This is a genomic window from Floridaenema flaviceps BLCC-F50, assembly GCF_041929275.2.
Classification (GTDB): Bacteria; Cyanobacteriota; Cyanobacteriia; order Cyanobacteriales; family Aerosakkonemataceae; genus Floridanema; species Floridanema flaviceps.
Window position 1 is genome coordinate 1,555,420 of record NZ_JBHFNR020000001.1, and the last position, 55,825, is coordinate 1,611,244.

The window sequence follows — 55,825 nt, forward strand, 5'->3', positions numbered from 1 at the left end:
TCAAGTAAGAGTGTCGTGCTTGCTTTCAGTGTTTATTATGATTGGCCTTAGTACATTTGAAGAAATAATCGGTAGTCATAATAAAGTTTTGGAATGTAGACCAGATGACTATCGCTCATGGTATAGGCGAGGCAATAAGTTGCGAATTATGGGCAAATATTACGATGCAGTTGCTAGTTATGAAAAGGCTATAGAACGCCAACCGGGTGATTATCGTGCATGGTATCAACGGGGAAATGCTTTAGATGATTTGGGGCGCTATGAAGAGGCGATCGCATCTTACAATGAAGCATTGAATTTATATGCCAAAGATTACTGGGTTTGGTATTGGCGGGGTCATTGTCTCAGAAAAATGGAACGTTTTAGCGAGGCAATTGATTCTTTTAACCAAGCTTTAGAATTGAAACCAAATGATTATTGGGCTTGTTATAATCGCGGTCATGTTTTGCGAGAATTACAGCGGTTTGAAGAGGCGATCGCATCTTATGAGCAAGCGATGAAAAGTAGGGAAAATGATTATTGGTCTTGGTATTGGCGAGGAGATTGTTTGCGACATTTGGGGCGCGATAAAGAGGCGATTTCTAGTTACAATAAAGCGTTAAGAACTAAACCCCAAGATTTTTGGTGTTGGTTGCGTCGAGGAGATGCGTTGCGCTGTTTGGGAAGATATCAAAGTGCGATCGCCAGTTACGATAAAGCTTTAGAAGTGCAACCGAAAGATGCTAGTGCGTTGTACCATAAAGCTTGTTGTTGTGCCAAACTAAGAAAGGTTGAGTTAGCGGTGGAAAGTTTGGGGAGAGCGATCGATCTTTACCCGAAAAAATATCTAAACTTAGCTCAAACCGATGCTTATTTTGACCCAATTCGCGGTTATCAAGAATTTGAAGCTTTGCTGCAATAAAAGTTAGAAAGTTCAACAATTGGAGTTAATTGAAAATGCCGATTATTCGCGTGCCAAAATCCTGGGAAATTCCTGAAAATGAAGTAACACCAGAAGCCGCTTTTTATAATCGGCGACGCTTTCTTAAAACCCTCGTAGGTGCTGGGTTAGGCGCAAGTATTTTGCCGATCGTTGGTTGTCAGGACTCTTCATCATCAGAAAATGTTGAGTTGAACAAAACTTTGGATAAACCCAAGTTAACGGGAGTTAAACTGAATCCAGCTTTTGCGGAGGTCGATCGACCTATTACCAACGAAAAATTAGCCGGACAATACAACAATTTCTATGAATTTGGCAGCGGTAAATCAATTTGGCAAGCCGCCCAAGCTTTACCTACAGATAATTGGAAAGTTGAGGTAACGGGATTAGTTAAAAATCCGCGTACTTATGACTTAGATGATTTACAGAAAAAGTTTAATTTACAAGAAAGAATTTACCGTTTTCGCTGCGTAGAAGCTTGGTCAATGGTAATTCCTTGGATTGGTTTTCCCATGCGAGATATTATCGCCGCAGTTGAGCCAACTTCTAAAGCAAAATTTGTCCGATTTAGTTCTTATTACGACCCGAAAGTTACTTATGGTTCCCTTGTAAGCCTAGTGAAAAAGTTACCTTGGCCTTATCAAGAAGGGTTGCGAATTGAAGAAATGGCGAACGATTTAGCGTTTTTTGCTGTGGGGATTTACGGTCATTTATTGCCAGATCAACATGGTGCGCCAATTCGGGCAGTGTTGCCTTGGAAGTATGGGTTTAAGGGTGCAAAATCGATTGTAAAAGTTGAATTTTTGGAAAAGCAACCTGCTACTTATTGGAATACTTTAGTGCCGAATGAATATGATTTTGAGGCAAATGTAAATCCGACAAAACCCCATCCCCGTTGGTCACAAGCGACCGAGAAATTTGTCGGGAAAGGGCCGGGTTTTTCTTGGGAAAGAAAGGAAACTCTTCCTTACAATGGTTATGGGGAATATGTGGCGAATTTGTATGTTTGATCCCCCCTAACCCCCCTTATTAAGGGGGGAACAGCATTCAAAGTCTCCCTTATTAAGGGGGGAACAGCATTCAAAGTCTCCCTTATTAAGGGGGGAACAGCATTCAAAGTCTCCCTTATTAAGGGGGGAACAGCATTCAAAGTCTCCCTTATTAAGGGGGGAACAGCATTCAAAGTCTCCCTTATTAAGGGGGGAACAGCATTCAAAGTCTCCCTTATTAAGGGGGGAACAGCATTCAAAGTCTCCCTTATTAAGGGGGGAACAGCATTCAAAGTCTCCCTTATTAAGGGGGGAACAGCATTCAAAGTCCCCCTTATTAAGGGGGGAACAGCATTCAAAGTCCCCCTTATTAAGGGGGATTTAGGGGGATCTAATTCGGAATGATGCAAGAATAGAAGAAATTTTTAACCGCAGATGAACGCAGATAAACGCAGATAAATACAACTAAAAGGTGTTACCATGATTGCTTCACCTCAACCTTCTTACTTCACCCCTGACGAATACCTCGAAATGGAGGAACAAAGCCCGATTAAACATGAATATATTGATGGGCAAATTTATGCAATGGCAGATGTAAGCGATCCTCATGTTACTATTGTTGGAAACCTGGCTGCACTTCTCCTTAATTATGTTCGAGGTTTAGGTTTTCGGCTTTATATTTCTGCTATGAAAGCGCGAATTGAATCATTAAATCGCTTCTATTATCCTGATGTTATGGTGACTTGCGATGAACGAGACAAGCAAACAGCAAATCATAAACGTTTTCCCTGCCTAATTGTAGAAGTTTTATCCGACTCTACAGAAGCTTTCGACAGTTCTGATGATAAGAGGGGAAAAACAGGCAATGGTACGCAGTGTTTGGATTGTGCGGGATGATGAAGATTTTCCTCGGTTGATAACTTGTTTTGTTTTGTAATTAGGAGTAATAAGATGAATTCACAAATGAAGTTATTGGATGTGGTAGCATTGCTAGAAGATTTACCTGAATTAGGTTTATATCGGGGTCAGGTGGGAACAATTGTGGAAGTGTATGAACCAGGGGTTTTTGAGGTAGAATTTAGTGATTTAAACGGTCGCGCTTACGCTATAGAAACTCTGAATGCTAATCAACTGATGCTTTTACATTATCAGAGGTTGTCTGAAGAAATTAGGACTTACGCACTGAACCCTAAAAGCTAGATCCCCCCTTACCAAGGGGGGAATCTGTAAAGCCCCCTTGGTAAGGGGGTTGGGGGATCTGAGTGCGTAAGTTCTAGAAATATTAGTTCAAACTTGAGAATGTTACCTTTTTTTCAAAGGCAAACTAACTGTAAAAGTTGTCCCTACTCCTACTTCACTCTTCAAACTAATACTTCCACCATGCAACTCGACACACTTTTTCACCACCACAAGTCCTAACCCCGTTCCTGGGATATTTCGCACATTTTTTCCCCGATGGAATGGTTCAAATAACTGTTTTTGATCCGCTTCGGAAATGCCAATTCCTTGGTCACGAATTCGCAAAATAGCATTATTTCCATCGCACTCTAAACTAAAATAAATGTTGCTATTTTGGGGAGAATACTTAATCGCGTTAGAAAGCAGATTTGATAAAATCGACTTGAGCAATTTTTCATCTAAATAAGCGCGACTACATTCCCCAACACATCCAAACCTAATTTGATGATTCGCACCTTGACTTAAACGTATTTCTTCAATAATATTCAAACAAAAACTTTCCAAATTTAAAAACTGCGGCTTAAATTCTAATTTTCCTGTTTCAGCGCGATTAATAGTTAAAATATCATCCAATAATTGAATCATCGTTTTTACCGAAGATTGAATTCGGTTTAAATTCCTAGTAATTTTCTCATTTTGCTCTGATTGACTACTGCTATTTTCTAAAAGTTGCGCTGCTGCTAAAATAGTACTCAAAGGTGTGCGGAATTCATGAGATGCCATTGAGAAAAAGCGCACTTTTAAAGCGCTGAGTTCTTTCTCTCTTTCCAAAGCGAGGCGAATTTCATCTAAACGTTTGCGTTCGGTGATATCGCGAGAATTGACAAAAATTCTGGTAGTTTCTGCATAATCTACAAAGTTCTGACTAATCGCTTCAAAAATTCGCCAAGTTCCGTCTTTGTGACGACGACGAAATTCTATTGATAAAGCAGTTCCGGGATTTTGAATTGTGTTAGTAAAAGTTCGTAAAGCGTTGGTAACATCGTCTGGATGAATGTATTCAAAAATATTCTTTCCCACTAAGTCAGCGGAAGCGTAACCTAACACTTTTTCAACTGATGGACTTTCGTAACTTATAGTACCATCAGCGTCAATAATGGTGATAATATCTAAAGCATTTTCGATTAAAGATCGGAATCTTTCTTCACTTCTTCTCAATGCAGCTTCTGCCTCTTTTCTCTCGGTAATATCTCGTTGCACAGATATCCAATGTGTATACCAACCTGTTTTATCTGCAACTGGAACGACGCTAAATTCCACCCAAAATTCTGAACCATCTTTGCGGTAATTAATTACTTCTACTGTGACTGATTCCCAATGAGAAAGTGCCTCTCTAACCTTTTTTAATTCGTTGCGATCGGTTTTTGCACCGTGAAGAATTCGCGGATTTTTTCCTAACACTTCTTCTAATGTATATCCAGTCATGTTGGTAAATGCTTTGTTAGCATAAAGAATGCGGGGTCCCGGTTCATCAATGGGTGCTGCTTCGGTGATTAAAACTGCGTCATTTGTGTTAACAACTACTGACTGAAGTAGGCGTAATTGTTCTTCTTGGCGCTTTTGTTCGGTGATGTCTGCAACTACCGCTACTAAACCATTAACATTACCTTCGCTGTCTTTTAAAGGTGCAGCAGAAAAGCTAATATCTATTGTTGTTCCGTCTTTTTTTTGTCGTTTTAATTCGCCCGTATAATGAATTGTTCCTTGCAAAATGCTTTGTTTTAATGTTTGGAATTCTTCGATTTTATCTTCGGGAACTATGGGGTTAGGTCGATCGCAAACTTCCGCTTCTGTCCACCCAAAAATTCTTTCGGCAGCAGGGTTCCAAAGTTTGACGTTACCATTTAAATCTAAGGTAAAAATGGCGCGAGGAGATGCAAAAATTAATGCTTGTAAGGTATGATTTGTGTGGCGCAATGCTTCGTTAGCTAATGCTAATTCTTCGGTGCGTTGTTGCACGCGAATTTCTAAGTCGGCGTTGAGTTCTTGCAGCTGTTCGTAAAGTTCTGATTGTTGAATGGCGATCGCTACCTGAGTCGCCAATTGTTTCATTAATTCTACTTCTGATGTTTCCCATTGTCGAGGGCCACTACAATGGTGTGCAATCAATAATCCCCAAAGGTTTTCTCCTTGTAAAATCGGAACTACTAACTTTGCTTTTACGCCAAATTGTTTAACAAATTCAATTAAACAAGGTTCAATGTCTGATTTTTCAATATCGGTAATGGCACGAGTTTTACCTTTTGAATAAGCTTGATGATACTCTTGGGGAAATACTTCTTCGGGAAAAGATTGTCCTAAAATTAAGGGCCATTCTGGTAATACTGTTTCGGTAATTGCTGTACCTGTTCCATCTGCCCAGAGGCGGTATATAAGTACGCGATCGCATCCCAAAAACTGTCTAACTTCGGCTACAGTTGTAACTAATACTTCTTCTAAGTTTAACGATTCTCGAATATGATGGGCTATTTGGGTGACTAATCTTTCTCTTTCTGTTTGTTGGCGCAGGACTATTTCTGTTTGTTGGCGTTTGCTAATTTCTCGGTTTAATAAGTAGTATGCTGCTAGTAAAATCAGGAGGTTAATTAGGAGGATGATTAACATTTTGGGTGAGGTTGAGAGATTTTATTATTAAAACCGCAAAGAACGCAAAGAACGCAAAGAGAAGAATTTGTAATAAGTTTAATCTATATAGGAAATTCCCACCCCAAAAAGGAGTGGGATAATTGGCTTTCACTTCAACAAGTACGGAGTAGGAGTTTAACGTAGTCGATGGAAGCTATAGGGAAAGATGTTTTTCACCGCAGATGAATTTTAGTTGTTGATTGTAATTTTAGCAGGTTGCCAATTTTCTAAGGCGGTTTGGCAACGCAATCTTACAATTGGATCTGTTTGTTGTTGTAAAGCTTGTTCTAAAATTGCTTGAGTTTCTGGGGTGTTAATTTCTTGTAATGAGACGATCGCCGCATAGCGTAATGCCCAATCTTCAACGTTAGATAATGCCCAATTTAGTTTTTCTATGCAACGATCGATCGCCGAACTATCGTTGGTTGTACTGCCGATTTTTCCTAACCCTCTCGCTGCCATTCTTCGCACGCTTCCCTGACAGTGATTGGCAACTTCTATTCCCACAACTTCAATTAATAAATCGACGGCGCGAATATCACCAATTCTTGCTAATGCTTGGATAATAAAACCTTGAATTCCGTGATCTTTACATTTTAAAAATGCGGTAATTAAAGGTTCTACCGTTTCGCTGCCAATCTGTACTAATGATTCTACTGCTGTTGATGAAATGGCAGGATTATGATGGTGCAATTTTTCGATTAAAGATGCGATCGCTTCCCCACTACTTACCCCAACTCCCCGATTTTCAGGTAATAACAATCGATCGATCGCACCCAACAAAAAGCTTTTTCCCTCCCCAGATGTCTCATTCTCTGCTTCATCTGCCAGCAAAGCTTCCAAAATTCGCTTCAAATTCAACAACTTTAAACTATCAGCGACTTTTGCGGAAATTATCGCTTCTGCTGCGGTTAAATGTCCGATCGCACCTAAATCAAAAGCAGCTGCCCACCGCAAATACATATTCTCATGACTGAGATTTTGCACCAACCTTTCTATATATTGCGGTTCCTCAGTTAATAAATAAAGATATCTCGCCGCAGCACATTGCACCCGTTCTGATTTATCCTGTAAAAAAGGTGCAATTAAATCCCGAACTTCCCATGCTTGTAAAGTTCCTAAAGCTTCAATTATTGCTTCGTAAGGTTGTTCCGAATGGGATTTTAAAAGCGTAATTAAAGCGGGAATTGCTTGGCGATCGCCAATCGCTGCGATCGCTTGTACCACAGCTTCCCTTAAATTCAAATCTTCACAATCTAAAGCTGTTAATAATGCAGGTAAAGCTTGGGGATTTTTTAACTGTCCTAATGCCCTCGCCGCTTGTCTTCTTAAAGGATATCCACCCTGTTCAGTACGATAGCGTTCATCCCGCAAAGCTGCACATAAAAAAGGACAAGCTGACTGTATTTTATTTTTACCTAACCACCAAGCAGCATAATAACGGGTTTGATTATCATCTCCGGTTAAAGCTGCGATCGCACTTTTTGCCGAATTAATTGGTTCAGTCGAGTAAGTAGTAGTCATAAAAATTGTTCTTTATTATTAGGGACTAGGGACTAGGGATTGGGTACTGGGGACTGGGTACTAGGGACTAGGAAGAAAGTTTTGAATTGTAGGGGTAGGTTTAGCAAAATAAAAACCCCTTTAATTCCCCTTGTCTCCCAGTCCCCAGTCCCTAGTCCCCAGTCCCCAATCACCAATTACTGAGCAGGTGTAACACTGACAATTTTGCCGCCCCGCTTATGGATTTCTTGGTATTTTTCAGACAATTGATCGAAGGGTACAGTATAAACTTGGCGACTGCGACGCACTGCAACTTTTGTACCAACTCCGCCTATAATTGCTTCTACCAAATAGACGCGAGCATCTCCTCTATTGGGAGCACTATGTAAAGTTCCACCACTGCTAGCAGTACTTCTGGTAGTAACTGTTGGAGGAGTAATACTATTTGCCAAATTCATGGAAATTCGCAGCCGCAGTCTGGAATCTTTGCCTCCATACTGGGCATTATCGCTATTTCCATTTCCCCGATATAGGCTAAACAAACGGTTAAAACCTACGGTTTTTTGCCCTGCAATTGATTGGAATCCCCGGTAAAAGGGAACGGTATAATCACCAAAAGCAGCGCTATATTCTGGGCTATAAATGTAGGAATCGATTTCTGCTTCGTAGCCCTGAGAAGCGTAAATATCAACGTGATAAGCAATCTCTGATTGGTCGTAAGGCGCACGTCCCAATAAGTGCTTATAATTCAACTCAATGAACCGCACTTGGGATTTGTTGTAGAAAAAGCGCTCTTTGTAAAATTCTGATTTTGCTAAAATCGCAACAAATTGCCGCACGTTAATGCTGCCATTTCTTAACAATGCTTCAGCACTGGAAAATACACCACTGGTGTAAACTCTTTCCCGTCCGAAAACGTGCTCGTAAGCGGCGCGAAAAACTTGTTGCAAATCGTCTTCTGTCCAATTGCGGCGCAGTTCAAATTTTTTCCCAACTGCGCCGCTAATGCCTAAGCGATCTTCTGTTAAAAGGCTCATGTTTTACTGCTCCATTAAAAAACGTTTTTGTCATTGGTCAATTGTCATTTGTCTTTTGTTATTTGTCATTTTTAATCAGTTATTAATCAATGACGAATAACTAATGATTAATGACAAACAACCAATGACAAACGACCAATGACCAATGACTAAGAACGAGTTAGCTTAGTGCGTTGATTGCGTAGTTGAGGTAAATGTTGGCTTCACCAGCGGCATCGCCAGACAAACCATGATTATCACGAACGAATTCTAATGCTGCAACGTACCAGCTGGGAGATAATCCCAAAGCAGCGTTGAATTCTTTCACACCTGCTAATACATATTCATCGATCGGTCCTGTACCACCAACAACACAGCAGTAGCTAATAGTACGCAAGTAGTGGTCGATATCCCGTACACACTTGTTTTTGCCTTCTTGAGTAGAAGCATATTGGGGCCCTTGCATTTGGGTGGTGTAAGGGAATTTTTGATACACATGGTTAGCAGCTGCTTCTGCCCACTTTTTGCCATTATTGTTAAATGCTTTAGCGGCTTCTAATCCAGCACGAGCACGGTTAAAGCGACCGAAAATCGCTTGCACTTCGGTATTGCTGAGGTAAGCGCCACGAGAATCTGCTGCTGCAATTGCTTCTGTGATCGGGGTTTTCATGATATCTTTTTTCTCCTCAATGCTTTGATTAAGCTGTGGTGTAATCTGAGGTTTGTAACTTAAATTCGATTCATTGTGCAGGATGGCAGATGAAAAAGGCTAAAGAACTTTTCCTTACCTTCTGCCTTCTGCCTTTTTACTAGGCAACTGCGCCAGCGGCTCGATCGAAATAACCAGCCAATTCTGACATTAAAGCGCTGCAATCTCCTTTGGTAATTCCATTGGAATCGTTAGCAATTTGAATTGCCGCATCTTTCATTTTTTGGATGCCTTTAGCAACAGTGCCACCAGGAGTTCCTAAAGCTTGGTAGGTTTCGCGCAAACCATTTAAGCAACGATCGTCCATTACACTGGCATCGCCCGCTAGTACTGAGTAGGTGACATAGCGTAAAATAAATCCTAAGTCACGAATGCAAGCCGCTTGGTTGCGGTTATGGAAGCAAGCACCACCAGGGCCGAAAACTTGGGGTTCTTCTGCAACTAATGCGCGATAAGCATTTGCAGTAATGGTGGAAGCGTTGCTGGTGAGGCGGTTAACTACGTCCAAGCGCTTGTTGCTTTCGGCAACGATATTGGACAAAGCATTTACTTGATCTTCGCTTAGGTAAGCGCCTTTCTTATCAGCTTGATCAACTACTCTGGAGAAAGCGTCGAGCATTTTCTTAAATCTCCTAAGTTGCTTAGGTTTTATAAATTGCGGCTGTCAAAAGTTCAGCTTGCATAGAACCTTACCTTCCAAAAGTAAAAAAATTGGTGAGGAAACGGTAAAGAAATCGGAAAGATTGTAACGAATTGAGTAATTTGTTACAAACTGAAACAAAGGCTTAAGTTATTATTACAAGTCTTTGTAAAAAATCTTAACTTTTATTGCGAATCTTAAGCCAAAATAATGTCCACCAAAGAGGGTAAGATTTTCTCATCTGTCGAACTCTTGCTGCCAGAAGGTTATTAATTTTGATGAGAAAATTTTGCGCTTATGAGGATTCTTCTGGTTGAAGATGATTTGCGTCTTGCGGAAACGTTAGCGGAAGCACTGACCGATCAGCGCTATGTTGTTGATGTGGTGAGTGATGGGGAATCAGGATGGGAACAAGTCAAGGTACTCAACTATGACTTGATGCTTTTAGATTTGATGTTGCCAGAATTGGATGGGAAGAGTCTTTGTCAGCGTTTGCGATCGCACGGTTACAATATGCCTGTGCTCATGCTCACCGCTTGCGATACCGTCACTGATAAAATTAATGGCTTAGATGCGGGTGCGGATGATTACGTAGTAAAACCTGTAGATTTAGGGGAATTATTTGCTAGAGTTCGCGCTTTATTGCGACGCGGAAATTCCTGTTTACCCCCGATTTTAGAATGGGGAAAATTGCGTTTAGATCCGAGTACTTACGAAGTGAATTATGCAGATAAACCTTTACATTTAACCCCTAAAGAATACAGCTTGTTAGAATTATTGCTCAGAAGTGGGCGGCGTGTTCTCAGTCGCAGCATCATTATTGAACACATTTGGTCTTTAGAAGCACCCCCAGAAGAAGATACAGTGAAAGTGCATCTTAGAAGTTTACGGCAAAAGTTAAAAGCTGCGGGTGCTCCAGATAATTTAATCGAAACAGTTCACGGCATAGGTTATCGCTTACGACAGTTAAGCTAAATTAATTTAGATATTCCAAAATTAACAATCGCAAATAATCTAGCATCCGAATATAAGCTTTAGTTTTTTTGTATTCTTCGTTTGTTGTTAAGTAGAATTTAGCGATCGCCCCCACATCAAATACACGCATAGCTTTTAATTGCTCAATTGCTTCCGGCTCGTTTTTAATTCTACCTTGTGCTTTAATTTGGCTGGCATAGCCACGAATATTTACCGTTAACAGTTCTAGTTCTTCTAAAACTGTAAATTCTTCTTCAGAAATAGGTAATAGTTTAGCTATTTCTTGGCGTTCTTCTTTCGTGTTTTGATATTCAACTTTTAATTGGTCTAAAAGATCAATTATGTAATGTTTGGTTATTTCTGAATTTTTAGTATTGAACGTTGCTTCATTCATCATTAACTCCGTAAGAACTAAAAATGGATCTAAAGGAGACTCATCCGGCATCTATTTTTTAACTGTGTTTATTTTATCTAAGCACAAATGTATATCTATTTAATACCATGCTTAATAAAAGACAAATCCACTGCACCGAAGTTGGTCACCAAAGCCACATTTAAGTTTTCCAAAGATTGCACTAACCACCGCAAATCCTCCACTGTTTGCGATTCATAGTAATTAAATAAAATAGAAAATCGCCTTTCTAAAAGTGGCTTAACTTTGTTGGAAAGAAGGGCTATTTTTAGTAATATGCCGATCGTTCGCCGAGGGCCAAGGTTAGCCACCAAATCGAGAAAGAAGTAATAATTGGGATGAGTGGGACTTTCTACCAAAAAATTGAAGAGTTCGCTACAAGTTTGCATAATTAAATCATCATTTAATTTCTGGGAGTCTTTTTCAGGGAATAAGTTTTTCAAGTGTTGATGAAGCCGATTGTTAAATTGATGTTTGCCATATTTCGGATCGATCGAATCAATTAGGTAGTCGTACAGATAAGATTTAAACCCTCGATAATTTTGGTTTTTGCTAGTTTGAGACAGAAAATCTTGAGCTAAGTCTCGATAAGTATAAGAGTCTTTGACTTTACCAACGAACTCTTGCAACGCGAGATAAAGTTTTTCATCTGTTAATAAGGTAGGGTTTTTCATTGGCGCGATCGCTTTATTTCCGAATTCAGAATCAATTCTCTTAGCGGTTTTCAGATGCCTTAAAAGATAAAGGGTATATTGAGATAAACTAACCTCAAATTGTTTTTGTCTCTGTTGCTGAATTTCTCGAACAGTTTGTTTTTGCTCGGAAGAAGTTTCGTCACTCAGCAAACAATGATCGTATAAAAAGGGATAGCGTGAAATTAATTGTCCTAACGGGTATTTAGCCTCTTGATTAACTGTGAGAATTTTGGGTGCAAATGCGGGAACTAAACGTCGTAAGACTTTGTACTCTTCACTTTGAGTAAAATTAGAGGTTAATTCGTGCAAACGTTGCACTAGGCGAGAACGACTAGCAATTCCCGAAAATCTGGAGGATGAGTTTTCAAATAGTTCTATCAATTCTGCGATCGCATTTTTATTTTTTTGCTGCATCTGCCAACGGTTAATTAAAATGTAGCAGCAACGACTAATAATGTAATTAAAGTCTTGCTGATTTTCTAAATTAGCAATGATTTTATATAAGGCTGCTTCAACATCCGTTTCAGGATAACCAATGCCATCAATAAATAGCCGATGAAAGCGTTCGATAATTTCTGCTGGCGCTTCCTTCTGAACACAGCTAATTAGGTGATCGTAGATTATTTTTTCATGGTTATTTTTCATCTTCTGATTATGATTAATTACCGTTATTGCGATATTTTGACTAATTTATGTGATGCTTTTCCCTTGATAAAACTTACAAATTTAGCAATTTTGATTAATTGTAATTTTTAGACAAGCCCCTGACCTATGCGGCGATTCTTAGGTATTAATTATACAAGTTTTACGGAAAACTTTGCTTATTTTCCTTCATTTGTCTAAGCAGAACTATGTAATGATTGTATCTACAAAATGATAATAACATCTATTTAACATATTTGCCAAAAGTTTATTTACTAGCGCCAACGATATCGCTATTATTCTAGAATCACAAGGGTTTGCGGTAATCAATCATATATCAGTCTTAATATAAATAGTACGTAAATGTAATAATTTTGCCACTGCAAATTTTACTAAGCAAACCCATATCCTAATTTATAAAGAATATGTAATGTTAACTTAAAAAAGTTGTAAAGTTTATGAAATATCCTGAATAATTGAAGATAGTTGTTTTTTGCTAACTAACTTAGGAGTATATATGTCACTCGTACATCTAATTATCTTGTTGGTAATTGCGGCGGTTTGTGGTAGTCTGGGGCAGACTTTAGTCGGTTACTCAGCTGGTGGCTGCTTAGTTTCCATGATTGTTGGTATTATTGGTGCTTATATTGGGATGTGGGTAGCAAATGAATTTCATTTGCCTGTTTTCTATGCTTTAAATATTGGGGGCAAACCTTTTCCGATAATTTGGTCAATTATTGGGTCAGCAATTTTTGCAGCTATACTGGCTCTAGTTAATAGGTTAATTAGAGGAAATAGGTAATTAGGCATAGCAGCAAGTAACTTCTAAAATGTCAAAGTAGATAACATCTTTAACACCCAACCATGCAAACTCTGGAAAAGACTGAACCTAAATTGCAAGAACTGAAAACTCGCCTCATTGAAATTAAAGATATTGAATCTGCTGCTGCTGTGTTGTATTGGGATCAAGCTACTTATATGCCCCCCGGAGGTGCAGCTGCCAGAGGTAGGCAAATGGCGACTCTCAAACAAATCGCCCATGAAAAGTTTACCGATCGAGCGATTGGCGAACTGTTAGAAAATTTGCGGAGTTATGAAGAAAGTCTTCCTTATGATTCGGATGAAGCTAGTTTAATCCGGGTGACTCGGCGTTTGTACGATCGCGCCGTGCAAATACCCGCCCAATTTATGGCAAAATTCTCTTTACATCGGGCCCAGTCTTATGGCGCATGGGCGAAAGCTAAACCGGAAAATAACTTTGCAGCTGTGCAGCCATATTTAGAAAAAACCTTAGAATTTTGTCAGGAATATGCTAACTTTTTTCCCGGTTATGAACATATTGCAGATCCCTTAATTGATGGGGTTGATTATGGAATGAAAGCGGCTAGTTTGCGATCGCTTTTTGCTCAACTCCGCCAAGAACTTGTTCCCATTGTCGAAGCTATTACTTCTCAAACTCTCGCTGATGATTCCTGTTTACATCAACATTTCCCGGAAGCAGAACAGATTGCTTTTAGTCATAAAGTAATTGAAAAAATAGGTTACGATCTGCATCGAGGAAGACAGGATAAAACCTTACATCCCTTCATGACTAGCTTTTCGATTGGTGATGTGAGAATTACCACTCGTGTTTATGAAAATCACCTGGGTCAAGCATTATTTAGTGCGATTCATGAAACTGGTCATGCCATGTATGAACAAGGCGTTAATATAGAATTTGAAGGCACACCTTTAGCTGATGGCACATCTTCAGGAGTGCATGAAAGTCAATCTCGATTGTGGGAAAATTTAGTAGGGAGAAGTCGCGGATTTTGGGAATATTTCTATCCACAATTACAGGAATTTTTCCCGACTCAATTAAGTAATGTTTCTCTAGAATCATTTTATCGAGCTATTAATAAAGTAGAGCGATCGCTAATTCGCACCGACTCTGACGAAGTTACTTACAATCTTCATGTGATGATTCGGTTTGATTTAGAATTAGCAATGTTGGAAGGGAAACTTGCAGTTAAAGATTTGCCGGAAGCTTGGAACGATCGCTACAAATCTGACTTAGGAATTGTTCCTCCTAATCATAGTCAAGGCGTAATGCAAGACGTACATTGGTACACGGGCATGATTGGCGGAATGTTCCAATGCTATACTTTAGGTAACATTATGAGCGCCCAATTTTTTGCCGCAGCACTGAAAACTCATCCAGAAATTACCACTCAAATTCAGCAGGGAAATTGTAACACTTTACTCAATTGGTTACAAGAAAATATCTATTATCATGGTTCCAAGTACACTACTGCTGAACTAATTCAACGAGTAACTGGTAGCAGCTTAAGCATTGAACCGTTTATTAGTTACCTCCGTAACAAATACGGCGAAATTTACGCTTTGTAAAGGCACTAAATGTAGAGACGTAAAACTAAGGCGGGCAGGATGCCCACCCCACAAGAAAGCTGTAAATCTTGTGGGGTGGGCATCCTGCCTGCCCCATCCATAAATAACTATTATCATTTTATTTATTTACACCTACTTAATTGACCGAACATGATATCAAGCATCATCTTAAAGAAAGCAGAGAAATTTATCCTTTCTCTTAACATTAATCATACTTACGATACAGGCATTCACCGTACAAATATGTAGCTTGGTAAAAGAAGTAAGTTACAGGAAGGTACTATGTCTGATTTGCTTAATGCTGTAATTAATAGTGACGAGAAAGCTGATTTGCGACATTTTCTCAGCGACTTGCGCCAACAAGAGAAACGATATTTACTCCGCAATGACATTTTGAACGGTTTTGCTAATTATTGCATTAAATATGAAAAAGCTCAAGAATTTCAGGAAAATTCAAATTTAGGCAAGTTGATATACTACACTCAGGAAATTATTATTGAGGATGGCAACCTTTGCTTAATTATTCGCCCCAAAATTGCCTCCCAAGAAGTTTATCGGCTCACAGAAGACTTCAAAATTGAGCCGATGACTGTACAGGAATTGTTAGATGTGCGCGACTTACTAGTTAATCGTTTCCATCCCAATGAAGGGGACATATTTGAGATTGATTTTGGCCCTTTTTACGACTATTCTCCCACAATTCGCGATCCGAAAAATATTGGTAAGGGAGTACAATTCCTGAACCGTTTTCTTTCTAGTAAATTGCTGCAAGATTCGCAAAAATGGTTAGAGGCTTTATATAAATTTCTCAGCCTACATTCCTACAATAATTTACAACTATTAATTAACGATCGCATCAAATCCCAGCAAGAACTTTCCGATCGCGTCAAGCAAGCATTAAAATTTGTTAGTAATCGTCCAACTGATGAACCATACGAAAAATTCCGCTATGAATTACAAGCAATGGGATTTGAACCCGGTTGGGGAAATACAGCTAATAAAGTGCGAGAAACTTTGTCATTACTTGATGAATTAATTGATTCTCCAGATCCACAAACTTTGGAAGCATTTATTTCTCGCATTCCGATGATTTTTCGGGTGGTTTTAGTTTCACCTCATGGATGGTTTGGACAAGAAGGAGTTTTAGGTCGTCCCGACACAGGCGGACAGGTAGTTTATGTACTCGATCAAGCAAAAAGTTTAGAACAAGAATTACAGGAACATATTTCTTCAACTGGGTTAGATTTGTTGGGTGTGCAATCAAAAGTAATTATTCTCACTCGCTTAATTCCTAACAATGACGGAACCCGTTCTAATCAACGTTTGGAGAAAGTTCACGGGACAGAAAATGCTTGGATTTTGCGCGTTCCTTTCCGGGAATATAACCCAAATATTACTCATAGTTGGATTTCCCGGTTTGAAATTTGGCCTTATTTAGAAACTTATGCCATAGATGCACAAAGAGAGCTTTTGGCGGAGTTTCAAGGACGACCAGATTTTATTGTGGGTAACTATTCTGATGGTAATTTAGTAGCTTTCTTGCTTGCCAGACGTTTGAAAGTTACTCAATGTAATATTGCTCATGCTTTGGAAAAATCCAAGTATTTGTTCAGTAATTTGTACTGGCAAGAATCAGACGATAAATATCATTTTTCGTTGCAATTCACTGCTGATTTAATTGCCATGAATGCAGCGAATTTTATTATCAGCAGCACTTATCAAGAGATTGTCGGTACACCGGATAGTGTGGGACAATATGAGTCTTATAAATGTTTCACCATGCCGGAACTTTATCATGTGGTGAATGGCATTGAATTGTTTAGCCCCAAATTCAATGTTGTACCGCCTGGGGTGAACGAAAATGTTTATTTTCCTTATAATCTTCGAGAAGATAGAATCAAGAGCGATCGCGATCGTCTAGAACAAATGTTATTCACCCAAGAAGATCCAGAACATATTTTTGGTAAATTAGACGATCCTGATAAGCGTCCGCTATTTTCAATGGCGCGTCTTGACAGAATTAAAAATATGACTGGTTTGGCAGAATGCTTTGGTAAAAGTCAGGCTTTACAAGAACAGTGTAACCTAATTTTGATTGCAGGTAAATTGCGGGTTGAGGATTCGGGCGATAATGAAGAAAGAGACGAAATTGAAAAGCTTTATCGGATTATTGAAGAGTACAATCTTTACGGCAAAATTCGCTGGTTAGGTGTGCGTTTACCTAAGAATGATTCGGGAGAAATTTATCGCATCATTGCCGATCGCCAAGGCATTTTTGTCCAACCTGCGTTGTTTGAAGCTTTCGGTTTGACTATTTTAGAAGCAATGATTTCGGGATTACCGACTTTTGCAACTCAATTTGGTGGGCCATTAGAGATTATTCAAGACAAAATAAACGGGTTTTATATTAACCCAACTAACTTGGAAGAAACCGCAGATAAAATCGCAGAATTTGTCTCTAAGTGCAACCATAACCCCGACTATTGGCGAGAAATTTCGCAGCGAGGAATTGAACGAGTTTATAGCACCTACACTTGGAAAATTCACACCAATAAGTTGTTATCTTTAGCACGAATTTATGGCTTCTGGAACTTTACTTCCAAGGAAAACCGGGAAGATTTATTACGCTACTTAGAATCTTTGTTCTATCTGCTTTATAAACCAAGGGCACAGAACTTGTTAGAAAAACATAACCACTCGTAAAAAAATAGCGATCGCTAAGAGGACAGCGAAGCGATCGCTAAAACCTCATAAATATGCAGATGCTTCCCAAATAGAGCATGAACAGTGTCTTTCCAATCACAAGTTAACTTCTTATTAATTACTGTTCACATACCCAAAAGGGTGATCGAATCTATAAATATAGATCCCCGACTTCTAGAAGAAGTCGGGGATCTGGGCAATAGGACTAAACTCCTTACAACAGACGGTTAATACAAACTTTTAACCAATTCCTTCAATTACGGGATGGAAGTAGAAAGCTATCCCTAAAACTATGTAAGCTGCTAATAGTAAAGTTCCCTCTAACCAGTTCGATCGCCCATCGGAACTAATCGAATTAGCAATTAACACAGCTACAGCTACAGCTACTAATTCAAATGGATTAAAATCTAAATCCATTGGTTGACCCAATATAAAACCAGCTAAAACTAATACTGGGGCGACAAACAAAGCTATTTGTAAACTTGAACCTACTGCGACGGAAACGGAAAGATCCATTTTATTTTTCATTGCCACAGTAACAGCGGTTGCGTGTTCCGCAGCGTTACCAACTATGGGAACAATTATCACACCAGTAAACAAAGCTGTTAATCCTAAACTTTCGGTTGCTACTTCTAAAGAATCAACTAAAAGTTCTGATTCCACTGCTACCATCAAAGTGCAAGCTAACAGTATGCCAATCCATAAAGGTAAGTTAACTTTACCACCCGATTCTTCATCCGCTAGATTTGAGTCAGCTAATGTTTCTAACTCTTCGGGCTCCATATCTGCTACACCTGCGTCGTAAAGATAGGTGTGGGTACGCATGGAAAACAGCAAAGTCAATCCGTAAACTATGATTAAGACGATCGCCACCGCACTAGAAAGCGTTTGCATCGTACTTTCGGAAATCCCCTGCGAAGTGTAATTGACCATTGTGGGTAATAACATGGCAATTACGGCTAAATTCATGGAAGAAGCATTAACTCGCGCCACTATGGGCTGAAATTCTTGCTCTTTGTAGCGCAGACCTCCTAATAACATAGAAAGCCCCATAACTAAAAGCAAGTTACCAATAATTGAACCTGTCAAGCTAGCTTTCACCACATTGATTAATCCAGCATTCAACGCCACCAAACCGATAATTAATTCGGTAGCATTGCCAAAAGTGGCGTTTAACAACCCCCCCAAGGAAGGGCCAAGAACTACGGCAATCTCTTCTGTAGCAGTTCCCATCCAAGCCGCTAAGGGCAGAATTGCCAAAGCTGAGGTGATGAATATGACAATTTCTCCCCAGTGCAGGAAGCGTGCGGCGATCGAAATCGGAATGAAAATTAAAAGGGCTAGGAAAATTTTATCTTTACTCAACATTTAGTTTTGTGTGTTTTGGTTCATTACAGTATTATGCACATCGATAGAGAACTAGAAAACTAGAGGGGCTAATAAAAACCCTCTTTGGATGCAAAGACCAGCAGGAATAGTAAATAATTATTTATTTTATTTACTAATTTTGGCAATTCTTAATTTATATTTTCAATAGTAGTTAAAAATCGTTAATTAATGTGGAATAATTCTAAATTTTAGGGTTTAATCAGGGAAGATAAAAGAAAACACCTAACTCGGTATGTGGCTTTTATTTGCCAAGTAAAAGATCGCTTGTAGTAAAGTTCTCGATCGCTACGGATTACATCAACTATCTATTAGTCTTCGATCCCCAGCCATAGCCAAAAAAATTACCGACCTGTAAGGCTAAAACCCAATAACAGGCGGGTTGGCAAGCTGTTTAACCTAACAAAATTGGACTTAGTACTTATGACTGCTTTCGCAGATTTACCAACTTCCCTCACCGGGGAAACTGAGAACATCACGGCATTAACAACTAATAATGAGTCGGGGATCGATCCCCAACAAATTACCGGAGTTTTTGTCACGGTTCACGGACATTTCTATCAACCACCAAGGGAAAATCCTTACTTGGATGCGATCGAAAGGCAACCAAGTGCGTCACCTTTTCATGATTGGAATGAACGAATTCACCACGAGTGCTATCGTCCCAACGCCTTCGCTAGAGTGTTAAATGACAAGGGCGAACTAGTGGGGATCATCAATAACTATGAGTACATGAGTTTTAATATTGGCCCTACACTCATGTCATGGTTAGAAAAATATGATTTAGAAGTTTATCAGAGAATTTTAGAGGCCGATCGAAAAAGTTGCGATCGTCTAAACGGGCACGGAAATGCGATCGCTCAAGTTTATAACCACATCATCATGCCTTTGGCGAACACTAGGGACAAATACACCCAAATTCGTTGGGGCAAAGAAGACTTCCGTTCCCGCTTCCTTCGCGATCCCGAAGGAATGTGGTTGGCGGAAACCGCTGTAGATTACGCTACCTTGGAAGCAGTAATTGCCGAGGGGATTCGGTTCTTAATTTTGGCACCTTCCCAAGCCCAACGTTGCCGACCTTTACCCACAGCAGAAGAACCGGAAGCAGAATGGTTAGAAGTGGGAGGCGGACAAATCGATCCCACCCGCCCTTACCGTTGTTTCTTGCCCGGAACTGACAAATTTATCGATATTTTCTTCTATGACGGCCCAATCTCCAGAGATATGGGCTTTAATGATGTGCTGAATAGTTCCCATAACTTAGCGGGAAGAATCGGCATGGCAATCCAAGGGGATCGCCGTCCCGCCCAATTAATTTCCGCTGCTACCGACGGCGAAACCTTTGGACATCACAAGCAGGGCACAGAAAAATGCTTGGCTTATGCTTTTACCAGCGAGTTTGCCAGTCGGGGTTGGCAAGTGACAAACTTCGCCCACTATTTAAGCTTGAATCCCCCCGCTTGGGAAGTGGAATTAAAACCTGTGACCGCTTGGAGTTGCAGTCACGGAGTCGATCGCTGGCAAGGAGACTGCGGTTGCGGTAGTGGTGGAGGATGGCATCAACAATGGCGGCGGCCTTTGCGCGATGCCTTGGATTGGTTACGGGATCAGTTAATTGAAGTTTACGAGGAAGTGGGGCGAAAGTTTTTCCTCGACCCTTGGCAAGCTAGGGATGAGTATATTAAGGTGATTCGCGATCGATCGACTGCCAATGTCGAACAGTTTTTAATTAGGCATCAATCTCATAAACTTGAATCAGCAGAAAGAATTGATGCTTTGCGTTTGTTGGAAATGCAGCGGCATGGTTTGCTAATGTACACCAGTTGCGGCTGGTTTTTTGAAGAAATCTCCCGCCCGGAAGGTGTGCAAATTCTCCGCTATGCTTCCCGCGCCTTAGAATTAGCGGCAGAAGTGGCAGGTGTACATTTAGAAAAAGAGTTTGTCGATCGCCTCGCCCTCTCCCCCAGCAACGTCGATACTTTCCGAACAGGCGATGAAGTTTATCGTCAGTTAGTAGTTTCCGCACAGGTAAACTTCCAGCAAGTAGCAGCACATTACGCCATTTCTTCCCTGTTTACCACCTACCTACCAGAACAGCGGGTTTATTGTTACACCGCTAATCAAATAGATTACCAATTGCAGCGCATGGGACCGTTAACTTTAGCCGTAGGTCGATTGCAATTAGTGTCAGAAATTACTTGGGAAAGTGCAGATTTAACCTTTGCCGTATTGCATTTAGGCGGTTGGGATTTCCACTGTTGTATTAAGCGGTTTACTTCCCGTCGCGCCTACAGTCAAATGAAAGAAGAATTATTTGATGTTTTGCAACAAGCAAGTGCAGCACAAGTAATTTTGGCAATGGTTAAATTGTTTGGCGATCAAAGCTTTAGTTTAGAGAATTTGTTTGCTGAAGAACGCCATCGAATTATGCGTTTATTAACCCAGGAAACTTTGGTGCGGTTGGATCAACTTTATACCCAAGTTTATCGGGATAACTTTGGAGTTTTGCGGGCGTTTCATCGCGACGAGTTACAAGTACCGCAAGAGTTACAAGTAGCAGCAGAAGTTGCTTTAAGTAATCGGGCGATCGTGACAATGCGATCGCTAGAACAAGTGCTCAGCGATTTAGCTTTTGACGATCCGCAAGCTGGATTAGCAGAAATTGCGGAATTAGAAGCAGTGGCGATCGAAGCAAATAGTATGCGCTGTAAGCTAAAAATTCGCGAAGGCAAGCAAATAATGGAACGGTTAATTTTGCGGTTGCTTTGGCATCTGTTACATGATGCTAATCCAAGGACAATGGAAGCCGAAATTCACCGTTTAGAACGCATGGTTGATGTTGGGTATCGTTTGAATCTTGGCTTATCTTTGGATCGGGCACAGGAAATATTTGCTAACGCTTTGACTAAGCAAATTATGCCTAACTTTGTTCCGGTAAGTGCGGTTTTGGATGGGGGAAAGAGCGATCGAACTCCCGCTTGGGAATTAACCCAAATGCGTCCTTTAATTCGCCTAGCTGAAAAACTCAAAGTTGACATCGACTTTTGGGTGAGTCAATTAGTCTAATTTGTCAATTATCTTAAAATATGTCGGAGCAATAGGAAAACACTCATATTTGCTCCGGCATATTTTTTTGATAAAACAGAGAACCATTAATAAATTTATTTTTTTGAATTTCAACTTATCTTTTTGCATTAATATATTTATTCCTCATTTTAAATTTATTGGATGGTTGAGATGAAAGAAGTTAAGAAAATAATTTTCCATAAAAGTTTATCAGCGATCGCCTGGACGGGATTGATAGCTATCTTTGCAACTTTTCCCTTGCCTGTTAAAGCAATTACATTAGTTACTGAACGCACTGCTTTGGAAGGTAACGATCAATTAAATTGGTCAAGTTTGGGATCAGCGCAACCTTTCAACTTTTTACTCAATTCATTTACAGCCACATCTTTAGGTGGTTTGGGGCTAAAGGTTGATATTCCATTACCTACTGAACCTGGAATCACTTCACCTTTGGTATTTCAAACTTTACCACCACCAAGCGGCATTCCAACTAACTTTGCTAGCGGCGATTTTGTTTTGTTAACAGGGTTGAGACTGGGTACTTTTCCAGCAGTTGGTAATCCAGGGCCTTTGACTATTACTTTTGCACAACCAGTCTTGGGGGCAGGTACTCAGATTGCCGTAGATGATACAACAAAATTTACAGCTTTTATTCAGGCATTTGATACGACTGATAATTTACTAGGAAGTTTTCAACTACTTGGCACTTCTTCCACCAACTTAGATAATTCAGCTATTTTTCTGGGCATAAGTAGCGATACAGCTAACATCTCCCGATTGGTTTTTAGTAGTTCTGTACCTAATCGCGCAGTGGGAATAAATTCCCTAAGTCTTGTTACTAACCGTAGTGTTCCAGAGCCCTCTTTAACAATCGGTCTACTTGCCTTGACAACTCTAGCTGCTTCTTCAAAGCTAAGACGCAATTAACATCGTAGGGCGATCGATCTCCTGCTTGGGAATTAACCCAAATGCGTCCATTAATTCGCTTAGCTGAAAAACTCAAAGTTGACATCGACTTTTGGGTAAGTCAGTTACTTTAATTTGGGGAATCTAGATCTCCGACTTTTAGAAGAAGTCGGAGATCAGGAACTTCAAGGAAGCTAGATGATAGCTTTGGATTATCCCTTAAATTACAGTAGAGCCAACCGGAGAAAGTATCGAATGCTAAAGTTAGACACCCACAAAATCAGCCCTGAACAAGTAGAAGCTTTTGAGCGAGATGGCGTTATTTGCGTCAAAAATGTTTTGGATGACATCTGGGTGGAACGGATGCGAACAGCGGTTGACAAGAATGTATTAATTGCTGGACCTTTGGAAAAGAAAGGTGTGCCAAGACCAGAAGGCCGTGTAGAGCATACTAGTAGCTTATGGCTGGTTGATGCTGATTTCCGCGCTTTAGTTTTTGAATCTCCGATGGCTAGCCTTGCTGCTCAAGTCTTGAAATCAGAAAAACTCAACTTTTTGGCTGACGGTTTTTTTGTGAAACAGCCGAAAGCCACCAGCCGTGTTGGTTGGCATAATGACCTACCTTACTGGCCGATACAAGGTTGGCAGTGTTGTAAAATTTGGCTGGCTTTAGATAAAACAAACCAAGAAAATGGTCGATTAGAGTACATCAAAGCCTCTCATTTATGGAGCAAAGAGTTGCGCGAAGGATCGAACCCCTCATGGTTTATGGAGCCAGAGCCTCATGAAATTCTCTCCTGGGATATGGAGGCTGGTGATTGCTTGATTCATCATTTTCTGACAATTCATCATTCAGTTACTAATAGCTCTTCTGCACAACGACGTGCAGTGGTGACAAATTGGACTGGGGATGATGTTACTTATTATCACCGCCCGAAGGCGTGGCCTTTTAGACCGCTTGATGAAATTGATTTACCAGAATTTAATTCTTTCAAAGCTAAAAAACCCGGTGAGCCGATAGACTGCCATATATTTCCTAAAGTTGAAGTGCATTGCTAGTGGATAATCCCTACAATGAAAAGACCATAGCACTCGCCACAATTGTTAAGAAATTATTGAGCCAAAATCTGGGAAAATTTTTCTTAAATTCAGTAGCAACGATAATCGATGAAAGGAAAAAAGAGCGAACGCTCGCTTTGGAATTAACCAAAATGCGTCCGTTAATCATATTAGCTGAAAAACTCAAAGTTGATATTGATTTTTGGGTAAGTCAGTTAGTGTAAGAATCTAGATACCCGACTTCTTGAAGGAGTCGGGTATCTGGGGCTTCAAAAGTAGTAATGCACCTTTTCAGCTAATAGTGAACGACTGAAGTCGTCACAACAGACCTGGGTGAATCATGATGACAAACAATTAAAAGATAATGTTAAATACTATTTAACTTATTTATTAGCCTCTATATATTGTTGTTTATTAGTAAAACATTAATTATTATCCTGCTTACTGGATAGTAAAAATGTTTTGAATACATATAATTTGGCAAATTTAGCTTATATAAAAAAACCCGTTCTGTCAATAAGTAACATTACTTAACATTTTATTTATTCATACTCATCTACAGATATACAGAATCCTTCTTAAGGCTATTTTAAAAAATTATTGTAATGTTATAAAGTAAGAGAAATCGTTGCTTGAAGGTGAACAGCAGCTTGCTGCTGTCTTAATTGGCATCGCAAAATCTCCATTATAAAAATAGCAATCATGAGTATCGTCGAAACAAAACTCGAAGTAACGGATACTGCATTTCATGTGGCAGGTTACGAAAAGATTGAGTACAGTCTCGTTTATGTAAATGGAGTTTTCCATCCGCAAAATTCTGAGATTGCAGACAGTTACCAAAAATTTGGACGCTGCTTAGCCGTTGTAGATGCCAATGTGAATCGGTTGTATGGACAAAAAATCCGCTCTTATTTCCAACACTACAACATCGACTTAACGGTATTTTCCATCTCCATCCCAGAACTAGATAAAAATCTTAGGACGCTGGAAAAAATTATCGATGCTTTCGCAGAATTTGGCTTACTGCGTAAAGAACCAGTTTTAGTAATTGGCGGCGGATTAATTACTGATGTTACAGGTTTAGCTTGTGCTGTTTATCGTCGCAGCAGTAATTATATTCGCATTCCCACAACTTTGATTGGGTTAATTGATGCGAGTGTGGCGATTAAAGTAGCAGTGAATCATAGGAAACTAAAAAACCGTTTGGGTGCTTATCATGCTTCCCAAAAAGTGATTTTAGATTTCTCCTTTTTGGAAACTTTGCCAACGGCTCAAGTTCGCAACGGTATGGCAGAATTAGTGAAAATTGCCGTAGTTTCGGAAGGGCAAGTTTTTGAATTGTTGGAGAAGTACGGCGAAAAATTACTGCATAGTCATTTCGGCTATCTTGGCGATCGTTCCGAACTGCAAGAAATTGGTCAAAAAATTAATCATCTGGCAATTAAACGGATGCTGGAGTTGGAAGTTACTAACTTGCATGAGTTAGATTTAGACCGAGTGATTGCTTACGGACATACTTGGAGTCCGACTGTAGAATTAACGCCTCGCATACCTTTGTATCACGGTCATGCTGTCAATATTGATATGGCATTATCGGCAACAATTGCAGCCAATCGGGGTTATATTACGACTGGGGAACGCGATCGCATTCTCCAATTAATGAGTCGTTTAGGTTTAGCACTGGATCATCCCCTGCTGGAAATTGATCTGTTATGGCGTGCAACTCAGTCTATTATCTTAACTAGGGATGGACAACTACGCGCCGCTATGCCAAAACCGATCGGTACTTGCTTCTTTGTCAACGACTTGACTCGCGAAGAACTAGCAGCAGCAGTAGCAGATCACAAGCGAATTTGCGCCACTTATCCTCGCGCAGGTGCAGGTGTTGAAGCTTATGTGGAAAGCGAAGAACCGGAATTAGTTGGGAGTCGGGGATGAGTGATAGTTTAGTTAAAGGCGATCGAGCAAGACCCGTCACTCCTTTAGGCATTTTGGTAGAAAAGCTGGAAAAAATCGTCAAAATGGCAGAAACAGCGACTATTCCCGATGAAATTAGCAACGCTCTGCAACAAGCATATCAACTAGCCGCTGGTATCGATCCGTATCTGGAAGAAGTGACGACCCAAGAATCTCCTGCTTTAGCGGCGTTGGCGACAAAGACTCGCGAAGAACCTTGGAGTAAACACTTTAGCGATCGCGCCACTGTGCGACAGTTAGAACAGGAAATGCTTTCGGGACATATTGAAGGGCAAACTTTAAAAATGTTTGTCTATATGACTGGCGCGAAAAACATTTTAGAAATTGGAATGTTTACCGGATATTCGGCGTTAGCAATGGCGGAAGCATTACCCGAAAATGGGCGAGTTGTTGCTTGTGAAGTGGATGAATATGTAGCTAATTTCGCCAAAAATTGCTTTCAAGAATCACCTCACGGCAGTAAAATTTCTGTGGAAGTCGCCCCAGCTTTACAAACTTTGGAGAAACTAGCAGCAGCAGGAGAATCCTTTGATTTGGTGTTTATTGATGCCGATAAAAAGGAATATGTGGACTATTTCAAGATGCTGCTAGATAAGGGATTATTGGCAGAAAATGGGTTTATTTGTGTCGATAATACCTTGCTTCAAGGGGAACCTTATTTACCTGCTGAACAACGCAGTCCTAATGGAGAAGCGATCGCACAATTTAACCAAATTGTTGCCCAAGATCCTAGAGTTGAACAAGTTTTGCTCCCTTTGCGAGACGGTTTAACTGTGATTAGGCGAGTTTAGGGACTAGGGACTGGGTATTGGGGACTGGGGACTGGGAAAGTTTGAGGATTTACAGATTTAAATAGACCTCTCCAACAAAGAATCTGAAAGGCAGGCAGGATGCCTACCCTACAAGAGTTATTGGAGATGTCTAATGAATCCTAGTCCCTAGTCCCCAGTCCCTAGTCCCCTTGCATAACAATATAAATAGATGAGTAATGAGATGAAAGAGCGAATTTTTGCGACGTTACAAAATTTGGGGACTTTGGCGCTTTTGGCGATCGCATTTCCCTTGAATTTGACTATTGTATTAGTGGCGTTATTGGGGAATTTGATTAGTCAACCTTGGCAAAAACCAAGGGTGAAAAACCCGAAACCAAAAAATATTATGGTGACTGGTGGAAAGATGACAAAGGCGCTGCAACTGGCGCGATCGTTTCACGCAGCTGGACATCGGGTGGTATTAGTTGAAACTCATAAATATTGGTTAGTTGGACATCGTTTTTCTAATGCAGTCGATCGCTTTTATACTACTCCCGCACCGTCAAAAGATCCCGAAGGTTACACTCAAGCTTTACTGGCGATCGCTAAACAAGAAAATATCGATGTTTATGTTCCTGTTTGTAGTCCGATCCAAAGTTATTATGACTCTTTAGCAAAACCAGTTTTATCAGGTTGTTGTGAAGTGTTTCACTGCGATGCTGAAGTGACAAAAATGCTGGATGATAAGTTTGCTTTTGCTCAAAAAGCGCGATCGCTAGGTTTATCTGTTCCCAAAACTTTTTTAATTACAGAACCGGAACAAGTGCTGAATTTCGACTTTTCCCAAGAAAAGCGAAAGTACATTCTCAAAAGTATTGCTTACGATTCGGTGCATCGTTTAGATATGACTAAATTCCCAATGGAATCTAGGGAAAAAATGGCGAATCATGTTCGCAGTTTACCGATTAGTAAAGACAACCCTTGGATTATGCAAGAGTTCATTCCAGGGAAAGAGTACTGCACTCACAGCACAGTGAGAAATGGCGAATTAAGGGTACATTGTTGCTGTGAATCTTCCGCTTTTCAAGTAAATTATGAAAATGTGGATAACCGGAAAATTTTTGAATGGGTAAGTCATTTTTTCCGGGAATTCAAATTAACCGGACAAATTTCCTTTGATTTTATGGAAGCGGAAGATGGAACGGTTTATGCGATCGAATGTAATCCCCGCACTCACTCAGCAATTACCATGTTTTACAATCATCCCAAATTAGCAGATGCTTATTTAAATGATGAATCAGATTCCGATTATCCTTTGCAACCTTTAGCGAATAGTAAACCAACTTATTGGTTGTATCATGAAATTTGGCGGTTTACTGGAGTGCGATCGATCGCCCAACTAAAAACCAGATTAAACATTATCTTACGGGGTAAAGATGCCATCTTTCAACTTAACGATCCCCTACCATTTTTAATGATACCTCACTGGCAAATTACCTTATTGTTGCTGAAAAATCTGCAAAAACTTAAGGGATGGGTGAGGATAGATTTCAACATTGGTAAACTTGTTGAAATTGGCGGAGATTAAAAGTTCAGAAAAATGATTAAAACCTTTTAGCCTAAACTTCAGTAAATAATTTCCAGCGACTGAAAAGTTGGGTCAAGATCGATTTTAACATTGGTAAATTAGTTGAATTCTGTGGAGATTGAGGAGACTTTATGGTATTGCGGATTCTTCATCTAGTAGGTTCTACGGATAGTAGTGATTTCTATTGCGATCTATCACTTCTCTTTGCTGGAGATTGCCTTACGGCGACAGCCAATCCTGCGCTTTATGAGTTTCATATTGCTTACGTTTCACCAGATCGACTGTGGCGATTTCCTCCATCCCTGAGCAAGCAAGATCTGAGCAGCACGGAACCAGTCTCTCTTGCTCAAGCGGTTCAAATCATTAATGATCTAAGCATTGACCTGGTTGTGCCCCAGATGTTTTGTATTCCCGGAATGACTCAATACCGCGCCCTGTTTGACTTGCTGCATATTCCCTACGTCGGTAATGCTCCTGAAGTTATGGCCTTGGCTGCTCATAAACATCTGGCAAAGGCGATCGTTGCAGCAGCAGGAGTCAATGTTCCTGCTGGAGAACTGCTAAAGCAGGGCGATGTTCCCACCATGAAACCACCTGTTGTCGTCAAGCCTGCTAGTTCCGATAACTCCCTCGGGACAACGTTGGTTAAAGAATTTGCGGAGTACGACGCTGCTCTAACAACAGCCTTTAATTACTCAGAGCAGGTTCTGGTGGAAGACTACATTGAACTGGGTCGAGAAGTCAGATGCGGCATTATAGAGCGACAGGGTGAACTAGTTGCCTTACCCCTGGAAGAATATCAGGTGAATGCCCAGAACCATCCAATTCGCAACTTTGCTGATAAGTTCAAGCACACCGAAACAGGTGCCCTGATCAATGGGAAAGATAATTTAAACACCTGGAGTGTAGATCCTACCGATCCGATAACAGCAGTAGTGCAGCAAGTAGCTAAAAAATGCCATCAAGCGTTGGGTTGTCGTCACTACAGCCTCTTTGACTTCCGCGTTGACCCACAGGGGCAACCCTGGTTTCTGGAAGCGGGGTTATACTGCTCTTTTGCTAAGAAAAGTGCAATTGCAATGATGGCTCAAGCATTTGGCATTTCGGTGGATGAGTTGTTAAGTATTGCGATCGCCGAGGCACTTGGAACTTCACCTTCCTCGGCTATTGGAAAACTAGCCTAGATTCAGCTACTTGTAGGGTGCGTTAGTGATAACGTAACGCACCATCCCACTGTTTACAGTGAACGACTGAAGTCGTCACAACGGACTTTAAAAGAAGAACCTTAAAAAGAGTACACTCTTCCAGTTTCATCAATATAAACTGACCTATCTTCGTCTGCGGGATTACCTGCTAAACGAACCCGAACAAAGAGTTGATTTTGTTGAGGGTCAGTACTGTAGTCAAATGCTAATATTTCTGGCGAGTAAATATTAACATTAACAATATCAGAAATTTCATTAATGCTTCCTGCCGTAAAATTACTGGTGCCGTTTGGAGGCAAAGTTCCCGCTGCATTACGACCGAAACCATAATTAACAGGAAAACCTGATTGATTCAAAAGGGTAATGTTAATTGGTTGTTTGGGGTTAACCTGTGCTTGGGGTTGCCAGAAACCTGTGGAAAAAGTATTGGCACCTGTTTTAGGTTGGGAAAAAACAGCATTAGGAATGGTTACACTTATGCTGGTAAGTAGTACCAAAGCGGCTAAAAATCTTATTTTCATCTTTACCTTTTCTTTACCCAATAGGGTTTCATATTTGAATCTTGGGTTTTCATTTTAATAGTATGCTTAACTGTGGGTATATTTTATCTTTTATCCTAAAATTTTTACATTTGGGAATTTAAGACCCCATATAAACGCAGATAAAATTGTAGAGACGTTTCATGAAACGTCTCTACAACACTAATTAGGTAATTATTAGACGGTTAAGCATTCAACGGGAGAGGATTGAAAAATCCTTTCTCCAGTTAAACTAAAGGCGCGAACTTCGGTAATTTTTACTTTGACTAATTGACCTTTTAATTCGCTGATATTACCGGGGAAAAAGGTGAGACGATTTCCGCGAGTTCTTCCCATGACTTGAGTTGAATCTTTGGGATTTTGGTCTTCGACTAATACTTCTTCGATGCGGTTTTGGTAGCGTTGCGATCGCTGGGCTGCTTTAATAGAAACCAAATGATTTAAACGCTGCAATCTATCCGCTTTCACCTCTTCCGAAAGTTGGTTTGACCAAACAGCCGCAGGCGTACCCGGACGGGGAGAATAAGCAGCAGTATTTAATAAATCAAAACCAATCTCTTCTACCAACTTCAAAGTATTTTCAAACTGCGCTTCCGTCTCCCCAGGAAAACCGACGATCGCATCCGCACTAATCGCCGCATCTGGCATATAACTCCGAATTGTATTAATAATTCGGCGGTATTTTTCCTGAGTATAACCCCTAGCCATTGCCTTGAGAATTTCGTTATCTCCCGACTGAAAAGGAATGTGGAAATGTTCGCAAACTTTCGGCAATTCTGCACAAGCTTTAATCAATCTTTCGGTAAAATAACGAGGGTGAGAAGTGGCAAAACGGATGCGTTCAATACCAGGGACATCATGAATAAAATACAGCAAATCTGTTAGGGTGTGTTTGTGTCTTCCTTCCGGTGTGACTCCAGGTAAATCTCTACCGTAAGCATCAATATTTTGTCCTAGTAAAGTTATCTCTTTATAACCCTGACTTGCTAACTCTTCAACTTCCCGACGAATCGCTTCAGGAGTGCGAGATTGTTCCACGCCTCGAACATTGGGAACAACACAATAAGTACAACGTTCATTGCAACCATAAATCACATTCACCCAAGCAGTAACAGCACTATCGCGCCGAGGCTTGGTAATATCTTCCATAATATGAACAGCTTCCGTAGCAACTACTTGATTGCCATGAAAAACCTGTTCCAATAAATCTTCTAAACGGTTAGCGTGTTGCGGGCCCATTACTAAGTCTAATTCAGGCACGCGCCGCAGTAAAGCTTCACCTTCTTGTTGCGCCACACAACCTGCAACAATTAATGTTAAATCCGGTTGTTCTTGTTTGCGTTTCGCCTGTCTTCCCAGATAAGAATAAACTTTTTGTTCGGCATTATCCCGAATGGTACAGGTATTGTAGAGAATCAGATTAGCATCATTGGGATCTTCCGACCACTCAAAACCCATGTCTTCCAAGATACCAGCCATGCGTTCCGAGTCGGCCTTATTCATTTGACAGCCGAAGGTGGTAATGTGATAGCGACGGGGAGTAGTGGTCATGGTTCAGTTAGGCAAAAAGTTAAATATAAATGACAAATCCTTATAAATTATAGATTTTTGTGATTTGTTTTGGCGAGTTTAGGCGTTAATTTAAGAGTTTTGTAGTTCTGTCAACAACCAATTGACAACTTGAGATTGATCTCCTTGCAGATTTCGTTGTAAAGCTTCGGCTAATAAAGAAATAGGAAAACCTGACAACACTTGAGATTCTGTAATTCTGCGACTACCATGATTAGCAATAGCAAAAGCAGTAACTTCTGCTTGTTGAACATCAACTACCCAATATTCAGGAATTGCTAAATCTTCGTATAAAATACGTTTGCGTCCTAAGTCATCTGCGATCGTAGTTTTTCCCAATTCAATAGCTAAATCTGGCGCTGGATAGTTGTCTAAATTAATAATATTAGTACCTCTAGGAACAAGTTGAATCCGTTCTCCAATATAGTAAGAAATATCTGGCTGACATTCACGCACACCAGTTTTTCTGTAAGTACAATTAGTCAATCCTTTAATGGGAATATTTCTGATAGTGGCAAACAAGCTAATTACCAGAATAGCAATAGTATTATCGCTGGCGTGGTCATGTCCTAAAGATGCCATTTCAATCCTCATTTTACCATTGTGATAATAACCTTTAGCTTGCTCAAAAGTGGGGTTTTCAATTGTTTGGATATACTCCTCCCAACTTGCTGTTACCCATTCATCAGTAATAACTCTTGTTTGTAGGTTTTTCATAGTATTTTACAATTTATGCCATTTCTTCATCTTACAAATTGGTTACTTGTCGCCAAGTAAAAATAATTTGCTCATCTGCTTGACGAAACTCAATATTAAACTTATCAAATATTACTTCTCTACCCAAAAGCATAACATCTGCCGTATTATTTTGTAACCATGCCACAGGAGCCATAAAAGTATGTCCGTCAATAGTCATTTCAACCCTACGTAAAACATACTCTACACTTCCGCCTATTGCTTGTCCAACTAATATTTCCTCACCATCAGCCAAAGCATAGCCTAAATGTTGACCAGCTTTGCTAGAAATTACGCTAAAATCTGCACCTGAATCAACCACCATGCTTGTATTGATAAGCAATTCTTTATGCTTTAGACTCACTGGATAATTAGGCGACCATTCATGACGGCTGACGGTGCGAAAATAAATTGGTAAAATCACAATCGAGCCAGTAAAACCAGGAACTAAATAAATTAAATAAATCTCTCCAGAAGCGTCTGCTTTATCAATAACTTCCCGTAAATCGTCACCATGAGTAATAATTCCGTTAGCATTGTAGGCAACAAATTGATGAGCATACTTTTTTAATTCTTGGCGATTTCGATTCAACCATTTTACGATTTCCCGACCTTCTTCAGGAGAGGGTGTTTTGCTCATAGAGTTTACCATTGATGAAGTGATAGTAGCGATCGCACAAATCCCTTTATGACATATTCAAGTTTAGCAATTATTTAGTTATTTGCTGACGTTGCTTGCGATCGCTTTTCCACATATACCTCTGAAAATCAAGAAATTTCTATGGTAATTTTTTTTCCTAAAGCATTGGCATATTTTTCTAGAGTAGAAATGCCAACATTTTCTGCATGATTCTCTATTCTAGAGATTAAGGATTGATGCTTATTTAACTTCCGTGCTAATTCTTTCTTTGTTATTCCAGCTTCTTCCCTTGCTTGCGCCAGCAGCACACCAATTTTAAAACTTGCATATCCAGATTCAAAACCTTCTGCAAACTCAGGATCAAATTTTTTGCGTTTCTTAATGTATTTTTCTACATCACTCATCATTCTGTCTCCTGCTTAAATAATCTCGTTTTCGCTGTTCTGCTAAATCTATTTCTTGAGATGGAACTTTTTGTGTTTTTTTAGCAAATCCGTTGGTTAAAATAACTAAATTATCATTATCAAAGAAGCCCAACAGCCGAAAAGTATTATTTCCTTGATTAATCCTAACCTCCCAAATATCATCAGTGTTGACCAATTTCTTAAAATATCTACTAGGAATAGAATCAAGTTCTTGAATTAAGCGTAGCACCCAAAGAACTTTTTGGGCTTGTTTCCCAGACAAAGAATCAAAAAATTCTTCAACGGGACAGCGATCCGAGTCTGTGCGGTAGAATAAAATTTCTCTCATAGACTAAGTACAACGGACGCAATTTTACAATTGTACCGCCTTTGGCTTTTCGTTTTTATAGCTTCATAAAAAATTGCGATCGCTTTTCCACATCTACCTCTAAAAATCAAAAAATTTCTATAGTAATTTTAAAACTATCTATCTAAAGGCTAATGAATAAGATTTCTACGCGCTCTATTTTTTGAATAAAACTAGAGAACTAGAGTTTAGTTTGTAGGCAAAATCATTTTATCTGACTACATAGTTGGATACTGAACAGTTAGCAGAAACGAGGATATAAAATGACTCTAAACCAGCAAGGAATAGTCATGATGCCTCAAGAAGGCGATGTGGTGACAGTTGTCGGTGATACTGTCACCTTTAAGGCATTGGGGCAGAATACTCAGGGAAAATATGCGCTGATTGAGATTGTATGTAATCCAGAGGTCGGTACGCCTCCCCATATTCATAGTCGTGAAGATGAAGCGTTTTACATTCTTGAGGGTGAAGTTGAGTTTCGCTTAGATGACCAAACTATTTTGGCGACACCCGGTACATTCTTGCATTCTCCCAAGGGACAAAAACACAGTTTAAAAAATACTGGAACGACGCAAGCGCGAATGTTATGTTGGGTAACACCTGCTGGTTTGGAAATGTTTTTTGCTGAAGTTGGCAGACCTGTAACCGATCCATTTAATCCACCTGTACCCGATCAAGCTGCGATCGACAAGCTGTTAGCGACTGCACCAAAGTATGGACTGACAATCTTACCCCCGGAAGCATAAACTTGAAGTTTTTGCGATCGCCAAGATTTGAGAGAAACGAATAAAAGAGCGATCGCAAATTCTACTTATCATTACCCACTTTAGGTAACTCCCCCTGACTCAAAGATTTTGCCAAATCTTTACGCAACGCTTCTAAAAAACCACAATTATTACTAATATCTGAAACCTCATCCTCAGCTAAATCTTCCTGATTTCTCAGAAGCTCTCGATAAGCTTCAATCCGATAATCAAGTGCGTCAACAATAAACTGTACATCTTTAAAACTTAACTGCATACTTCCTTGGTTCTTAGTTCAATAGCTTAATATACATTATCCGATCTAAACTGCTAGACTTAGCAATGTCTTAGAAAAAATTGTGATTCCTCTCTCTTCTCTTTGCGTTCTTTGCGGTTTAAAAATTTCTCTGCGTCCTCTGCGCCTCTGCGGTTCAAAAAAATAGCGATCCCTCTTCTTCTCTTCTCTTCGTGTCCTTCGTGCCTTCGTGGTTCAAAAAAAGAGGTACTTAAAATGAAACAGTTAACAATATTCCTAAGTTTCGCTCTTCTCCTATTAATACCGCTAACCTGGAAAAGAGAAAACAAAGCTTTAGCCAATCAACCTTTTAGTATTACCCAAGCTGCAAATACTGAAAGCCAAAAAGTAATTAATTTAGTTTGGCGACTTCCAGAAGTACAGCAAAAAGCGGCAGAAATCAGGAGATTATCAAATGGCAAAGTAAGGGTTAAATTAGTGTTAGAAACTGCACCAACTAAAACCGAACCTTACTACACAGTGAGAGTTTTTGAAGATAATCCCGATCGCATTGTCACACTTTATTGGTTTCGCGTTAATATGCCAGGAGAAAGGATTACAGTGCAAGATGAAATTACAGGCGAATACATTTCCTTAGAACAATGGCGGAAAAAATGAAAGCGATAGAAATACAAAATAGCTTTGGTTTAGATGCTTTGCAGTTGTGCGATCGCGAAATCCCCACACCTAGTATAGGACAAGTCTTACTAAAATTAAGCGCCGCTTCCCTAAATTATCGAGATTTAATGGTAGTACAAGGTCGCTATAATCCCAAACAAAAATTACCCTTAATTCCCCTTTCCGATGGCGTAGGAGAAATAGTTGCTGTAGGCGAGGGGGTAACGCGAGTTAAAGTAGGCGAAAGAGTTGCCAGTATCTTCTTTCAAAAATGGTTAGCGGGAAAACCCTCAAAAGAAGTATTTCGCTCAACTTTAGGTAGTCCTGTAGATGGCGTATTAACCGAGTACATTGTGTTAGATGAAAATGGAGTAATTCCAGTTCCGCAACATCTTTCCGATGTCGAAGCTGCTACTTTACCTTGTGCTGCTGTTACTGCTTGGAATGCTTTAATAACTGGTGGTAATTTGAAAGCTGGAAACACTGTACTTTTGCAAGGTACGGGTGGTGTTTCCCTGTTCGCTTTGCAGTTTGCAAAAATGTCTGGTGCGCGAGTAATTATAATTTCCAGCAGTGATGAAAAGTTGGAAAAAGCGTTGAAATTAGGTGCAAATGATGGGATTAATTATAAAGCAAATCCTAATTGGGATGAACAGGTTTATCAATTAACAAATGGTGAGGGTGTGGACTATGTGGTAGAAGTCGGCGGTGCGGGAACTTTACCTAAATCTTTCCGCGCTGTTTCTGTGGGTGGATATATTAGTTTAATTGGTGTTCTCACGGGTAACACGGCGGAAGTTAACCCTCTACCTATATTGAATAAAGCTGTTACTGTTCAAGGTGTTTATGTTGGTTCCCGTGAGATGTTTGAGGAGATGAATAGGGCGATCGAATTACATGGAATTAAACCAATTGTCGATCGCACTTTTCATTTCACAGAAGCCAGGGAAGCTTTAGAATATTTGGCAAGTGGGGCGCACTTTGGGAAAATTTGTCTGACATTCGAGTAATTTGGTTTTTTAATCTTCCTCAGTCCCCAATCACCAGTCCCCAGTCCCCACTACCCTGCTTTCCAAGTACCATGAAATCCCATTGGTACAACGCTAGGTAGTCCTAATTTACACACAGGTTCATCGTCTAATCTTTCGCTATCAAATACCCAAACTTCGCTTTGATTATTGTTACCATCATAGACAACTGTTAACACCCAAGCTTGATTAGGATTTAGGGAATCTGGCGCATAAATTGGTTCTGTAGGATAGCGATTTTCGCCTAAGTTTGCTTCTTGAAGAGTGTTTGTTTTGTGGTCGAAACGTGCGATCGTACTATATATCTCCCTAGTAGTATCCGAATTCTTGCCATGCAAAGACATGAAAGTGTAACGAGAAAATTTGCCGACATCTTCCTGGGGTACAATGGGAAATTCACCATCTCGATCGAGCAATTCTTCACTAGATTTTACTTTAGCTGTTTCGGGATCGAGACGCACTTGCCATAAAGTTGATTTAGCAGAAATTTGAATTTCTCCTGTGGCAAATTGTTTGAGGCGTTGATTAGTTTGAAAATCAACATAACGAAAGAAATCGATCGCAATTTCTCCGTTATTATCTACATAACCGTTGCTAAAATGCCATTGATACCAAGGTTCAGTTTCGCTTTTACTTACTAGGGATAGGGTAGTACGATCGAAAACTAAAACTTGAGTTCCTAACAGCGGTTTCCATTCTGCCGCATCGCCGAAACTCTGCCAACCAAAAAGTGCTGGTAACAAGTTGACTCGCACTGGTGGAATGAAAAATATTAAATATTGCCCTGCCATAACAAAATCATGAATTAAAGGCAGTCCATCTATAGTCAAACTAGACTTTTGCAGAACTTTACCAGTAGCATTACTTTTGTAAAAATGCAGAGTCGAATTCTTTCCTGGAGTCATACCAAAATTGAAAATTTCTCCAGTTTTAGCATCACATTTTGGATGGGCAGAATAAGGTAAATTATTACTTAATCCCGATAAATCATCTAAACCTTTAGTCTGCAAAGTTTCTAAATCCAAAGCATGAGGATTTCCACCTTCCCAAAGCGCTAAAAGTTTGTCTGGTAGGGCTAAAACAGAAGTATTAGCAGCATTTTTCACAGGTTTAATCCATTGATTCCAAAAAGGCCCAGGCGCAGTCATGCCATAATTAGGATAGAGGTATTTATTGGCTTTTGATTCTGCTAAATATCCAGAAGTTTGCACATAGCGATAAATTCCTGTAGCGCCATTATCGCTAAATTTTACAGCCAGAATCGCGCCATCACCATCAAACCAATGCCCAACTTTTTCGCCACCACGCTCCAATCTAGCGGGGCCATTACGATAGAGTGTACCACGCAAACCTTCGGGAATTTTACCTGAAATAATTGACAAAGGAGTTAAGGGAAATTCTTTTGCTGGTTGGGAAATACAATTTGCCCAAGCTTTACGAGTTAAGGGTTTAGTAACTGTTGTCATCTTTCTGAAGTAGGAGACACTGAGATAGGAGAGAAAAACTAGTCTTTTCTGGTTTTACATTGCTTTTTTTGGCAATGCAACTGTATTTAAATTTTAACTAAAAAGTACCTAGAGAGGTATGACTAGATAACAACCTCATGGTTAAAATATATCCTGACCGGATGTGTTAGTTCGTGTTTCTATGAATGCCTTTTATCAACAAGTGAAAGCAAGCCTATTGAAGTTAATTGGTTATACTGTTGAAGCACTGCCCGCAATGATAGCGGCAATTATTATCTTGATTTTAACTCGCTATGTTGCTAATTTGGTACGGAATATTGTCAGGAAAATTGGTAGACGGGCGATTAAGAATTTATCTTTGCGATCGCTCTTTATCCAAACCAGCTATGTTACAGTTTGGGCAATTGGCATTCTGGTTGCTTGCGTCATTGCTTTCCCTGATTTACGCTTAGGAGATTTAATTGGTTTACTAGGGTTAAGTTCGGTTGCATTTGGTTTTGCTTTTCAAGATATATTCAAAAACTTTTTAGCAGGAATATTGCTATTATTGCAAGAACCTTTTCGCATTGGCGATCAAATAATTGTCCAAAATTATGAAGGAACAGTAGAAGATATAGCAATTCGTTCTACACAAATTGTCACCTATCAAGGTGAAATAGTCGTAATCCCAAATGCTGTTTTATTTACTAACCCAGTACAAGTATTAACCGCCCAACGTCAGCGTCGCACAGATTTAGGAATAGGCGTAGATTACAATACTGATTTACGTTTAGCTGTAGATGTTTTGCTACAAGCTGTATTAGAAATCGAGGGCGTTTTAGCTGAACCAAAACCAGAAGTTGATGGATTAGGTTTCGGGGAAAGTTCGATCGATTTTGTAGTTCGTTATTGGACTTTACCCCAAAAAATCCACGTTCGCCGCACTAGAACCAAAGTGATAATTGCCTTAAAAGAAGCGTGCGATAAAGCAGGAATTAATATTCCCTATCCTATCCGCACGCTTTACTATTATGACCAAGAAAAATATAACGATAACGCTGCTATTTCCAATGGGAGAAAAGCTGGCGAGTGAACAACTACTGAGTAATATTAGTTAGTTTGATTCTCGCTTGCTTGCTGTACTTGTTCCACAGTTAATTCAAGTGCTTGGGCGATTTGTTCCACAGTTAAATCCAAAGCAAGGAAACGTGGAACTGTTTCTAACTTAGTTACTAGTTCAACCTCTTGTTCAATTTCTTCCTTAATTTCTTTCTTAATACTTTGATAAACCCTGGTTTGTTTGAACTCGGTTTCGGTGAAGTTAAACATTTAGCGAATTTCCTCCCTGCCTAATTGATTAAACTTGTTTAACAAATCTGACGAATATCAGTTAGATTGATTCTCAGTTACTTGCTGCACTTGTTCCACTGTCAATTCGAGTGCTTGGGCGATTTGTTCCACAGTTAAACCCAATACTAGTAAACGGGGTACTGCTGCAAATTTAGCTTTCATTTCGCCATCTTCTTGGATGCTTTGATAGATTCTTGTTTGTTTAAATTCGGTTTCGGTGAAGTTAAACATTTGGCGGATTTCCTCCCTGCTTAATTGAGTGAATTTGTAAACTAAGATTGTTTCTATTAATTCTAGAATTTCTCGCTTAGTTGTGGCATCTGTTATTTCTTCTCGCGCTTGAGAGATTAATTCCCTGGCGCTGGTAACTGCTGTTTCCTCCCTTTCAATTATTAATTGTACAATTCTCAATCCGAAAGTGTTGTTTGCTGCTTCTCCTAATTCATCTAAATAGATGCGTTGTACTTGGGGAGTGGAAAGCAAACTTTGATATGGTATTGTGTCAGATGTTTCTATACTGCGAGTGGGATAAACTACTACCGCACGCCAAAGATTTACTGTTTCGTTTTGGCGGAGATAAAGGAAGATTTCGGAGAATAAGCGGCGGTAAAATGTTGTATCTGGTTGGAATTGGACTTCGGTGAAATATACTGTTTCTGCGTTGGTGTTGGGAACGGGGATGAATACGCCATCTATTCGGAAGGCGGTTTGTTTGATTTCAACTGAGACGAATTGATAGGTGTTGATATCGATGTTTGGTTGTCCTATTAATTCAAAAAAGATGCGGGGGAAGGTTTTGAATAGGCGGTAGAATATGGAGTCGGTTTTCATGGTTATAAGTTTTGTTGAACCATAGATCTATAGATCCCCGACTTCTTCAAGAAGTCGGGGATCTGGTTTGTATTATGATCTATTAAACTGCTACGGCAGCTTTTAACTGGAAGATTTTTTCGATCGCATCTTCCACAACTTTATCCGGTGTAGAAGCACCAGAGGTAATTCCCACGACAATTTTGCCAGCAGGTAGCCAATTTTCTACTACTTCTAAATCGCCATGTAAAATTTTATGTTCAATGCGATTTCCAGGGCCAATTCTCTCAGCAGAATCGATATGATAAGAGGGAACTTTCCGATCGATTGCTATCTCTTGTAAATGCGTAGTGTTGGAAGAATTATAACCGCCAATTACTACCATTAAATCCAATTGTTCATCCACTAATTTGAACATGGCATCTTGCCGTTCTTGTGTGGCATCGCAGATGGTATTAAAGCTTTGGAAATGCTCATTTAATTGATTGGGCCCATACTTTTTCATCATTGTATGTTCAAACAATTTCCCAATTTGCTCCGTTTCACTTTTGAGCATGGTAGTTTGGTTAGCAATACCGATACATTCTAAATCTCGATCGGGATCGAAACCCTCAGAATAAGCACGGTTGAATTTAGCTAAAAATTCCTCGCGATCGCCACCATTCAAGATATAATTCGCTACATATTCGGCTTGTGCCATGTTCAACACAATCAAATATTTATCAGCGAAAGAACTCGTTGCGATCGTCTCTTCGTGATTATATTTGCCGTGAATAATTGAGGTATAACTCTTTTTCTTGTGCTTTTCCACAGTGTTCCAAACTTTCGACACCCAAGGACAAGTAGTATCAACAATTGTGCAATCTTTTTCCGAAAGCAATTGCATTTCTTGGACGCTGGCACCGAAGGCAGGTAAAATTACTACGTCACCCTTACCAACCCCAGAAAAATCCTTTTTACCCTGTTCTACAGGAATAAATTCTACCTGCATTTCCCGCAGTCTTTGATTTACCGAGGGATTGTGGATAATTTCATTAGTAATCCAAATTCGTTCGGTGGGAAAATGCTGACGAGTTTCATAAACCATTGCTACCGCACGTTCCACACCCCAGCAAAAGCCAAACGCCTCAGCTAGTCGAATGGTGACATCTCCCCGTTCCAGGGTATAGTTATTTTCGCGGATTTGCTGAATCAGACTGCTTTCATACTCGGATTTCAGAACTCCAGCGACTTCCTCTTGATGACCGAATCCTTTACGATGGTAGTTTTCTGATTGTTGCAGTGAACGTTTAAAAGCTTTTGTATCCATTTTTGTCCCTTGTCTGAAAAGTCCAAGTGCAGATGTTTTCATCTTAGAAGTTTATGGTTGCATTTTAAAAACCGCACCTCAAGCCGAAGTACGGTTTTTAAAAACTAGCGAGTTAACAAACGAAATAGTTGTTTAACTCCTCTAGCAGCAGTGTGACTGATAACCAAGGAACCAAAACCTTTACGCGCTTCCATCGGCGTTGGCTTCTTCTGCTGTTCCATTAACAGCGGCATCTGTTTTTCCACAAGCGTGAAAACTTCCTCAGAAAGTGTTGGTCGCAATTTAGCGATCGCACTTTTAACCGCCGAATTTCTCTGACTAGCTACCCAGTCGTTATAGTCATACTTTGCCATTCGTGCATCGTAAAACTCACACAGATGTTTAAATTCGGCGGACACTACCTTTGGCCTGTGTTCTTCGGCGCTGATTTTAGTCAGAACCCACAAGTACAAAGCTTTACGTGAAAGTTTGGAGCCGAAAGCTTTCCTTTGTTCCTTGTCCCCAGAATCCGATTGTTCGCCGCCGTAACCCAGACGTTGTTTAAAGGCTGCCAGTGATTTGGTGTAATTGAAGCTGCCTGAAATTTTATTGAACTTAGCAAACTTTTCGACTGGGTACACCAGGGCAAGAATAATCGCCTTGGTTCGCAGTCCAAATTCCAATTTGTCAAAAGCATCGGTATATTTTTTGAACTCTGGATTAGCTAGCAGTTCAGATAGTTCCGCTTCTAGCGTCCCCTCCCATAAGTGGATATCACATTGCTGTGATGCGAGGTGGCGGGTAAAAGATGAAAGCTCAATTTCATATTGCGGTGCGACCGATGAGGAGTACAAACGTTCGTATCTAGCCGTCCTTTCTGCTGGAAGTTCTGCCAACCATGCAGCAAAAGGCGAAAAACCTTGCACTCCGGCTTTGATGGAATGACCAGCAGCTTCGGGGAATTCCACCGAAAGCTGCTGCCTTAACCTGTTCACTATAGGGTTTTGGATGCGGGCTAAACTTCCCAGTTGCAGGTAGATCTGTCGTATCCGAGAAATAGCCGTTACATCTAGAGTAAGGTAATGCTCACCGTCTTGGTAAGTCAACAAGTAGTAGTAAATAGCTACTGCGTCCGCTGCATCGTTTTTATTAGGCATTCCCTGTTGGCAGGAGTAGAAAAGTAATTCAAAGCTTCTTGTAATGCCAAAGCAAACAAAGCTAACACCAATTCACTTTGAGTCATAGCTGGTGGCTTAAGTCTGACTACTGGCAAAATAGTAGTATCCAAGAAAAGCTGTTTAGTGTTAGATAATGCTTTGTGAAATAGAGGTAAAAAACTTTCATCGTCTACCTCAATAATCATTAAGTCCGCACCATCGGCTTTACTAGCTAATGCGTCAATGATTTCGGTTTCTATATCTTCCACCGATTTGACTACTGCTTTTTTAACTTCAATTTCCATCACTTTGTCATCACCTCCAAATGAATGTAAACCCAGAAAAATGGATAAATCCGAATGTCCCAAATAGTTACAGTAGGAAGTTTAAGTCGGTCTAAGTAAGCGCCAAGCATCATAGTGCGCCAACTAAATCCATAAGAAAGATTGTGATTTTGGATTTTAAAGAATGACATAATCTCCTTTATGCCAACCTCCATACACAGCGTCATAGCGATATCCAAGAGATTTTAGTTTTTGATATGTGGCTTGAGCATTGTGAGAAAGCTTGTCGTATTCTTGTCTTGATAAGATACCTCGATCGTAATGAAGGCTATACAGCGCTCTCTGCGCTTTTTCATGTTTTTTTGAAATTGGTTGCCAATGTTCGCGCATATTAGATCTCCTAATAATTGTTTTGTTTAAGAAGTGCGATCGGACCGAAGACAAAAAAGTCCGATCGCAACAGCAGTAAGGATCATGAAATGCGTGTACTGTTTGTGAACACAAAACCGAAATTTAGACCATAAACACTCCTTTTACTATTGGGTTAATTTGTCCTGCTAACTTTCCCCCTGCTGGGCTCTGAAAATAGAGATCGCACTTTTCGCACTTCAGTAAACGGGGACACTCGCTGTCGGAAAGTAACAGGTAACAGATAGACAGCTGTTGACCGTCACAGAACAGGTTGGTTCTGGGGGTATCTGTTATCACCTTGCAAAGATTTTCTTTACAAGGATTTCCTGATGAGAAAAACTTAGAGAAGGGCAGTTAGCTTTGACGCACCCTGATCGGTTGTCTGGGTTGCTGCCCTTTTTTGTACTCATCTACCAGACATTATGACTAGTTAAGTTGTTTCTGTCAACGAGTCTAGTCAATATATCTAGACGTGCTATCATCATGGTAAAAAAACGCAACCAAAATGGGGAGGGTTGATCCTCCGTTGAAACGACTTAGAGACGAACTAGAAATGTCACAAGAGGAGTTTGGCAGAATTATCGGAATTTCTGCCAGAACTGTTAGCCGATGGGAAGCGGGAGATAGTACTCCAACCTTTACTATTTCCCAAATGAAAGCATTGGTTCGCCTACTAGAAAGCAAAGGTAAATCAATCTATGACCTACCAGATAATTTTTCTGTAAAGCCAGATTTGGCAATAAACGGAAATTAAATAGGGTGTAACAAAGCCATCGGACCGATCGCGCCGATGGCTTCTGCTTTGTCCCCTTGGCCCCTTGTCCCCTTGTCCCCGGTGCCCCTGGAACCCCCCACCACATCTAGAGCCTAACGCAGCTTCCTCAAACACTAAATATGGACGAACTATTTGATACCAGTCGCTACATAAAAGTCAGACACCCCGACGATGTAGACATATATCCAGAACTTATGGATTCACCCGTAGAGGAAAACGATTCACCCGTAAATTCACCCGTAACTCCTGAAAGTGTTCACCCGTTGTTACCGCGTGATACAACGGGTGAACTGTCACAGGGGCAAAATGGAAGTACGGGTGAACTGTACCAATGGACTGAAACTTACTCGCGCCGCAACCACACTTACGTCCGGTATTGTTACTCACTCAACAAAGTCACAGGTTCAAAAAAAACTGTGCACATCCCTGGAGGGAATGCCCACACCCAGCGGACGCGGACTCGCTGGGTGGAAGTTGAGACTCTAATCCAACGTGGCAAAACCCCAGAGGAAATTACTTCCATCATTTCACAATGGAAGTAATCAACACAAGGAGAAATATGAAGCATAAAGTTTCCCCAGCTACTTTTGAAAAAATCCTCAACGGTGAATTCACCATAGACAAAGCGCGGCGATCGAGAAACGACTTAGTACCTGGATACCAATGGACTATCCAGGAATTTGACTATCGGACCTGGACACTTACAGGTAGGGAAATTAAAGCAGAAATTCAGGAAATTATGCAAGTAACAGATGGAGATGTAGACATTGACTCAATAAACCGCAAATATATTTTTTTTAGATTCAAAACTATATAAATAATAATTACCTTTCGTATTCCTTAAAACGCCTAATTAATCCCAAATCCCATCCTCTACTCGCACCACGCGAACAATGAAAATCGCGGCAAGTTTTGGGTCTATCGTCATAAATAGTACACAAACATTTTTCCCTATTTAGCGCAGTGCAAAAACCATCAGCATCGCGTTTCATTTCAAATTCTTTACGATGTGGATTGAAATTTAACAATCTAGTTTTGAGTTCTTCTGCCAATTCATTTAATTTATCCACCTCATCTTCCCGGACAAGCGTCCCAGCCATCCCACAACAATTGGCATGACAATATGTTCAGGGGGTGACAACGGAGCCAAAAGTCATGAATACCAATAGTTTCAGCTTTTACTCTTCCCTTAAAATATAGGCAGACCTTGAGCCTATTTAAGGACTAGACAACGTATTAAAGTCGTTTTAGGCTCAAAGTCTGCCTATTCATTGTCAATAAGCCTGTCAATAAACTAAAATTTTTTGGGTAGAGTAACCAGCCTGAAACCTTTATTTAAGAGGCTTTCAGCCTCGTTGTCACCCCCTGAACAATATGGCAGAGCGTCATCACAATCGCAATCAAACACCATAAAAATTCCATCAGCCCCGACTTCCGTTCTAATCTCGCCGCTAGGAACTGAAGCTACTAATGTTTTCCTTGGTATTATGCTTGCTTGCGACACATCAAGTTGTTCTGCCATAATTCTCATCCCCTTAATTATCTATTTACTGCTAGACCGTAGCTGGTGCGGGTGGTGGTGCTGGTTCGGGTGGTGGTTCGGGCGCAGGTGTTGGTTCGGGTGGTGGTTCAGGCGCAGGTTCAGGCTGTGGTGTTACTTGGACAATTTCCGGCATTTCCACAGCAACTTTAAACACCTTAACTTCATCCACGCTGTTCCTTGCTTGATGCGACCCCATCTCTTGCAGAGCGTTCAACTTTTGAAATGGGGCAAATAATTTCACTTGGGTAATATCGGTGACGTAATCGTAACCATTGTAAACAGAGAGCAGCTGTTCTGCCTCGTTGATAATTCCCACAAAATAAAATGTTTGTTGAGGCATATATTCTCCTAAAGCGGGTACTAAAACTATTAACTATTAATTGCGTGAACTATCCATCGGATCGTATGTTCCCTTAATGGCAAAAGTGCGATACGTCCCTGTTAAATTTTTCCGGGCAGCACTGTACTTCGCTGGTCTGCACCAAACTTCACCATATCTCACATCACCCGCAGCTTTTTCGTACTTCACGCCCAAGCGATCGCAAAAAGTAGCAACCGGAACCTCAATCCCTTCACCACCAGGGACATCATCAAGCCCCAAATCATTTTTCAGGCCATCATATAAAGCTTTCGGGGCTCCAAAACACAAATAACCTGTAGCACCATCATCAAAAGTGATTTTAGTTCCGTAATATTTTTTCGGATCTGCCATTTTTTTTAATCTTTCAACTCATGGTACAAGCGTACCACTCAAAATATTGAAATTACTTGGTTTCCGCTAGACTCCTTCGCGCAGGGAACCTCTAGACGTTCCGTGTAAAGTCGAGTAAGGGTCAAGCTATTGCGCTAAGATTTCCACAACTGCATCTAGATTACGTAAAAATACCTGTGCTTTTATCGGTACTTCTGCCGCAGTTAGCAATTTATCTAGCAGCTTTTCCCAACTAATGAAATCATCTACCGAAATTTGCTTTTTGTCTAATCCTTCTGCTACAAAATTGCCTAACACCAAAAGTACAGAAATAATTTCATGTCTTTCTAAAATTAATGTAATTGCTTTTAAATACTCATCTGTAATTGGTTCCATTAGTTAAAATTCCTAGTTTTGTTCTACCTGCCTAATCATTAATTAATCCATATTGTGAAATGAAGCAATAACTCTAACTAAATGCTCCCAAGTGCCATAGTTAGCTGGCAGTCTACCAGTCATAGCACACCTCCTTGCTCAAAAAATTAATCATTCTCTGTTTTTGGTGGATTACCATCACTTCTTTGATATAGCGCTCCAGTGCTGTCAATTTCTGTATTTTGCTTGTTAATCCCCAAAGTGCCAAGATCTTTTTGCAGTTCTTCTTGATATTTTTTCCGAGATTCTTCTAAGTCTTTCTTTTGCTCCTTGATATCTAATACTTGGCTGCCCCAACTATTAACGTAGGATGCAGCATTAGTAATGGGATTATCATCAGCAAGCTCTTCTAATTTGTAAAATTTATTAATCCAAGTTTGTCGCGCCTTAACGTTTTCCTCCCACAGACTAGAATCAAAAATAACCCCTGCATTTACCATTTTATTATGTAAACGTCCAAGTTTAGAGGCTGTCATTTCCCCCAACTCTTTCTGACTATCTCCTATATCTCTAACAGCCTGGATCTGCATAGCAGCTCCCCGTACAATATTATTAAAAGCAGCCCACTTCCCCTTAATTTCAGCCCATCCTTGTACGCCAAAAACTTTTTTAGCTGTTTCTTCTACGCGGTCAGACAACCATTGACCGCTGTTAATTGGAGTCTCCTCTAAATCGAATAAATTCCCAACAAACGGCACATCATCTAATACTTTAAAAACAGTGTCAACCATGCCAGTAATAGGACTCCAAAAAGTCTGCACTATGTCTTCCGTTAACATCAACGCATTATGAAGATTAAGGATAAAATCGGTAACTTGCATTAATTGGCTTAATTTAGCTAAAACTTTACTCATACGACTTTGATTGAAAGTACTAGCTAATCGTTTCCTAATATCAGCTATTAAGTCGAATTGTCTTTTGACCGCGAATTCAGTTCCAGGTAAAGCAAATACACGATGGGTTTCCACTGTGGGGATCTGTACCATATTTCCGGTAGGGATTCGGCTTATAGTAACACTTTCAACTGTCACAGTTCTTTGTAGTGCGCGTAAAGCCATAGCAGCTTGGCATGGTTGACAACTCATTTCTTCATCCTCCGTTTGTGTATTTTCTTGTTGCCTTTGTTCTTGCGGGAAGTAATATGGAATTGGTGGTACTACAGGAGCAAAAGTGGGTACTCGTACTTGGAAATAATCAATATATTCAACACTTGCTACCCACCTTAAAAGCAACCCACCATTATCATAAACTGAGGCCGAATACAGTGGAGCAACTCCAACAGAATATACTTGCTTTTCTTCATCTACAACTCGGATATTAGCGTTAAAAAAATTAAGCAATCTTAATGACAGCATTGACCTAGCGCCATTAATAAGTCAATTAACGTCAATCGAAACAAAAATTAATCAAATTCCCACAACAGATTTGAGTGGGGTTAACGCAAAGCTTGATAGTGTATTGAATCAATTAGTACAACTAAACGTTATTCGTCAAAACGCAATCCAATATAGACAATTAAATTTAACCCCTACATTTCAGATAGGAGGTAATTGGGCGACAACCCCCACGAACCTAAGCAATATTACTGATAATGATGAATCAACGGCGACAAACTTATTTCAAACTGCTGACGGAGCTTGGGCTGAAGGTACGGTGAGTGTTATTCCTGGTATTGCTATTCCGGCTATTACTCGTTTAAAAACAAAAATTTTAATTGCTAATTCATCGTCTCTAAGAAGTTTTTCGGAAGTAGCAGTACTTAATGCCGCTAATGAGCATATCCCGGTCTGGGCAAATGAAGACCCAATATCAGTTAACGGAAAAACAATAAATATTGATGTAATTATTCCTTACGCCTATTCGAGGGTGAGGTACAGAATAATGGACACAACGCAGTACTACCCCAGAATGCAGATTTTTGACTTAAAGATTTTTGAGGTATTTGTCGCTTAAGTGTAACTTTTACAGTTTGCTGCCATCAATAATGGTTGTCCTAAAAATATATTTAGCGTTTTGTTTGTAACGGCTATCACTTTTAACAATCGCCATGAAGTTGCGGTGATCGGCAAGCGATTGCCCCACTAAACAACCTGCACTCCACGCGCCTATGTTTGGCGGTTTACCACTAGTTGAGTGTTGATTGATTCCGAAAAGCCCAGTCCCAATCCGATCGCCCGTGCGAAAACCATCTTTATTTAAATCTCTGCAAACTGCGATCGGACCGACTTGTACTAAAGCCTCATGTGGAAAACTGTTCCCATGTCTCCCGACAGACCAAGCTTTGTATTGCCCAAATTGCACCCGCGCTGCGCCATTGGAATTCATCGGTCGATTGGTATAGTGCCTACCAGGTTCGGTAGTTGCCGCCCAATTACCAATCATTAAAGGTTTCCCATCTACAATTTGAATCAATAGCCGCCGATCGTTCCAAAGATCGATCGCATCTGAGTTAACCTTCCCGTCAGCATCAACCCCTTCGACATAAACAATATTGTATTTATCTGCAGGCATTTTACGGATTGAACAAATGGAAAATCCCAAAAAAGATAGTTAAAATTAGGTTATGCCAAAGATTGATCGACACGGTAAAGCAGCTATATTAAATGCTCAACAAATAACTAAGTTATTTGAGGCTTTCGGGTCCGATCGCGATCGAGCATTGTTTGGTTGTTGTCTGTACCTTGGATGTCGAATAAGTGAAGCTTGTAGCCTGCAAACTATAGATGTTTATTCCCCCGGCGGTGAAGTGCGATCGCAAATTCAAATTCGACGCGCTGCTACCAAAGGAAAGCAGGAAACCAGGACCCTTGACACTCACCCGCAGCTTCTTCAACTGCTAGAAGCTCACCGACCGGGAAAGACTTGGGTGTTTCAGTCCCGATCGCACCACTGGAAGCACATTGATGCTGACTCTGCTGACTGGATTCTAAGAGAAGCTTGTAGAAAGGCTGGGTTAGAGGGCGTGAGTACTCATAGCTTCAGACGCACCGCTCTAACGGCTATGAGTAACGCTGGAGTGCCTTTAAGAGTAATCCAGGAAGTCTCAGGCCACCACTCTCTCAACGAGCTCCAGAAGTACTTGGAGGTTTCAGAAGAACAGCGTAGAAGTGCGATCGCAACCCTCAACTTCCATCACTTCGGAATAGATACTTTTTCCGATATAGCGGCTGGAAGTATTGCAACTGCGTCTGTTTTCATGGGGGATTCCTAAAAATCCCTAGCTTATTGAGAATTTACCCCCATTTATTGAGACTATTTTCCGGGCAAAGTATATAATTCTCTGACGAGATAAAAAGTTTCAGGTTTGTAAGTTTATTCGTGGGGATTCACTCTAGTAGTAATTTGGGTAAATTAGAAAGTCCCCAGCCAACCTGGGACTTTAATTTAAGGGGAGAATTCAGCAACCAGTTCTATGAACAGGAGTCGCGCTGCTTTAGCGCAACACCGAGAACGAACTAACCTTATCGGTCTACCGTAAGGATTTTTCCTTGTCCAGCGCTGCACCTAACTTTTTACCGATCGCATTTTTGAGGCGACACTTTTCTGGCGAAATCCTGGTAAATAACCACTGCCACAAAGCTTTTCGGCACAGGTCGGAGCCACCAACGATTTTCTTTTTGGATTTATCACCGGATGCTTCCGTTGTTGGCGAAACGCCTAAAGCTTTCTCAAATCTCCGGCGGGAAAGATGTCTCCTTGTTGTACCCAACCAACAGAAATTGAGGCGATGATCAAAGCATGGAAGAAACAACATATATGAATAGACTTTATTACGAACTGAGTGAAGTTTTACCATACTTCCCGCAATTCCCACTTGTCACTGTCTAATAGTTCTAATATTAGATGATGATATTTGAAGAGAGTCGGACGATGACCGACGCTGATAAAAGTTGTCTGAGTACCTAAGAGATGTCGATAAAGATTTTCTTCGTTTTTCACATCCAAAGCACTGGTTGCTTCATCTAAAATCACATACTTTGGTTTAGAAATTAACAGACGGGCAAAAGCCACACGCTGTTGTTCTCCTAAAGAAAGCACATCACCCCAATCTTTTTCGACATCAAAACCACCGAATCTTTCTACTAAATTGGGTAGGTTTACTTCTTGCAATACTTGATGTAATTCTTGGTTACTAATCGTATCATTTACCAGCGGATAGACTAACTGCTGACGGAGATTTCCCAACACCATATAAGGACGTTGAGGTAAAAATAAAATTTCCTCTAGTTTGGGTCGAATAATTGTGCCATTACCAGAGTTCCATAAACCAGCGATCGCTCGCAATAGCGAACTCTTACCACAGCCACTCGCACCCATAATTAACATTCCTTGCCCTGATTGCAATTTTACCGAAACATCCTGCAATAAGGTTCTTTGATAGTTGGGTGTATACAATGTCAGGTCTTGAAGTGCTAAACAGTTATCTTCTACAGTATTAATAGTTGTATGCTCAATTCTGCCGCTAATAATTCCTTTATTGGGTTGTTGCAAGAAATTATAAAATTCAGATAAACGCTCAATTCCAGCAGAAAAACCAGCCAGTTCTTTAAACGTCCTAATAATCACATGGATTTCCCAAGAAAGAGTATTAAACGCCCCTTGAGCTTCGGCAAGTTTACCGATTTATAACTCACCCGAAAAAATCTGAGGAGCAATAATTACAGCAGGCAGAAAGCCAGGAATATAGTAAAAAAAGCTGCCAGCAATATTCACTATTACTTCCTGCCAAAATATGAGCTTATTGAAATTTTTAAATACTTGATTAAATAGGTGATTAACTTGATTAAACTCCTGTGCTTCTCCCTGATAAAAAGCAACAGATTCAGCATTTTCCCGGAACCGGACTAACCCAAAACGAAAGTCAGCTTCTTTTTTCAACTGCTCAAAATTGAGTTTAACTAATTTTTTACCAAATAACCAAATTGTGAAGAGAGTACTACTTCCCGCATAAATAACCAAAAAAATCATCAAAGTGGGTGATATTATCCAGAGTACCGCACTAAAAGCAATAATCTGTGAACAAGCGTTGAACATATCAAAAAATAAGAGTAGAAATCCATCAGCGAACTTGTTAATATCTTCGGCTATTCGCTGATCTGGGTTATCAATTTCTTTTTGAGATTGACTTAGTTCATAAAAAGCCCGATTGCGGAAATATTTACCAAGAAAATGATTGGTTAACCACCTTCGCCAATAGAGAGTAAGTTTTTTGCGTATGTACTGGTATGCACACCAAATGGTCGGTAACATCAGGGATACCCCAAATACTTTCCAGGTAGTCATCCAGAATCCATTTACATCCTTGGCAACGAGTGCGGAAAGGATATTACCTTGTTGAGTATTCATAAATACTTTGACCTGGGTGGAAACTAAAATCAGTGCGATCAAGGTCAGTAGTAAAGCGATCGCACCCCATTTTTCATTCCCGCACCAATAGAGTTTGGCGATCGTCCAAAACCGCTGTAAAAAACCCCGGTTCCGTTTATTTATCATTATCGTTGCTAGTAAATTGGTTAATATTCTTCGATACAAAATTATAGTACCAGTTCTGTATAACGCGAACTGAAAATTTACTCTAAATATATAAAAACTTTATGGAATCTTTACAACCTCTGACAATTCGACAGAGAGTTTAAGGATATATCCAAAATATTTATATAGCAATTTACATGAATATATTTTAGTTGAATGTAAATACCAATAATTACTTTTATTTACTGCTTCATATTTTATTACTAGATTTATCGGATAAGATTGACAAGAAATTCTTATGCTATAATCTAATCCAGTTTGGCAGCAAACTATCATTAATTTCTCTGAAAGTGAACGGAAAGGAAAATCAAGTGACTCAAACTGTTGCCACAGCTGCCCATTGCATTAATCCTCTTTGTCCACGCCCTTATCCCCAAACTATGGGGAATAATTTTTGCAATGTTTGTGGCGCACCATTAAGAATTTTTAACCGTTATATCCCACTAAAAAAATTAGGAGTTGGGGGATTTGCTGCAATTTACACTGTTTGGGATGAAAAAGCAAAAAAAGAGCAAGTATTAAAAGTTTTACTAGAAACTTCTCCCAAAGCATTAGCATTATTTGAACAAGAAGCTACAGTTTTAGCAAGTCTACGCCATCCAGGAGTACCAAAAGTAGAACCTGGTAGTTTTTTTCAGGTGACTTTCGGAAAGTCCCCTGAAATTGTTTTGCCCTGTCTAGTAATGGAAAAAATTTATGGGAAAACCTTAGAAGAAATTTTAGAATATCATCAATCTCAAGGTTTGCCGGAAGCTTGGGTGCAAAATTGGCTGAAACAAGCTGTATATATTTTACGGGAATTACACCAACGTAAAATTATTCACCGTGATATTAAACCCGCGAATTTAATGTTACGTGAAGGCACAGAGCAAATAGTATTAATTGACTTTGGTGGCGCAAAACAAATTGGTGCTAAACAAGCTAATTTTCGAGCGAGTTCAACAAGGTTATTTTCTCCCGGATACAGTCCTCCAGAGCAAATTGCTGGGGCAGTAGTTGGGGCAAATGCTGATTTTTATGCTTTGGGAATGACCTGTATTCACTTACTTACAGGTAAATATCCTTTAGATTTAGAAGACCCAAAAACGGGGGATTTGAATTGGCAAAAATTTACTAATGTTAGCCCAAATTTTGCCAATTTACTAGATGATATGATCCAGCCAAATATTGAAAACAGACCAACGAATGCTAATGAATTAATAACTCGAATTAGGAAAATATCTTCTCAAACGATTACATCAACTGTTGCTAAAGCCATATTTCAAGTTATTAGCAAGTTACCTACAGATTTATTTAAATTGTCATTAGCTATTTTAGCATTGTTTGGTAAATCAATAACGCAAACAATAGTTTTATTTTGGCAAGCGATCGCACATTTAACCAAAGCCTTTTTTAGTACTGTTTGGCAAATGACTTTAGGCGGAATAGGTGGCGCTTGTGGAGCAATAATTGGTTATTTGTTAGCTTATAGAACAGCTTTTGGTAAAGAATTAGACTATTTTATTTCTCAGAATTTGTCTCAATTAATTGAGCCTCCAATCTTCCTAAATTCAGGTATACTTTTGTTTGCTGGCGCTGGTTTGACTACTGCTTGGGGCTTAATGTTAGCGGGGAAATTAGGGCAACAACAGCGTTATTTAATAGCTATAATAGTGGGAATTCTCAGTTATGGTTTAGGTTGTTTATTGTTGGTGCAAAAAGTACCATCGACTACTATTTTACCAGAAGATTTAGTATTAATGACCGCTATAACAAGTGGCTTATTAACTTTTGGTTTAGGTTTACAAAGTCATCAAATAGTTTATGCTATAGTTAGCGCCGTAGGTACAGCAATCACCTTTGCTGGTTTACTGCTATTAGTTATGCAAATTTTTGTACCTTTAAATGGTGTTTTAGGAATTTCTGGTACTTTTCTCGGTAACTTAAACTGGACAAATTTTGCTTTTAGTATGGCATTTTTTAGTGCTATGGGAATAATTATTGCTTTCTGGTTAAGTGTAACTCACTTTTTCGTTGTACCTGTTTTACGAATGTTGGGTTGGCGTTAATTACAAATGAAAAATTATTTACAGCTAAATTCATCACCACCTATAATTATTGCCCATCGAGGCGCTAGCGGTTTTCGTCCAGAACATACTTTAGCATCTTATGAATTAGCTATTAATTTAGGTGCTGATTATATTGAACCGGATTTAGTTTCTACTAAAGATGGGATATTAATTGCACGTCATGAAAATGAAATTTCTACTACTACTAATGTTACTGAATGCCCCGAATTTGCTAATCGTAAAACTACTAAATTAATTGATGGAAAATCAATCAGTGGTTGGTTTACTGAAGACTTTACATTAGAAGAGATTAAAACTTTGAAAGCTAAAGAAAGATTGCCTTTTAGAGATCAAAGTTTTAACAATCAATTCTCAATTCCGACTTTTCAGGAAATTATTGATTTAGTCGAGGTTAAAAGTGGGCAAATTGGTCGATCGCTCGGAATTTACCCAGAAACTAAACACCCAACTTATTTTGCTTCTATTGGTTTACCTTTAGAAGAACCATTAATTGAAATTCTTCATAATAACGGATATAAATCTGCTACAGATCCGATTTTTATCCAATCTTTTGAAACCCAAAATTTGCAAAAATTGAGAAAATTAACTGATTTACCATTGATTCAATTACTAGAAAATTCTGGGCAACCTTTTGATTTGGTGATGAATGGCGATTCGCGCACCTACCAAGACTTAACCAAACCCCAAGAATTAGCAAAAATTGCTGAATATGCCGCCGGAATTGGCCCAAACAAACAAATGATTATCCCTGTAGATAACCAGGGAAAATTACTAAATTCTACATCTTTAATTGCCGATGCTCATGCTGTAGGATTACTAGTTCATCCTTACACTTTCCGTAATGAAAAGCAATATTTAGCACCAGATTATAACGAGAATCCAGAAGCAGAATATGAGCATTTTTTTAACTTAGGCGTAGATGGGGTATTTACTGATTTTACTAATACAGCATTAACAGTAATTCAGCGAATATGGTAAAGTATTAATAACTAAAAATTTCAATTCCTCATCATATCGTCATGTCACAACAGCGGACTGTCATTCCCCAGACAGAACCTCCCCTTCCGGCAAAGGAAACTCTGCCGACAATGTACGATTTGCCTAGCGAAAACCCGGAGGAACCTGGTTTGCCTGATGAGTTTCACATTTTGCAACCGCAGTTACTTACTCGCACCTTGCAATTAACAGATTATCCGCCTTCACGTCTGTTTGTTGGCACCGATTTAAACTTGTACTACGATGTGAAAAATCCTTTGTGGCACAAGCGTCCTGATTGGTTTCTCGTTTTAGATGTACCGCGCTTGTATGAAGGAACAGATTTGCGTTCTAGTTACGTTGTTTGGCAAGAAGGAGTGAATCCATTTTTAGTTGTGGAACTGCTTTCGCCGGGAACGGAAAAAGAAGATTTGGGGGAACTGGCGCTATTAGAAGATGACGAAATTTCGGAAGTAGATTCTACGGAAATTAACGGACAACCAACCAGAGAAATACCGCCGAGAAAATGGGACGTTTATGAGCGAATTTTACGAGTACCTTATTATGTGGTATTCAGTCGGTATAGCGATCGCCTACGCGGATTTAAACTCAATGGCGGACGCTATCGAGAACAACCTATAGATCCTGACCAACCTCTCTTTTTGATTTCCGAACTAAAATTAGGATTGGGAATTTGGCAAGGAGAATTTGAGGGAATTAATCGTTCT

Annotated in this window: 60 protein-coding genes and 4 pseudogenes (1 of these 64 cut by a window edge); 29 read left to right on the top strand and 35 right to left on the bottom strand. The window is 39.9% G+C overall.

What is annotated here, in order from left to right; translation table 11 throughout:
• The first annotated feature begins 37 nt into the window (after positions 1-37).
• Positions 38-901, top strand: coding sequence for a tetratricopeptide repeat protein (locus ACE1CI_RS07325; protein WP_413267210.1), 864 nt, complete (start codon positions 38-40; stop codon positions 899-901).
• Between the two features lie 35 nt (positions 902-936).
• On the top strand, positions 937-1,929 hold the full coding sequence (gene msrP, locus ACE1CI_RS07330; protein WP_413267209.1) for a protein-methionine-sulfoxide reductase catalytic subunit MsrP: 993 nt from the start codon (positions 937-939) through the stop codon (positions 1,927-1,929).
• On the opposite strand, the gene ACE1CI_RS07335 is transcribed toward msrP, so the two are convergent.
• Entirely contained in the window at positions 1,896-2,267 is a 372-nt protein-coding gene (locus ACE1CI_RS07335; protein ID WP_496615303.1) for a hypothetical protein, read from the bottom strand. The two genes, msrP and ACE1CI_RS07335, sit on opposite strands and share 34 nt — an antisense overlap.
• 121 nt (positions 2,268-2,388) lie before the next feature.
• On the opposite strand from ACE1CI_RS07335, the pseudogene ACE1CI_RS07340 reads away from it, so the two are divergent.
• The 3 genes and pseudogenes from ACE1CI_RS07340 to ACE1CI_RS07350 form a co-directional block, all read left to right on the top strand.
• Positions 2,389-2,751: pseudogene (locus tag ACE1CI_RS07340) on the top strand (Uma2 family endonuclease); the annotation flags it as partial.
• A gap of 22 nt (positions 2,752-2,773) precedes the next feature.
• The gene (locus ACE1CI_RS07345) at positions 2,774-2,845 is read left to right on the top strand and encodes a DUF6883 domain-containing protein (protein WP_413264533.1); all 72 of its coding nucleotides are present in this window, start codon (positions 2,774-2,776) and stop codon (positions 2,843-2,845) included.
• A gap of 26 nt (positions 2,846-2,871) precedes the next feature.
• Positions 2,872-3,108: a DUF4926 domain-containing protein gene (locus tag ACE1CI_RS07350; RefSeq protein WP_459564061.1), complete on the top strand. Its 237-nt coding sequence runs from the start codon at positions 2,872-2,874 to the stop codon at positions 3,106-3,108.
• Positions 3,109-3,210: 102 nt separating this feature from the next.
• Here ACE1CI_RS07350 and ACE1CI_RS07355 read toward each other — a convergent pair whose 3' ends face one another.
• From ACE1CI_RS07355 to ACE1CI_RS07380, 6 genes and pseudogenes are all read right to left on the bottom strand, one after another.
• Entirely contained in the window at positions 3,211-5,751 is a 2,541-nt protein-coding gene (locus tag ACE1CI_RS07355; RefSeq protein WP_413264527.1) for a PAS domain S-box protein, read from the bottom strand.
• A 210-nt stretch (positions 5,752-5,961) separates the two neighbouring features.
• Positions 5,962-6,552, bottom strand: a complete 591-nt coding sequence (locus ACE1CI_RS07360) for a HEAT repeat domain-containing protein (protein ID WP_496615601.1) — start codon at positions 6,550-6,552, stop codon at positions 5,962-5,964.
• Positions 6,526-7,296, bottom strand: a pseudogene (locus ACE1CI_RS07365) (HEAT repeat domain-containing protein); the annotation flags it as partial. The pseudogene ACE1CI_RS07365 and the gene ACE1CI_RS07360, both read right to left, overlap by 27 nt.
• Positions 7,297-7,472: 176 nt before the next feature.
• Complete coding sequence (locus ACE1CI_RS07370; RefSeq protein WP_413264525.1) at positions 7,473-8,312, bottom strand: phycobilisome rod-core linker polypeptide; 840 nt, start codon at positions 8,310-8,312, stop codon at positions 7,473-7,475.
• A 160-nt stretch (positions 8,313-8,472) separates the two neighbouring features.
• Positions 8,473-8,961, bottom strand: a complete 489-nt coding sequence (locus ACE1CI_RS07375) for a bilin-binding protein (RefSeq protein WP_413264524.1) — start codon at positions 8,959-8,961, stop codon at positions 8,473-8,475.
• Between the two features lie 139 nt (positions 8,962-9,100).
• The gene (locus ACE1CI_RS07380) at positions 9,101-9,619 is read right to left on the bottom strand and encodes a bilin-binding protein (protein ID WP_413264523.1); all 519 of its coding nucleotides are present in this window, start codon (positions 9,617-9,619) and stop codon (positions 9,101-9,103) included.
• 318 nt (positions 9,620-9,937) lie between these two features.
• Between ACE1CI_RS07380 and ACE1CI_RS07385 the strand changes: the two genes are divergently transcribed.
• Entirely contained in the window at positions 9,938-10,615 is a 678-nt protein-coding gene (locus tag ACE1CI_RS07385; protein ID WP_413264522.1) for a response regulator transcription factor, read from the top strand.
• Between the two features lies 1 nt (position 10,616).
• On the opposite strand, the gene ACE1CI_RS07390 is transcribed toward ACE1CI_RS07385, so the two are convergent.
• Both ACE1CI_RS07390 and ACE1CI_RS07395 read right to left on the bottom strand, forming a co-directional pair.
• The gene (locus tag ACE1CI_RS07390) at positions 10,617-11,060 is read right to left on the bottom strand and encodes a hypothetical protein (RefSeq protein WP_413264521.1); all 444 of its coding nucleotides are present in this window, start codon (positions 11,058-11,060) and stop codon (positions 10,617-10,619) included.
• 44 nt (positions 11,061-11,104) lie between these two features.
• Positions 11,105-12,367, bottom strand: coding sequence for a Sll1247 family protein (locus ACE1CI_RS07395; protein WP_413264520.1), 1,263 nt, complete (start codon positions 12,365-12,367; stop codon positions 11,105-11,107).
• Positions 12,368-12,881: 514 nt separating this feature from the next.
• On the opposite strand from ACE1CI_RS07395, the gene ACE1CI_RS07400 reads away from it, so the two are divergent.
• The 3 genes from ACE1CI_RS07400 to ACE1CI_RS07410 all read left to right on the top strand — a co-directional run bounded on the left by ACE1CI_RS07400 (position 12,882) and on the right by ACE1CI_RS07410 (position 17,455).
• The gene (locus ACE1CI_RS07400; RefSeq protein WP_413264519.1) at positions 12,882-13,166 is read left to right on the top strand and encodes a GlsB/YeaQ/YmgE family stress response membrane protein; all 285 of its coding nucleotides are present in this window, start codon (positions 12,882-12,884) and stop codon (positions 13,164-13,166) included.
• A 62-nt stretch (positions 13,167-13,228) separates the two neighbouring features.
• Complete coding sequence (locus tag ACE1CI_RS07405; RefSeq protein WP_413264518.1) at positions 13,229-14,752, top strand: carboxypeptidase M32; 1,524 nt, start codon at positions 13,229-13,231, stop codon at positions 14,750-14,752.
• Positions 14,753-15,034: 282 nt separating this feature from the next.
• A complete protein-coding gene (locus ACE1CI_RS07410; protein ID WP_496615304.1) occupies positions 15,035-17,455 on the top strand; it encodes a sucrose synthase in 2,421 nt (806 codons plus the stop codon).
• Between the two features lie 240 nt (positions 17,456-17,695).
• Here the strand turns inward: ACE1CI_RS07410 and cax are convergent, their stop codons facing one another.
• Positions 17,696-18,823 carry a calcium/proton exchanger gene (gene cax, locus ACE1CI_RS07415; protein WP_413265339.1) on the bottom strand — a complete coding sequence of 376 codons (1,128 nt, stop codon included), beginning with the start codon at positions 18,821-18,823 and terminating at the stop codon, positions 17,696-17,698.
• 441 nt (positions 18,824-19,264) lie between these two features.
• On the opposite strand from cax, the gene ACE1CI_RS07420 reads away from it, so the two are divergent.
• The 8 genes from ACE1CI_RS07420 (at position 19,265) to ACE1CI_RS07455 (ending at position 29,373) form a co-directional block, all read left to right on the top strand.
• Positions 19,265-21,907 carry a DUF3536 domain-containing protein gene (locus ACE1CI_RS07420; protein ID WP_413265338.1) on the top strand — a complete coding sequence of 881 codons (2,643 nt, stop codon included), beginning with the start codon at positions 19,265-19,267 and terminating at the stop codon, positions 21,905-21,907.
• A 171-nt stretch (positions 21,908-22,078) separates the two neighbouring features.
• Complete coding sequence (locus ACE1CI_RS07425) at positions 22,079-22,834, top strand: hypothetical protein (RefSeq protein WP_413265337.1); 756 nt, start codon at positions 22,079-22,081, stop codon at positions 22,832-22,834.
• 234 nt (positions 22,835-23,068) lie between these two features.
• Complete coding sequence (locus tag ACE1CI_RS07430) at positions 23,069-23,872, top strand: phytanoyl-CoA dioxygenase family protein (protein ID WP_413265336.1); 804 nt, start codon at positions 23,069-23,071, stop codon at positions 23,870-23,872.
• Positions 23,872-24,096 carry a hypothetical protein gene (locus ACE1CI_RS07435; protein ID WP_413265335.1) on the top strand — a complete coding sequence of 75 codons (225 nt, stop codon included), beginning with the start codon at positions 23,872-23,874 and terminating at the stop codon, positions 24,094-24,096. Before ACE1CI_RS07430 ends, ACE1CI_RS07435 begins: the two co-directional genes overlap by 1 nt.
• Positions 24,097-24,574: 478 nt before the next feature.
• Entirely contained in the window at positions 24,575-25,810 is a 1,236-nt protein-coding gene (locus tag ACE1CI_RS07440) for a sedoheptulose 7-phosphate cyclase (protein ID WP_413265334.1), read from the top strand.
• Positions 25,807-26,640 carry an O-methyltransferase gene (locus ACE1CI_RS07445; RefSeq protein WP_413265333.1) on the top strand — a complete coding sequence of 278 codons (834 nt, stop codon included), beginning with the start codon at positions 25,807-25,809 and terminating at the stop codon, positions 26,638-26,640. Before ACE1CI_RS07440 ends, ACE1CI_RS07445 begins: the two co-directional genes overlap by 4 nt.
• 190 nt (positions 26,641-26,830) lie before the next feature.
• Positions 26,831-28,189 carry an ATP-grasp domain-containing protein gene (locus tag ACE1CI_RS07450; protein ID WP_413265332.1) on the top strand — a complete coding sequence of 453 codons (1,359 nt, stop codon included), beginning with the start codon at positions 26,831-26,833 and terminating at the stop codon, positions 28,187-28,189.
• Positions 28,190-28,320: 131 nt separating this feature from the next.
• Positions 28,321-29,373 (top strand): D-alanine--D-alanine ligase family protein, encoded by a 1,053-nt coding sequence (locus tag ACE1CI_RS07455; protein ID WP_413265331.1) that lies wholly within the window; start codon positions 28,321-28,323, stop codon positions 29,371-29,373.
• A 101-nt stretch (positions 29,374-29,474) separates the two neighbouring features.
• Here ACE1CI_RS07455 and ACE1CI_RS07460 read toward each other — a convergent pair whose 3' ends face one another.
• The 6 genes from ACE1CI_RS07460 to ACE1CI_RS07485 form a co-directional block, all read right to left on the bottom strand.
• Positions 29,475-29,915, bottom strand: a complete 441-nt coding sequence (locus tag ACE1CI_RS07460) for a hypothetical protein (RefSeq protein ID WP_413265330.1) — start codon at positions 29,913-29,915, stop codon at positions 29,475-29,477.
• Between the two features lie 195 nt (positions 29,916-30,110).
• The gene (gene miaB, locus ACE1CI_RS07465; RefSeq protein ID WP_413265329.1) at positions 30,111-31,484 is read right to left on the bottom strand and encodes a tRNA (N6-isopentenyl adenosine(37)-C2)-methylthiotransferase MiaB; all 1,374 of its coding nucleotides are present in this window, start codon (positions 31,482-31,484) and stop codon (positions 30,111-30,113) included.
• A 90-nt stretch (positions 31,485-31,574) separates the two neighbouring features.
• A complete protein-coding gene (locus tag ACE1CI_RS07470) occupies positions 31,575-32,219 on the bottom strand; it encodes a Uma2 family endonuclease (protein ID WP_413265328.1) in 645 nt (214 codons plus the stop codon).
• Between the two features lie 31 nt (positions 32,220-32,250).
• A complete protein-coding gene (locus ACE1CI_RS07475) occupies positions 32,251-32,877 on the bottom strand; it encodes a retropepsin-like domain-containing protein (protein ID WP_413265327.1) in 627 nt (208 codons plus the stop codon).
• Between the two features lie 128 nt (positions 32,878-33,005).
• The gene (locus ACE1CI_RS07480; protein WP_459564081.1) at positions 33,006-33,281 is read right to left on the bottom strand and encodes a helix-turn-helix domain-containing protein; all 276 of its coding nucleotides are present in this window, start codon (positions 33,279-33,281) and stop codon (positions 33,006-33,008) included.
• On the bottom strand, positions 33,274-33,630 hold the full coding sequence (locus ACE1CI_RS07485; RefSeq protein ID WP_413265325.1) for a type II toxin-antitoxin system RelE/ParE family toxin: 357 nt from the start codon (positions 33,628-33,630) through the stop codon (positions 33,274-33,276). The genes ACE1CI_RS07480 and ACE1CI_RS07485 overlap by 8 nt, the downstream gene beginning before the upstream one ends.
• Positions 33,631-33,911: 281 nt before the next feature.
• On the opposite strand from ACE1CI_RS07485, the gene ACE1CI_RS07490 reads away from it, so the two are divergent.
• On the top strand, positions 33,912-34,394 hold the full coding sequence (locus ACE1CI_RS07490) for a cupin domain-containing protein (RefSeq protein ID WP_496615305.1): 483 nt from the start codon (positions 33,912-33,914) through the stop codon (positions 34,392-34,394).
• A gap of 61 nt (positions 34,395-34,455) precedes the next feature.
• On the opposite strand, the gene ACE1CI_RS07495 is transcribed toward ACE1CI_RS07490, so the two are convergent.
• The gene (locus ACE1CI_RS07495; protein WP_413265323.1) at positions 34,456-34,668 is read right to left on the bottom strand and encodes a hypothetical protein; all 213 of its coding nucleotides are present in this window, start codon (positions 34,666-34,668) and stop codon (positions 34,456-34,458) included.
• 234 nt (positions 34,669-34,902) lie between these two features.
• Here ACE1CI_RS07495 and ACE1CI_RS07500 point away from each other — a divergent pair, with 234 nt between their 5' ends.
• Positions 34,903-35,304: a hypothetical protein gene (locus ACE1CI_RS07500; RefSeq protein WP_413265322.1), complete on the top strand. Its 402-nt coding sequence runs from the start codon at positions 34,903-34,905 to the stop codon at positions 35,302-35,304.
• Complete coding sequence (locus tag ACE1CI_RS07505) at positions 35,301-36,314, top strand: zinc-dependent alcohol dehydrogenase family protein (protein ID WP_413265321.1); 1,014 nt, start codon at positions 35,301-35,303, stop codon at positions 36,312-36,314. The genes ACE1CI_RS07500 and ACE1CI_RS07505 overlap by 4 nt, the downstream gene beginning before the upstream one ends.
• 50 nt (positions 36,315-36,364) lie before the next feature.
• Here the strand turns inward: ACE1CI_RS07505 and ACE1CI_RS07510 are convergent, their stop codons facing one another.
• Positions 36,365-37,798, bottom strand: a complete 1,434-nt coding sequence (locus tag ACE1CI_RS07510) for a carotenoid oxygenase family protein (protein WP_413265320.1) — start codon at positions 37,796-37,798, stop codon at positions 36,365-36,367.
• A gap of 181 nt (positions 37,799-37,979) precedes the next feature.
• Here ACE1CI_RS07510 and ACE1CI_RS07515 point away from each other — a divergent pair, with 181 nt between their 5' ends.
• Positions 37,980-38,870: a mechanosensitive ion channel family protein gene (locus ACE1CI_RS07515; protein ID WP_459564080.1), complete on the top strand. Its 891-nt coding sequence runs from the start codon at positions 37,980-37,982 to the stop codon at positions 38,868-38,870.
• 17 nt (positions 38,871-38,887) lie between these two features.
• Here the strand turns inward: ACE1CI_RS07515 and ACE1CI_RS07520 are convergent, their stop codons facing one another.
• The 7 genes from ACE1CI_RS07520 to ACE1CI_RS07550 all read right to left on the bottom strand — a co-directional run bounded on the left by ACE1CI_RS07520 (position 38,888) and on the right by ACE1CI_RS07550 (position 43,056).
• Entirely contained in the window at positions 38,888-39,106 is a 219-nt protein-coding gene (locus ACE1CI_RS07520) for a hypothetical protein (RefSeq protein WP_413265318.1), read from the bottom strand.
• A gap of 57 nt (positions 39,107-39,163) precedes the next feature.
• Positions 39,164-39,958: an Rpn family recombination-promoting nuclease/putative transposase gene (locus tag ACE1CI_RS07525; protein ID WP_413265317.1), complete on the bottom strand. Its 795-nt coding sequence runs from the start codon at positions 39,956-39,958 to the stop codon at positions 39,164-39,166.
• A gap of 82 nt (positions 39,959-40,040) precedes the next feature.
• Positions 40,041-41,246: a 4-hydroxy-3-methylbut-2-enyl diphosphate reductase gene (locus ACE1CI_RS07530; RefSeq protein ID WP_496615306.1), complete on the bottom strand. Its 1,206-nt coding sequence runs from the start codon at positions 41,244-41,246 to the stop codon at positions 40,041-40,043.
• Positions 41,247-41,350: 104 nt separating this feature from the next.
• Complete coding sequence (locus tag ACE1CI_RS07535; protein ID WP_413265316.1) at positions 41,351-42,382, bottom strand: IS110 family transposase; 1,032 nt, start codon at positions 42,380-42,382, stop codon at positions 41,351-41,353.
• On the bottom strand, positions 42,349-42,687 hold the full coding sequence (locus ACE1CI_RS07540; RefSeq protein WP_413265315.1) for a hypothetical protein: 339 nt from the start codon (positions 42,685-42,687) through the stop codon (positions 42,349-42,351). Before ACE1CI_RS07540 ends, ACE1CI_RS07535 begins: the two co-directional genes overlap by 34 nt.
• Positions 42,687-42,857, bottom strand: coding sequence for a hypothetical protein (locus ACE1CI_RS07545; RefSeq protein WP_496615307.1), 171 nt, complete (start codon positions 42,855-42,857; stop codon positions 42,687-42,689). Before ACE1CI_RS07545 ends, ACE1CI_RS07540 begins: the two co-directional genes overlap by 1 nt.
• Complete coding sequence (locus ACE1CI_RS07550) at positions 42,844-43,056, bottom strand: hypothetical protein (RefSeq protein WP_413265314.1); 213 nt, start codon at positions 43,054-43,056, stop codon at positions 42,844-42,846. The genes ACE1CI_RS07545 and ACE1CI_RS07550 overlap by 14 nt, the downstream gene beginning before the upstream one ends.
• 574 nt (positions 43,057-43,630) lie before the next feature.
• On the opposite strand from ACE1CI_RS07550, the gene ACE1CI_RS07555 reads away from it, so the two are divergent.
• The 3 genes from ACE1CI_RS07555 to ACE1CI_RS07565 all read left to right on the top strand — a co-directional run bounded on the left by ACE1CI_RS07555 (position 43,631) and on the right by ACE1CI_RS07565 (position 44,669).
• Positions 43,631-43,831 (top strand): helix-turn-helix domain-containing protein, encoded by a 201-nt coding sequence (locus ACE1CI_RS07555; protein WP_496615308.1) that lies wholly within the window; start codon positions 43,631-43,633, stop codon positions 43,829-43,831.
• A 140-nt stretch (positions 43,832-43,971) separates the two neighbouring features.
• Entirely contained in the window at positions 43,972-44,394 is a 423-nt protein-coding gene (locus tag ACE1CI_RS07560) for a hypothetical protein (protein ID WP_496615309.1), read from the top strand.
• A gap of 17 nt (positions 44,395-44,411) precedes the next feature.
• Positions 44,412-44,669: a hypothetical protein gene (locus ACE1CI_RS07565; RefSeq protein WP_496615310.1), complete on the top strand. Its 258-nt coding sequence runs from the start codon at positions 44,412-44,414 to the stop codon at positions 44,667-44,669.
• Positions 44,670-44,676: 7 nt separating this feature from the next.
• Here ACE1CI_RS07565 and ACE1CI_RS07570 read toward each other — a convergent pair.
• From ACE1CI_RS07570 to ACE1CI_RS07595, 6 genes and pseudogenes are all read right to left on the bottom strand, one after another.
• Positions 44,677-44,964, bottom strand: a pseudogene (locus ACE1CI_RS07570) (YkgJ family cysteine cluster protein); the annotation flags it as partial.
• Between the two features lie 182 nt (positions 44,965-45,146).
• Entirely contained in the window at positions 45,147-45,374 is a 228-nt protein-coding gene (locus ACE1CI_RS07575) for a hypothetical protein (RefSeq protein WP_413263797.1), read from the bottom strand.
• Positions 45,375-45,405: 31 nt separating this feature from the next.
• The gene (locus ACE1CI_RS07580; RefSeq protein WP_413263798.1) at positions 45,406-45,735 is read right to left on the bottom strand and encodes a hypothetical protein; all 330 of its coding nucleotides are present in this window, start codon (positions 45,733-45,735) and stop codon (positions 45,406-45,408) included.
• 36 nt (positions 45,736-45,771) lie between these two features.
• On the bottom strand, positions 45,772-46,107 hold the full coding sequence (locus tag ACE1CI_RS07585) for a hypothetical protein (protein ID WP_496615311.1): 336 nt from the start codon (positions 46,105-46,107) through the stop codon (positions 45,772-45,774).
• A gap of 126 nt (positions 46,108-46,233) precedes the next feature.
• A complete protein-coding gene (locus tag ACE1CI_RS07590; RefSeq protein ID WP_413263800.1) occupies positions 46,234-46,482 on the bottom strand; it encodes a hypothetical protein in 249 nt (82 codons plus the stop codon).
• A gap of 146 nt (positions 46,483-46,628) precedes the next feature.
• Positions 46,629-47,876: a hypothetical protein gene (locus tag ACE1CI_RS07595; RefSeq protein WP_413263801.1), complete on the bottom strand. Its 1,248-nt coding sequence runs from the start codon at positions 47,874-47,876 to the stop codon at positions 46,629-46,631.
• A 103-nt stretch (positions 47,877-47,979) separates the two neighbouring features.
• Between ACE1CI_RS07595 and ACE1CI_RS07600 the strand changes: the two genes are divergently transcribed.
• Positions 47,980-48,474, top strand: coding sequence for a hypothetical protein (locus tag ACE1CI_RS07600; RefSeq protein WP_496615312.1), 495 nt, complete (start codon positions 47,980-47,982; stop codon positions 48,472-48,474).
• Positions 48,475-48,483: 9 nt separating this feature from the next.
• Here the strand turns inward: ACE1CI_RS07600 and ACE1CI_RS07605 are convergent, their stop codons facing one another.
• Positions 48,484-49,032, bottom strand: coding sequence for a hypothetical protein (locus ACE1CI_RS07605; RefSeq protein WP_413263803.1), 549 nt, complete (start codon positions 49,030-49,032; stop codon positions 48,484-48,486).
• 52 nt (positions 49,033-49,084) lie between these two features.
• Here ACE1CI_RS07605 and ACE1CI_RS07610 point away from each other — a divergent pair, with 52 nt between their 5' ends.
• Positions 49,085-49,732: a tyrosine-type recombinase/integrase gene (locus ACE1CI_RS07610; protein ID WP_413263804.1), complete on the top strand. Its 648-nt coding sequence runs from the start codon at positions 49,085-49,087 to the stop codon at positions 49,730-49,732.
• Between the two features lie 173 nt (positions 49,733-49,905).
• Here ACE1CI_RS07610 and ACE1CI_RS07615 read toward each other — a convergent pair.
• The 3 genes and pseudogenes from ACE1CI_RS07615 to ACE1CI_RS07625 all read right to left on the bottom strand — a co-directional run.
• Positions 49,906-50,221 (bottom strand): annotated as a pseudogene (locus ACE1CI_RS07615) (IS110 family transposase); the annotation flags it as partial.
• Positions 50,222-50,310: 89 nt separating this feature from the next.
• On the bottom strand, positions 50,311-51,087 hold the full coding sequence (locus ACE1CI_RS07620) for an ATP-binding cassette domain-containing protein (RefSeq protein ID WP_413263806.1): 777 nt from the start codon (positions 51,085-51,087) through the stop codon (positions 50,311-50,313).
• A gap of 57 nt (positions 51,088-51,144) precedes the next feature.
• Positions 51,145-52,014 (bottom strand): SbmA/BacA-like family transporter, encoded by an 870-nt coding sequence (locus ACE1CI_RS07625; protein WP_496615313.1) that lies wholly within the window; start codon positions 52,012-52,014, stop codon positions 51,145-51,147.
• A 350-nt stretch (positions 52,015-52,364) separates the two neighbouring features.
• On the opposite strand from ACE1CI_RS07625, the gene ACE1CI_RS07630 reads away from it, so the two are divergent.
• The 3 genes in view from ACE1CI_RS07630 to ACE1CI_RS07640 are tightly spaced (at most 41 nt apart) and all read left to right on the top strand, a layout consistent with a single transcriptional unit that may run on beyond the window.
• Entirely contained in the window at positions 52,365-54,101 is a 1,737-nt protein-coding gene (locus ACE1CI_RS07630; RefSeq protein ID WP_413263808.1) for a serine/threonine protein kinase, read from the top strand.
• Positions 54,102-54,107: 6 nt separating this feature from the next.
• Positions 54,108-55,100: a glycerophosphodiester phosphodiesterase gene (locus ACE1CI_RS07635; protein ID WP_413263809.1), complete on the top strand. Its 993-nt coding sequence runs from the start codon at positions 54,108-54,110 to the stop codon at positions 55,098-55,100.
• A 41-nt stretch (positions 55,101-55,141) separates the two neighbouring features.
• Positions 55,142-55,825, top strand: the 5' portion of a protein-coding gene (locus tag ACE1CI_RS07640; RefSeq protein ID WP_413263810.1) for a Uma2 family endonuclease. Its footprint extends 150 nt past the window's final position; the window shows 684 of its 834 coding nt (coding positions 1-684); its start codon is at positions 55,142-55,144; its stop codon lies beyond the right edge, outside the window.

Excerpts from the sequence above, each read along its gene's own strand:
- ACE1CI_RS07385 (WP_413264522.1), top strand. The coding sequence starts at position 9,938 with ATGAGGATTCTTCTGGTTGAAGATGATTTGCGTCTTGCGGAAACGTTA.
- ACE1CI_RS07530 (WP_496615306.1), bottom strand. The coding sequence starts at position 41,246 with ATGGATACAAAAGCTTTTAAACGTTCACTGCAACAATCAGAAAACTAC.
- msrP (WP_413267209.1), top strand. The coding sequence starts at position 937 with ATGCCGATTATTCGCGTGCCAAAATCCTGGGAAATTCCTGAAAATGAA.
- ACE1CI_RS07535 (WP_413265316.1), bottom strand. The coding sequence starts at position 42,382 with ATGCCTAATAAAAACGATGCAGCGGACGCAGTAGCTATTTACTACTAC.
- ACE1CI_RS07440 (WP_413265334.1), top strand. The coding sequence starts at position 24,575 with ATGAGTATCGTCGAAACAAAACTCGAAGTAACGGATACTGCATTTCAT.
- ACE1CI_RS07565 (WP_496615310.1), top strand. The coding sequence starts at position 44,412 with ATGAAGCATAAAGTTTCCCCAGCTACTTTTGAAAAAATCCTCAACGGT.
- ACE1CI_RS07495 (WP_413265323.1), bottom strand. The coding sequence starts at position 34,668 with ATGCAGTTAAGTTTTAAAGATGTACAGTTTATTGTTGACGCACTTGAT.
- ACE1CI_RS07480 (WP_459564081.1), bottom strand. The coding sequence starts at position 33,281 with ATGAGTGATGTAGAAAAATACATTAAGAAACGCAAAAAATTTGATCCT.
- ACE1CI_RS07605 (WP_413263803.1), bottom strand. The coding sequence starts at position 49,032 with ATGCCTGCAGATAAATACAATATTGTTTATGTCGAAGGGGTTGATGCT.
- ACE1CI_RS07545 (WP_496615307.1), bottom strand. The coding sequence starts at position 42,857 with ATGTCATTCTTTAAAATCCAAAATCACAATCTTTCTTATGGATTTAGT.
- ACE1CI_RS07405 (WP_413264518.1), top strand. The coding sequence starts at position 13,229 with ATGCAAACTCTGGAAAAGACTGAACCTAAATTGCAAGAACTGAAAACT.
- ACE1CI_RS07475 (WP_413265327.1), bottom strand. The coding sequence starts at position 32,877 with ATGAGCAAAACACCCTCTCCTGAAGAAGGTCGGGAAATCGTAAAATGG.
- cax (WP_413265339.1), bottom strand. The coding sequence starts at position 18,823 with ATGTTGAGTAAAGATAAAATTTTCCTAGCCCTTTTAATTTTCATTCCG.
- ACE1CI_RS07555 (WP_496615308.1), top strand. The coding sequence starts at position 43,631 with ATGTCACAAGAGGAGTTTGGCAGAATTATCGGAATTTCTGCCAGAACT.
- ACE1CI_RS07380 (WP_413264523.1), bottom strand. The coding sequence starts at position 9,619 with ATGCTCGACGCTTTCTCCAGAGTAGTTGATCAAGCTGATAAGAAAGGC.
- ACE1CI_RS07510 (WP_413265320.1), bottom strand. The coding sequence starts at position 37,798 with ATGACAACAGTTACTAAACCCTTAACTCGTAAAGCTTGGGCAAATTGT.
- ACE1CI_RS07515 (WP_459564080.1), top strand. The coding sequence starts at position 37,980 with ATGAATGCCTTTTATCAACAAGTGAAAGCAAGCCTATTGAAGTTAATT.
- ACE1CI_RS07505 (WP_413265321.1), top strand. The coding sequence starts at position 35,301 with ATGAAAGCGATAGAAATACAAAATAGCTTTGGTTTAGATGCTTTGCAG.
- ACE1CI_RS07460 (WP_413265330.1), bottom strand. The coding sequence starts at position 29,915 with ATGAAAATAAGATTTTTAGCCGCTTTGGTACTACTTACCAGCATAAGT.
- ACE1CI_RS07395 (WP_413264520.1), bottom strand. The coding sequence starts at position 12,367 with ATGAAAAATAACCATGAAAAAATAATCTACGATCACCTAATTAGCTGT.
- ACE1CI_RS07470 (WP_413265328.1), bottom strand. The coding sequence starts at position 32,219 with ATGAAAAACCTACAAACAAGAGTTATTACTGATGAATGGGTAACAGCA.
- ACE1CI_RS07500 (WP_413265322.1), top strand. The coding sequence starts at position 34,903 with ATGAAACAGTTAACAATATTCCTAAGTTTCGCTCTTCTCCTATTAATA.
- ACE1CI_RS07325 (WP_413267210.1), top strand. The coding sequence starts at position 38 with ATGATTGGCCTTAGTACATTTGAAGAAATAATCGGTAGTCATAATAAA.
- ACE1CI_RS07445 (WP_413265333.1), top strand. The coding sequence starts at position 25,807 with ATGAGTGATAGTTTAGTTAAAGGCGATCGAGCAAGACCCGTCACTCCT.
- ACE1CI_RS07580 (WP_413263798.1), bottom strand. The coding sequence starts at position 45,735 with ATGCCTCAACAAACATTTTATTTTGTGGGAATTATCAACGAGGCAGAA.
- ACE1CI_RS07525 (WP_413265317.1), bottom strand. The coding sequence starts at position 39,958 with ATGAAAACCGACTCCATATTCTACCGCCTATTCAAAACCTTCCCCCGC.
- ACE1CI_RS07370 (WP_413264525.1), bottom strand. The coding sequence starts at position 8,312 with ATGAGCCTTTTAACAGAAGATCGCTTAGGCATTAGCGGCGCAGTTGGG.
- ACE1CI_RS07400 (WP_413264519.1), top strand. The coding sequence starts at position 12,882 with ATGTCACTCGTACATCTAATTATCTTGTTGGTAATTGCGGCGGTTTGT.
- ACE1CI_RS07455 (WP_413265331.1), top strand. The coding sequence starts at position 28,321 with ATGGTATTGCGGATTCTTCATCTAGTAGGTTCTACGGATAGTAGTGAT.
- ACE1CI_RS07595 (WP_413263801.1), bottom strand. The coding sequence starts at position 47,876 with ATGCTGTCATTAAGATTGCTTAATTTTTTTAACGCTAATATCCGAGTT.
- ACE1CI_RS07350 (WP_459564061.1), top strand. The coding sequence starts at position 2,872 with ATGAAGTTATTGGATGTGGTAGCATTGCTAGAAGATTTACCTGAATTA.
- ACE1CI_RS07355 (WP_413264527.1), bottom strand. The coding sequence starts at position 5,751 with ATGTTAATCATCCTCCTAATTAACCTCCTGATTTTACTAGCAGCATAC.
- ACE1CI_RS07550 (WP_413265314.1), bottom strand. The coding sequence starts at position 43,056 with ATGCGCGAACATTGGCAACCAATTTCAAAAAAACATGAAAAAGCGCAG.
- ACE1CI_RS07485 (WP_413265325.1), bottom strand. The coding sequence starts at position 33,630 with ATGAGAGAAATTTTATTCTACCGCACAGACTCGGATCGCTGTCCCGTT.
- miaB (WP_413265329.1), bottom strand. The coding sequence starts at position 31,484 with ATGACCACTACTCCCCGTCGCTATCACATTACCACCTTCGGCTGTCAA.
- ACE1CI_RS07410 (WP_496615304.1), top strand. The coding sequence starts at position 15,035 with ATGTCTGATTTGCTTAATGCTGTAATTAATAGTGACGAGAAAGCTGAT.
- ACE1CI_RS07490 (WP_496615305.1), top strand. The coding sequence starts at position 33,912 with ATGACTCTAAACCAGCAAGGAATAGTCATGATGCCTCAAGAAGGCGAT.
- ACE1CI_RS07520 (WP_413265318.1), bottom strand. The coding sequence starts at position 39,106 with ATGTTTAACTTCACCGAAACCGAGTTCAAACAAACCAGGGTTTATCAA.
- ACE1CI_RS07635 (WP_413263809.1), top strand. The coding sequence starts at position 54,108 with ATGAAAAATTATTTACAGCTAAATTCATCACCACCTATAATTATTGCC.
- ACE1CI_RS07450 (WP_413265332.1), top strand. The coding sequence starts at position 26,831 with ATGAGTAATGAGATGAAAGAGCGAATTTTTGCGACGTTACAAAATTTG.
- ACE1CI_RS07560 (WP_496615309.1), top strand. The coding sequence starts at position 43,972 with ATGGACGAACTATTTGATACCAGTCGCTACATAAAAGTCAGACACCCC.
- ACE1CI_RS07610 (WP_413263804.1), top strand. The coding sequence starts at position 49,085 with ATGCCAAAGATTGATCGACACGGTAAAGCAGCTATATTAAATGCTCAA.
- ACE1CI_RS07540 (WP_413265315.1), bottom strand. The coding sequence starts at position 42,687 with ATGGAAATTGAAGTTAAAAAAGCAGTAGTCAAATCGGTGGAAGATATA.
- ACE1CI_RS07585 (WP_496615311.1), bottom strand. The coding sequence starts at position 46,107 with ATGGCAGATCCGAAAAAATATTACGGAACTAAAATCACTTTTGATGAT.
- ACE1CI_RS07590 (WP_413263800.1), bottom strand. The coding sequence starts at position 46,482 with ATGGAACCAATTACAGATGAGTATTTAAAAGCAATTACATTAATTTTA.
- ACE1CI_RS07390 (WP_413264521.1), bottom strand. The coding sequence starts at position 11,060 with ATGCCGGATGAGTCTCCTTTAGATCCATTTTTAGTTCTTACGGAGTTA.
- ACE1CI_RS07425 (WP_413265337.1), top strand. The coding sequence starts at position 22,079 with ATGAAAGAAGTTAAGAAAATAATTTTCCATAAAAGTTTATCAGCGATC.
- ACE1CI_RS07575 (WP_413263797.1), bottom strand. The coding sequence starts at position 45,374 with ATGGCAGAACAACTTGATGTGTCGCAAGCAAGCATAATACCAAGGAAA.
- ACE1CI_RS07420 (WP_413265338.1), top strand. The coding sequence starts at position 19,265 with ATGACTGCTTTCGCAGATTTACCAACTTCCCTCACCGGGGAAACTGAG.
- ACE1CI_RS07625 (WP_496615313.1), bottom strand. The coding sequence starts at position 52,014 with ATGATAAATAAACGGAACCGGGGTTTTTTACAGCGGTTTTGGACGATC.
- ACE1CI_RS07375 (WP_413264524.1), bottom strand. The coding sequence starts at position 8,961 with ATGAAAACCCCGATCACAGAAGCAATTGCAGCAGCAGATTCTCGTGGC.
- ACE1CI_RS07430 (WP_413265336.1), top strand. The coding sequence starts at position 23,069 with ATGCTAAAGTTAGACACCCACAAAATCAGCCCTGAACAAGTAGAAGCT.